Source organism: Micromonospora sp. HM134 (assembly GCF_007833915.1).
GTDB lineage: Bacteria > Actinomycetota > Actinomycetes > Mycobacteriales > Micromonosporaceae > Micromonospora > Micromonospora wenchangensis.
Window position 1 is genome coordinate 7,212,738 of record NZ_CP041061.1, and the last position, 57,671, is coordinate 7,270,408.

42 protein-coding genes and 4 pseudogenes (2 of these 46 cut by a window edge) are annotated in these 57,671 nt (G+C 70.5%); 27 read left to right on the forward strand and 19 right to left on the reverse strand.

Translation table 11 applies throughout. From position 1 onward, the window contains the following. A protein-coding gene (locus FJK98_RS34745) for a helix-turn-helix transcriptional regulator (RefSeq protein WP_168222587.1) crosses the window boundary here: on the reverse strand, window positions 1–622 show its 5' end (the start). It extends 773 nt beyond the left edge of the window; 622 of the gene's 1,395 nt are visible here — the first part of the coding sequence; it begins with the start codon at window positions 620–622; its stop codon lies beyond the left edge, outside the window. A gap of 133 nt (window positions 623–755) precedes the next feature. Here FJK98_RS34745 and FJK98_RS33460 point away from each other — a divergent pair, with 133 nt between their 5' ends. The 4 genes from FJK98_RS33460 to FJK98_RS31425 all read left to right on the forward strand — a co-directional run bounded on the left by FJK98_RS33460 (window position 756) and on the right by FJK98_RS31425 (window position 5,144). Further along, on the forward strand, window positions 756–926 hold the full coding sequence (locus FJK98_RS33460) for a putative ATP-grasp target RiPP (RefSeq protein WP_168222588.1): 171 nt from the start codon (window positions 756–758) through the stop codon (window positions 924–926). 68 nt (window positions 927–994) lie between these two features. Beyond that, window positions 995–2,005: a RimK family alpha-L-glutamate ligase gene (locus tag FJK98_RS31415; RefSeq protein WP_145922243.1), complete on the forward strand. Its 1,011-nt coding sequence runs from the start codon at window positions 995–997 to the stop codon at window positions 2,003–2,005. After that, complete coding sequence (locus FJK98_RS31420) at window positions 2,002–2,994, forward strand: TIGR04500 family putative peptide maturation system protein (RefSeq protein WP_145922244.1); 993 nt, start codon at window positions 2,002–2,004, stop codon at window positions 2,992–2,994. Before FJK98_RS31415 ends, FJK98_RS31420 begins: the two co-directional genes overlap by 4 nt. Next, complete coding sequence (locus FJK98_RS31425; protein ID WP_168222589.1) at window positions 2,991–5,144, forward strand: peptidase domain-containing ABC transporter; 2,154 nt, start codon at window positions 2,991–2,993, stop codon at window positions 5,142–5,144. The genes FJK98_RS31420 and FJK98_RS31425 overlap by 4 nt, the downstream gene beginning before the upstream one ends. Before the next feature lie 5 nt (window positions 5,145–5,149). Here FJK98_RS31425 and FJK98_RS31430 read toward each other — a convergent pair whose 3' ends face one another. Next, window positions 5,150–5,845, reverse strand: a complete 696-nt coding sequence (locus FJK98_RS31430) for a histidine phosphatase family protein (protein ID WP_145922246.1) — start codon at window positions 5,843–5,845, stop codon at window positions 5,150–5,152. A gap of 260 nt (window positions 5,846–6,105) precedes the next feature. Here FJK98_RS31430 and FJK98_RS31435 point away from each other — a divergent pair, with 260 nt between their 5' ends. From FJK98_RS31435 to FJK98_RS31445, 3 genes are all read left to right on the forward strand, one after another. Beyond that, window positions 6,106–7,164 (forward strand): polysaccharide deacetylase family protein, encoded by a 1,059-nt coding sequence (locus FJK98_RS31435; protein WP_145922247.1) that lies wholly within the window; start codon window positions 6,106–6,108, stop codon window positions 7,162–7,164. 488 nt (window positions 7,165–7,652) lie between these two features. After that, window positions 7,653–8,858, forward strand: coding sequence for a ricin-type beta-trefoil lectin domain protein (locus FJK98_RS31440; RefSeq protein WP_305070085.1), 1,206 nt, complete (start codon window positions 7,653–7,655; stop codon window positions 8,856–8,858). A 262-nt stretch (window positions 8,859–9,120) separates the two neighbouring features. Then, the gene (locus FJK98_RS31445; RefSeq protein ID WP_168222591.1) at window positions 9,121–11,478 is read left to right on the forward strand and encodes a low temperature requirement protein A; all 2,358 of its coding nucleotides are present in this window, start codon (window positions 9,121–9,123) and stop codon (window positions 11,476–11,478) included. 22 nt (window positions 11,479–11,500) lie between these two features. Here the strand turns inward: FJK98_RS31445 and FJK98_RS31450 are convergent, their stop codons facing one another. Continuing rightward, window positions 11,501–12,715 (reverse strand): cellulose binding domain-containing protein, encoded by a 1,215-nt coding sequence (locus tag FJK98_RS31450; protein ID WP_145922249.1) that lies wholly within the window; start codon window positions 12,713–12,715, stop codon window positions 11,501–11,503. A 51-nt stretch (window positions 12,716–12,766) separates the two neighbouring features. Between FJK98_RS31450 and FJK98_RS31455 the strand changes: the two are divergent. Next, window positions 12,767–12,880: pseudogene (locus FJK98_RS31455) on the forward strand (cellulose binding domain-containing protein); the annotation flags it as partial. A gap of 81 nt (window positions 12,881–12,961) precedes the next feature. On the opposite strand, the gene sigJ reads toward FJK98_RS31455, so the two are convergent. Further along, the gene (sigJ, locus tag FJK98_RS31460; protein ID WP_145922250.1) at window positions 12,962–13,885 is read right to left on the reverse strand and encodes an RNA polymerase sigma factor SigJ; all 924 of its coding nucleotides are present in this window, start codon (window positions 13,883–13,885) and stop codon (window positions 12,962–12,964) included. A gap of 309 nt (window positions 13,886–14,194) precedes the next feature. Here sigJ and wrbA point away from each other — a divergent pair, with 309 nt between their 5' ends. Beyond that, window positions 14,195–14,803 carry an NAD(P)H:quinone oxidoreductase gene (gene wrbA, locus FJK98_RS31465; protein WP_194821071.1) on the forward strand — a complete coding sequence of 203 codons (609 nt, stop codon included), beginning with the start codon at window positions 14,195–14,197 and terminating at the stop codon, window positions 14,801–14,803. A 114-nt stretch (window positions 14,804–14,917) separates the two neighbouring features. Here wrbA and FJK98_RS31470 read toward each other — a convergent pair whose 3' ends face one another. The 5 genes from FJK98_RS31470 to FJK98_RS31490 form a co-directional block, all read right to left on the reverse strand. After that, complete coding sequence (locus FJK98_RS31470) at window positions 14,918–16,108, reverse strand: cytochrome P450 (protein WP_194821072.1); 1,191 nt, start codon at window positions 16,106–16,108, stop codon at window positions 14,918–14,920. 56 nt (window positions 16,109–16,164) lie between these two features. Continuing rightward, window positions 16,165–17,079: an aromatic prenyltransferase gene (locus tag FJK98_RS31475; protein WP_145922251.1), complete on the reverse strand. Its 915-nt coding sequence runs from the start codon at window positions 17,077–17,079 to the stop codon at window positions 16,165–16,167. Window positions 17,080–17,158: 79 nt separating this feature from the next. Then, entirely contained in the window at window positions 17,159–18,157 is a 999-nt protein-coding gene (locus tag FJK98_RS31480; protein WP_145922252.1) for a methyltransferase, read from the reverse strand. Between the two features lie 82 nt (window positions 18,158–18,239). Next, window positions 18,240–19,310 carry a methyltransferase gene (locus tag FJK98_RS31485; RefSeq protein WP_205789298.1) on the reverse strand — a complete coding sequence of 357 codons (1,071 nt, stop codon included), beginning with the start codon at window positions 19,308–19,310 and terminating at the stop codon, window positions 18,240–18,242. Between the two features lie 85 nt (window positions 19,311–19,395). After that, a complete protein-coding gene (locus FJK98_RS31490) occupies window positions 19,396–22,080 on the reverse strand; it encodes an AfsR/SARP family transcriptional regulator (RefSeq protein WP_205789300.1) in 2,685 nt (894 codons plus the stop codon). A 1,160-nt stretch (window positions 22,081–23,240) separates the two neighbouring features. Between FJK98_RS31490 and ispH the strand changes: the two genes are divergently transcribed. From ispH to FJK98_RS31540, 10 genes are all read left to right on the forward strand, one after another. Next, complete coding sequence (gene ispH / locus FJK98_RS31495; protein ID WP_145922254.1) at window positions 23,241–24,287, forward strand: 4-hydroxy-3-methylbut-2-enyl diphosphate reductase; 1,047 nt, start codon at window positions 23,241–23,243, stop codon at window positions 24,285–24,287. 379 nt (window positions 24,288–24,666) lie between these two features. Then, window positions 24,667–26,250 (forward strand): AMP-binding protein, encoded by a 1,584-nt coding sequence (locus FJK98_RS31500; protein WP_145922255.1) that lies wholly within the window; start codon window positions 24,667–24,669, stop codon window positions 26,248–26,250. A gap of 96 nt (window positions 26,251–26,346) precedes the next feature. Then, window positions 26,347–27,105, forward strand: a complete 759-nt coding sequence (locus tag FJK98_RS31505; protein ID WP_145922256.1) for a DUF3050 domain-containing protein — start codon at window positions 26,347–26,349, stop codon at window positions 27,103–27,105. Between the two features lie 163 nt (window positions 27,106–27,268). Beyond that, window positions 27,269–28,333 (forward strand): type III polyketide synthase, encoded by a 1,065-nt coding sequence (locus tag FJK98_RS31510; RefSeq protein ID WP_305070086.1) that lies wholly within the window; start codon window positions 27,269–27,271, stop codon window positions 28,331–28,333. Window positions 28,334–28,350: 17 nt separating this feature from the next. Further along, window positions 28,351–28,899, forward strand: coding sequence for a cupin domain-containing protein (locus FJK98_RS31515; protein WP_145922258.1), 549 nt, complete (start codon window positions 28,351–28,353; stop codon window positions 28,897–28,899). Between the two features lie 13 nt (window positions 28,900–28,912). Continuing rightward, window positions 28,913–30,055, forward strand: coding sequence for a DegT/DnrJ/EryC1/StrS aminotransferase family protein (locus FJK98_RS31520; protein WP_145922259.1), 1,143 nt, complete (start codon window positions 28,913–28,915; stop codon window positions 30,053–30,055). Then, the gene (locus tag FJK98_RS31525; RefSeq protein ID WP_145922260.1) at window positions 30,052–31,170 is read left to right on the forward strand and encodes a polyprenyl synthetase family protein; all 1,119 of its coding nucleotides are present in this window, start codon (window positions 30,052–30,054) and stop codon (window positions 31,168–31,170) included. The genes FJK98_RS31520 and FJK98_RS31525 overlap by 4 nt, the downstream gene beginning before the upstream one ends. A 127-nt stretch (window positions 31,171–31,297) precedes the next feature. Further along, window positions 31,298–31,975, forward strand: coding sequence for a hypothetical protein (locus tag FJK98_RS31530; protein WP_145922261.1), 678 nt, complete (start codon window positions 31,298–31,300; stop codon window positions 31,973–31,975). Continuing rightward, window positions 31,972–32,826, forward strand: a complete 855-nt coding sequence (locus FJK98_RS31535) for a protein phosphatase 2C domain-containing protein (RefSeq protein ID WP_145922262.1) — start codon at window positions 31,972–31,974, stop codon at window positions 32,824–32,826. Before FJK98_RS31530 ends, FJK98_RS31535 begins: the two co-directional genes overlap by 4 nt. Further along, window positions 32,823–34,439: a hypothetical protein gene (locus tag FJK98_RS31540; protein WP_145922263.1), complete on the forward strand. Its 1,617-nt coding sequence runs from the start codon at window positions 32,823–32,825 to the stop codon at window positions 34,437–34,439. The genes FJK98_RS31535 and FJK98_RS31540 overlap by 4 nt, the downstream gene beginning before the upstream one ends. A gap of 832 nt (window positions 34,440–35,271) precedes the next feature. Here FJK98_RS31540 and FJK98_RS31545 read toward each other — a convergent pair. Next, complete coding sequence (locus FJK98_RS31545) at window positions 35,272–35,640, reverse strand: hypothetical protein (RefSeq protein WP_145922264.1); 369 nt, start codon at window positions 35,638–35,640, stop codon at window positions 35,272–35,274. Between the two features lie 53 nt (window positions 35,641–35,693). Here FJK98_RS31545 and FJK98_RS31550 point away from each other — a divergent pair, with 53 nt between their 5' ends. Beyond that, entirely contained in the window at window positions 35,694–38,564 is a 2,871-nt protein-coding gene (locus FJK98_RS31550; protein WP_145922265.1) for a CHAT domain-containing protein, read from the forward strand. Between the two features lie 53 nt (window positions 38,565–38,617). On the opposite strand, the gene FJK98_RS31555 is transcribed toward FJK98_RS31550, so the two are convergent. The 3 genes and pseudogenes from FJK98_RS31555 to FJK98_RS31565 all read right to left on the reverse strand — a co-directional run bounded on the left by FJK98_RS31555 (window position 38,618) and on the right by FJK98_RS31565 (window position 40,716). Continuing rightward, window positions 38,618–39,151 (reverse strand): VanZ family protein, encoded by a 534-nt coding sequence (locus FJK98_RS31555; RefSeq protein WP_240762457.1) that lies wholly within the window; start codon window positions 39,149–39,151, stop codon window positions 38,618–38,620. A 113-nt stretch (window positions 39,152–39,264) separates the two neighbouring features. After that, window positions 39,265–39,855: pseudogene (locus FJK98_RS34910) on the reverse strand (transposase); the annotation flags it as partial. 12 nt (window positions 39,856–39,867) lie between these two features. Further along, on the reverse strand, window positions 39,868–40,716 hold the full coding sequence (locus tag FJK98_RS31565; protein ID WP_145922266.1) for a hypothetical protein: 849 nt from the start codon (window positions 40,714–40,716) through the stop codon (window positions 39,868–39,870). A 251-nt stretch (window positions 40,717–40,967) separates the two neighbouring features. On the opposite strand from FJK98_RS31565, the gene FJK98_RS31570 reads away from it, so the two are divergent. Then, window positions 40,968–41,750, forward strand: a complete 783-nt coding sequence (locus tag FJK98_RS31570) for a hypothetical protein (protein WP_145922267.1) — start codon at window positions 40,968–40,970, stop codon at window positions 41,748–41,750. Window positions 41,751–41,949: 199 nt separating this feature from the next. On the opposite strand, the pseudogene FJK98_RS31575 reads toward FJK98_RS31570, so the two are convergent. Then, window positions 41,950–42,193: pseudogene (locus tag FJK98_RS31575) on the reverse strand (transposase); the annotation flags it as partial. Between the two features lie 700 nt (window positions 42,194–42,893). Between FJK98_RS31575 and FJK98_RS31580 the strand changes: the two are divergent. The 3 genes from FJK98_RS31580 (at window position 42,894) to FJK98_RS31590 (ending at window position 48,257) form a co-directional block, all read left to right on the forward strand. Continuing rightward, on the forward strand, window positions 42,894–43,808 hold the full coding sequence (locus FJK98_RS31580; protein WP_145922268.1) for a hypothetical protein: 915 nt from the start codon (window positions 42,894–42,896) through the stop codon (window positions 43,806–43,808). 563 nt (window positions 43,809–44,371) lie between these two features. Next, the gene (locus FJK98_RS31585) at window positions 44,372–46,081 is read left to right on the forward strand and encodes an ATP-binding protein (protein WP_145922269.1); all 1,710 of its coding nucleotides are present in this window, start codon (window positions 44,372–44,374) and stop codon (window positions 46,079–46,081) included. Beyond that, window positions 46,071–48,257 carry a hypothetical protein gene (locus tag FJK98_RS31590; RefSeq protein WP_145922270.1) on the forward strand — a complete coding sequence of 729 codons (2,187 nt, stop codon included), beginning with the start codon at window positions 46,071–46,073 and terminating at the stop codon, window positions 48,255–48,257. The genes FJK98_RS31585 and FJK98_RS31590 overlap by 11 nt, the downstream gene beginning before the upstream one ends. Window positions 48,258–48,280: 23 nt before the next feature. Here FJK98_RS31590 and FJK98_RS31595 read toward each other — a convergent pair whose 3' ends face one another. The 3 genes from FJK98_RS31595 to FJK98_RS31610 form a co-directional block, all read right to left on the reverse strand. After that, complete coding sequence (locus FJK98_RS31595; protein WP_145922271.1) at window positions 48,281–49,522, reverse strand: DNA cytosine methyltransferase; 1,242 nt, start codon at window positions 49,520–49,522, stop codon at window positions 48,281–48,283. Between the two features lie 727 nt (window positions 49,523–50,249). Then, entirely contained in the window at window positions 50,250–51,131 is an 882-nt protein-coding gene (locus FJK98_RS31600) for a hypothetical protein (protein ID WP_145922272.1), read from the reverse strand. A 1,090-nt stretch (window positions 51,132–52,221) separates the two neighbouring features. Beyond that, window positions 52,222–52,848 (reverse strand): hypothetical protein, encoded by a 627-nt coding sequence (locus FJK98_RS31610; protein WP_145922273.1) that lies wholly within the window; start codon window positions 52,846–52,848, stop codon window positions 52,222–52,224. A 123-nt stretch (window positions 52,849–52,971) separates the two neighbouring features. On the opposite strand from FJK98_RS31610, the gene FJK98_RS33735 reads away from it, so the two are divergent. The 3 genes and pseudogenes from FJK98_RS33735 (at window position 52,972) to FJK98_RS31620 (ending at window position 55,108) form a co-directional block, all read left to right on the forward strand. Beyond that, window positions 52,972–53,283, forward strand: coding sequence for a transposase family protein (locus FJK98_RS33735; RefSeq protein ID WP_205789303.1), 312 nt, complete (start codon window positions 52,972–52,974; stop codon window positions 53,281–53,283). Continuing rightward, window positions 53,241–53,792, forward strand: coding sequence for a transposase family protein (locus tag FJK98_RS33740; RefSeq protein WP_240762461.1), 552 nt, complete (start codon window positions 53,241–53,243; stop codon window positions 53,790–53,792). The genes FJK98_RS33735 and FJK98_RS33740 overlap by 43 nt, the downstream gene beginning before the upstream one ends. A 54-nt stretch (window positions 53,793–53,846) precedes the next feature. Then, window positions 53,847–55,108: pseudogene (locus FJK98_RS31620) on the forward strand (IS256 family transposase). A 91-nt stretch (window positions 55,109–55,199) separates the two neighbouring features. Here the strand turns inward: FJK98_RS31620 and FJK98_RS31625 are convergent. Then, the gene (locus tag FJK98_RS31625; protein ID WP_145922274.1) at window positions 55,200–56,861 is read right to left on the reverse strand and encodes a UvrD-helicase domain-containing protein; all 1,662 of its coding nucleotides are present in this window, start codon (window positions 56,859–56,861) and stop codon (window positions 55,200–55,202) included. Continuing rightward, window positions 56,858–57,671 carry the final stretch of a hypothetical protein gene (locus FJK98_RS31630; protein ID WP_205789305.1) on the reverse strand. It continues 1,031 nt past the right edge of the window, so the window shows 814 of its 1,845 coding nt (coding positions 1,032–1,845); its start codon lies off the right edge, out of view; the stop codon is at window positions 56,858–56,860. The genes FJK98_RS31625 and FJK98_RS31630 overlap by 4 nt, the downstream gene beginning before the upstream one ends.

Here is a 57,671-nt window from a genome sequence, read left to right on the forward strand (position 1 = left end):
CCAACTCCCGGGCCTGGTCCAGGTGGACGGCGGCATCGTCCAGGTCACCACGCAACGCGTCGCACTTGGCCAGCCAGGAGGTCGCCTCGGCCTGCACGTCGGGGGTGCCGCACTGCGCGGCCAGTCGGGCCGCCTCCCTCAGCTCGGCCTGGCCCCGGACCAGGTTGCCGGCCCAGCAGTCACCGACCCCGACCAGGGCGAGCAGCCGGGCCCGGTCGGCCGGCGGCAGGTCCAGCGCGGCGAGCAGCGGGGCGAACCGGCGCGCCTCGTGCGGACGCATCAACGTCATCACGGCGGTCAACGCGCACTCCACCAGCACCGGGTCGTCGCCGAAGGCGTGCTCGTCGAAGATCCGTACGGCGGCGTCGAGGTGCTCCGGGCCCTCGGCGAGGCCGGCCCGGGTGGCCGCCGTACCCGCCAGGGTCCGGTAGATCAGTGCGGTACGCGCCGAGCCGCTCGCCTCGTCGGCCGTCCGCACCCGGGTCAGCAGCGGGAGCAACTGGTCGCTGTCGGTGGTCCGGGACAGCGTGAGGAAGGCCCGGAACAGCAGGCGCGCGGCCTCGTCCGGGTCGGCACGGTCGGCCGCCGACAGCAGGCGCTCGGCCGTGATCTCGGTGGACACCGGCTGAGCGTAGAACCCGGGGCCAACCCTGGGGATTTCCCTGGTGCCCAGGTCACCCCGGCCCACCGAGACTGCATGCACCTGCCGGTCCACCCGGCCGGTGGGCGTTCGCGAACGGATACGAGGTAGCACCATGAAGCGCAGGACCGTACAGATCGACACCATTCCCGCCGACGGGGTGGAACTGGCGGACGAACAGCTCGCCCGGATGCTCGGTGGCCTGCCGCGCCCCAACGCCGGCTCGTCGAAGACCATCGACGACATCCCCGGCGGGGGACGACCGGACACCGACACCGACTTCTGATCCCGTCACCGTCGGCGATCCGGCCCACCGGTGGCCGGACCGTCGGCGGGCCCCCGCCCGGAGTACCCATGATCCTCATCCTGACCGCCCCCGACGACGTGCACGCCGACGCGGCCGAGGTGGAGTTGGGCCGGCGCGGTGCCGCCTGGGTCCGCTTCGACCCGGCCGACGTGCCGTCCCACGCGTCGCTGTCGGTGACCATCCGGGACGGGCGGCTGGCCCGTACCCTGATCCGGCACGCCGACCCGGACGGCCCCGGTCGGGGCGACACCGGCGGCCGGGCGGTCGACCTCGACGCGGTGACCGCCGTCTGGTTCCGCCGCCCCGGCGTCCCGGTCGCCCCGCGCCACCTCGCCGAACCCCACGCCGGTTTCGTGGTCGAGGAGAGCCGGCAGTTCGTCGGCGACGTCTGGGAGACCCTCGACGTGCCGGCGCTGCCCGCCCCCCGGCCGGTGGTGCTGCGGGCCCAGCAGAAGATCCGCCAACTCCAGCTCGCCCTGCGCCTCGGCTTCGACGTGCCGGCCACCGCCGTCGGCAACGACCCCCGCGAGGTTCTCGACCTGTTCGACCACACCGGCGGTCGGATGATCACCAAGCAGGTCGGGCTGAACAGCCTCCGCGACGATCTGCTGCGGTTCACCGAGCCGGTCACCCACCGCGACGTCGGCCACGTCGACGGGGTACGCCACTGCCCCCTCATCGCGCAGGCGCGGGTCCCCAAACGGGTCGAGCTACGGGTCACCGTCGTCGGGGACCGGGTGTTCACCGCCGCCATCGACTCCCAGCGGTCGAACCACGCCCGGCACGACTGGCGTCGCCAGGACGACCGGAACACCCCGCTGAGCCGCTACGACCTGCCCGACGACGTCGCCGCCCGGTGCGTGGCGCTGACCCGCGCGCTCGGCCTGCGCTACAGCGCCCTCGACCTGATCGTCACCCCCGACGACCGGTACGTCTACATCGAGATCAACCCCAGCGGCCAGTACCTGTGGGTCGAGGAGGAGACCGGGCTGCCCATCACCGCCGCCGTGGTCGACCTGCTCACCGCGCCCACCCCCACCCCCGGAGCCACCACATGACCACCCTGGACCCGGCCCTGCTCGACGCCGCCGTCACCCTGGTACGGGAGCTGACCACCGACCGCGCCGGCCTGCCCGAGGCCCGACGACGCCTCACCCCGCTGCGGGAACGCTGGCCCGCCGCCGATCCGGCGGTGGTACGCGACGAGGAGGCGGCCGACGGGTCGGTCGCCTTCGACGTGCTGCTGCGCGAACCCGCCGGCACGGTCTCCGTGGCGTACAGTCCGACGCCGGCACTGCCGTGGCCGCTGCGCGGGGCGGTCCGGCACTCCGACCATCACCTCGCCCGGGTCGGCACCCGGACGCTGCGGGTGGGTGAGGCGCTCACCGCCCTCGACTTCCTCTGGTACGACCACGACGTGCTCGCCCGGCTGGCCGACACCGGCCTGGTCGCCGAGGAACTGGAGCAGCACCCGGCCGAGGTCGACGACGGCGAACTCCAGGCGGCGGCCGACGCGTACCGCCGGGCCAAGGGGCTGCTCGACGCCGAGTCGACCGCACGGTGGCTCGCCGAGCGGGGGCTCACCGCCGAGGACTTCGCCGACCTGATCGCCCACACCGTGGCGGTCGCCCGGCTCCGCGCCCGGGTGGCGGGTGACCGGCTGCCGGAGTGGTTCGCCGCGCACCGGTCCAGGTTCGACCGGCTCCTGATCGCCTGGACCGCCGAAGGGACACCCCCCGCCGACCGCGCGGCGGCGCTCGCGGCGGTGGCCGACGCCGTCCGCGCCGGCCGGGCCGCCGGCACCCTGCGGACGGTCGCGGCCGTGGCCCCGCCCGAACTGCGCGACGCCGCCGGGCCGGTGTCGACCACGATCGCCGGTACGGCGGTGACGGCGGTGGTGGTCGACCGGGAACCGGCCGTCCTCGACGACGACATCCGAGCGCTGGTCGAGCGGGCCATGTTCGACGAGTGGCTGGCGCAGCGGCGGGCAACCACCGACATCGAGTGGTTCTGGCTGCCCCGGGACCGGACGACCCGGGTCCGGTGACCGGCCGGCGACGGGTGCCGGTGGTGCTCCAGGTCGCCGCCACCGACTGTGGGCCCAGCGCGCTCGCCATGCTGCTCGCCGCCTACGGCCGGGCGGTCCCCGTGTCGTACCTGCGGGCCCGGCTCGACGTCGGCCGGGACGGCCTGAGCCTGCGCGACCTGCGCGACGAGGCGCAGCAGCACGGGCTGCGCTGCCGGGCGATCGTCCTGCCCGCGCTGCGTCGGGACGCCACCCGGTTGCGGGAGCTGCCGACGCCGCTGCTGGCCCACTGGAACGGCGACCACTACCTGGTGGTGGAGCGGATCGGCCGCCGGGGCGTCGACGTGGTCGACCCGGCCGTGGGCCGCCGCCGGCTCTCCCCCGCCCAGTTCTCCACCGGCACCACCGGGGTGGTGCTGCTGGCCGCAGCCGACGGTCCCGCCCCGCCGGCGCCCCCGGCACCGTCACCGGTACGCGACCTGCTGGTGCCGGTGCTGCGCCGGCACACCGGGCTGCTCGCGCTGCTGGCGGCGACCTCGGTGCTGCTCACCGCGACCGGCCTGGCCGTACCGTGGGCGACCGCCGCGCTCATCGACGCCGCCGCGCCCCCGGCGGTGACCTGGCTCGCCGCCGTCGCCGCGCTGGCCCTGCTCACCGGGACGTTGTCCCTGGCCCGGGGGCTGACCGTGACCAGCCTGCAACGGCGCATCGGCAGCCGGCTCGGCACCGAGACGGTGCACCGGCTGTTCGAGGTGGTCTACCGGTACTTCCACCGCCGGTCGGCAGGCGACCTGGTCGACCGGGTCCGGGCGGTGGCCGGCGTCCGGGACCTGCTGGCGTCGGCGCTGGTCGCCACCGCCCTGGACGGGCTGCTGGTGGTCGGCTACCTGACCGTGGTGACCGTGCTGGCGCCGGTGCTGGGGCTGGTGGCCGCCGCCGTGATCGCGGTCCAGGCGGGCATCGCGCTGTGGGTCGGCCGCCGCTCCGGCGCGCTGCAACGGGAGGAACTGCTCGCCTCCGGTGAGGAGGCGGCCCGGCTCTCCGAGGCGGTGCAGGGCATGGCGGCGATCCGGGTCGCCGGGGCCCAGCAGCGGGTGCGGGGGCGCTGGCAGGAGTCGTTCGACCGGGGGGTGTCGGCGGCGCACCGGCTGGCCCGGCTGGCGGCGGTCTCGGACGCGCTGCTCGCCGCCGGGTCGATGGCGTGCCCGGTGCTGATGCTGCTGGTCGCGGTCCGGCAGGCCGACTCGCCGGGGCGGGCCGCCGGCCTGTCCGCGCTCGCGGTCGCCGCGATCACCCCGGCGGTCGCGCTGGCCCAGCGGCTGCCGTCGTTCACCCTGCTCGCCCCCACCATGGACCGGCTGGCCGACATCGTGGACGCCCCGGTCGAGCAGCCCATCCCGGGTGCGCCCGCGCCCCGGCTCACCGGGCTGGTCACCCTCACCGGGGTGGGTTTCCGGTACGACCGGCGGTCGCCCTGGGCGCTGCGCGACGTCACCGCCGTGATCCGGCCCGGCAGCAAGGTGGCGGTGGTGGGCGGCTCCGGCAGCGGCAAGAGCACCCTGGTCGGCCTGCTGACCGGCCTGTACGCCCCGGCCGAGGGACGCATCCACGTCGACGGCCACGACCTCGCCACGCTGGACCTGTCCTCGGTGCGCCGGCAGATCGGGGTGGTCCTCCAGGAGACCTACCTCGGCGCGGGCACCCTGCGCGAGGCGTTGACGCTGTCCTGCCCGGACGCGTCCGACGCGGCCGTCGACCGGGCGGTACGGCTGGCCGCGCTGCACGACGACGTGGCGGCCCTGCCGATGGGGCTGCACACCCACCTCGGCGACGGTGGCGTCGGCCTGTCCGGCGGGCAACGCCAGCGGGTCGCGCTCGCCCGCGCGTTGCTGGCCGACCCGGCCCTGCTCATCCTGGACGAGGCGACCAGCGCGCTGGACACGGTGACCGAGGCGGCCGTCGAGGCGGGCCTGCGGACGCTGCCGGTGACCCGGCTGGTCATCGCGCACCGGCTGTCGACGGTCGCGGACGCCGACCTGGTGCTGGTGCTCGACCGGGGCAGGTTGGTGGAGTGCGGACCGCCCGGGGTGCTGCTGGCCGCCGGTGGGCCGTTCGCCCGGCTGGCCGGGGTGCCCGGTGCCGTCCGGTCGTGGCCCGACCCGGTCCGCTGAGCCGGTCACGGCGCGTGCGGGACGGCGGCGAACGCGACGAGGTCGAGGCGGCCGTGGGTGGGCACGTAGCGGGTGAGCGAGGTGTTGGCGACGGGGGTGGTGGCGAGGATCGCGTCGAGGTCGGCGAACGGCAGCCCTTCCAGGACGTGCCGGGCGGCGACGACCACGGCGTCGTGGGCCACCACCCACACCCGGCGGCCGGCGTGCCGGCGGTGCAGATCGGCCAGGGCGGCGCGGACACGGGCGGCGACGTCGTCGAACGTCTCGCCGCCGGGTGGCCGGTAGGCGTAGAGGCCGTCGGCGGCGAGCCGGGCCGCCTCGGCGGGGAACCGTTCGGCGATCATGAGCGGGGTCAGGAGTTCCAGCTCGCCCATGAGCCGGTCGACCAGCCGCCGGTCGAGGTCGACCGGGGCCGGGGTGACGCCGAGGGCGGCGGCGGTGTCCGCCACCCGGGTCCAGGTCTGCCGGGCCCGCCGGTACGGGGAGCAGACCACCTGGTCGGGACGCCGGTCGGCGGGCTGTGCCGCGAGCCAGCGGCCGAGCCGGGTGGCCTGTCGCCAGCCTGACGGGGACAGCGGGACGTCGGCGTCGCGCCCGGTGAGGCCGTGCGTGGCGACGCCCCGCGCGTGGGCCTCGGCGAACGCGACGTTGGCGACGCTCTGCCCGTGCCGGACGATGGTCAGCTCCGCGACGGTGTCCATGGCTCCACTGTCGTCCAGGGTGCCCACTGTCCGGCAGCGGCCGGCGCGGAGCGACGCGCGGCGGCGGGGCGGGTCCGTAGCGACGGCGGCACACGGCGGGCCGCCAGCTCCGATGCCCCGGACGCACGTGTTTCCGAAAGTTTCCGAAAGTCGTTGACGCGTTCGAAATGCCGCTGCAATACTCCGATTCACAGCGACATCAACGCATCTCGATAGAACCCCGCGCCCCCAGGTATCACCGCCCCCAGGAGGACCTGCGCATGATCTCCAGCACCGGCAGCCCCGGCCGCCCGTCCCGCTCCCGAGCCTCCCGCCTGACCGTCCGGTTGGCGGTGCTCGCCACCACCGTGGCGCTGGGCGCCGTCGGCGTCGCGGTCTCCGCCACCCCGTCCAGCGCCGCCGCCTGCAACGGCTACGTCGGTCTCACCTTCGACGACGGCCCGACCGGCAGCACCGGCGCGCTGCTGTCCGTGCTGCGTGCCAACAACGTCCGGGCGACCATGTTCAACGTCGGGCAGAACGTGCAGGGCAACCAGTCCGCCGCGCGGGCCCAGGTCGACGCCGGCATGTGGATCGGCAACCACAGCTGGAACCACGCGCACATGACCTCGATGAGCCAGAGCCAGATGCAGTCGGACCTCTCCCAGACCAACTCGGCGATCCAGTCGGCGACCGGCGTACGGCCGCAGTTGTTCCGCCCGCCCTATGGGGAGACCAACTCGACCCTCCAGTCGGTCGCCTCGTCGCTCGGCCTGCGCCAGGTGATCTGGGACGTCGACTCCCAGGACTGGAACGGCGCGAGCGTCAGCCAGATCGTCTCCAACGCCGGCCGTCTCCAGGACGGCCAGGTGATCCTGATGCACGACGGCATCCAGAACACCCGCGACGCGATCCCGCAGATCGTGGCCAACCTGAACAGCCGTGGCCTCTGCCCGGGCATGATCTCGCCGAGCACCGGCCGGGCGGTGGCCCCGGACGGCACCCCGCCGACCGGCACCCCGACCACCCCACCCACCGGCACACCGACCACTCCGCCGGCCGGTGGCGGGTGCACCGCGACGGCGACGTACCCCAACGTGTGGGGCGACCGGTACAACACCTCCGTGACGGTCCAGGGCGGCGGCAACTGGACGGTGGTGGTGGCGCTGACCGCGCCGCAGCGGGTCAACACCACCTGGAACGGCACCCCCAGCTGGGACAGTTCCGGCTACGTGATGACGATGCGGTCCAACGGCAGCGGCAACACCTTCGGCTTCACCACGATGATGAACGGCAACAGCAGCGCCCGCCCCCAGATCCGCTCCTGCACCACGGGCTGACCGACGGGCGGCTGTCGAGCCATCGACCCCGGGGCCGCACAGCCCCTCGACCCGTCCCGACCACCGGCCCTCCCCGGACGCCTCCGTGGCGTGCGGGGAGGGCCGCCGCGTCGCCGCGCCCGTCAAGGCGGGCTCCGAAACTATCGGGTCACCTGCTCGAAACTACCGGTTGAAAACCCCGGGATTACCTGCCAACCTGAAATCCATCGATGAACGTGAACGTTAACAGCATGCTACGGGTCACCCACCACCCACCACCAGGAGGTACCGACAGTGCGAGGACACGCACCGCACTCCCCGCCCCCGGAGCAGCCCCGCCCCGCCCGGGTCTCCCCCGCCGGCGGGGAAGGCTGGTCACGCTCGCCGCGGCCGGGATCGCCGCCGCCCTCGTCGGGCTGTTCACCATGACGGTGGCGACCGGGACGGCGTCGGCCGCCGACAACCCGTACCAGCGGGGTCCTGACCCGACCCGGAGCAGCGTCGCGTCCGTGAACGGCCCGTTCGCCAACACCTCGGTCGCCGTCCCGACCGGGTACGGCTTCAACGGCGGCCGGATCTACTACCCGACCGACACCAGCCAGGGCACCTTCGGCGCGGTCGCGATCTCGCCGGGCTACAACGCGCTGTTCTCCGCCGAGCTGGCCTGGATGGGCCCGTGGCTGGCCTCCCACGGCTTCGTCGTGATCGGCATCGAGACCAACAGCCGCAACGACTTCGACACGGCCCGGGGCACCCAACTGCTCGCCGCGCTCGACTACCTGGTGCAGCAGAGCCCGGTACGGGACCGGATCGACCCCAACCGGCTGGCGGTCTCCGGTCACTCCATGGGCGGCGGTGGGGCGCTGAGCGCGGCCCTGCGACGTTCGTCGTTGAAGGCGGCGGTCGGCATCGCGCCGTACTCGCCGTCGTCGAACCTGGCCAACGACCGGGTGCCCACGATGGTCTTCGCCGGGCAGGCCGACACGGTGGTCACCCCGTCCTACGCCACCGGCCTCTACAACAGCCTCCCGGTCACGACGGAGAGCGCCTACCTGGAGGTCGCGGGGGCCGACCACGGGTTCATGGTCGGCCGGTCGAACCCGGTGCTGATCCGGACCATGCTGCCGTTCCTCAAGATGTTCGTCGACAACGACGCCCGGTACAGCCAGTTCCTCTGCCCGCTGGCGGACAACAACGGCGTGGTCAGCTACCGCAGCACCTGCCCGCTGCTGCCGTCGACGCCGACCACCCCGCCGCCGACCCCGTCGGACACCCCACCCCCGACCCCGTCCCAGACGCCGACCAGCTCGCCCACCGGCAACCCGCCCGGCACCGCCAGCCTGATCGTCGGCGCGCAGTCCAACCGGTGCCTCGACGTGCCCAACGCCTCCCGCGCCAACGGCACCCGGGTGCAGCTCTGGGACTGCAACCGGCAGGCCAACCAGTCGTGGACGTACACCTCCGGCAAGCAACTCCGGGTGTACGGCGACATGTGCCTGGACGCGGCCGGCTCCGGTAACGGTGCGGCGGTCCAGATCTACGGCTGCCACAGCCAGACCAACCAGCAGTGGAACGTCAACGCCAACGGCACCATCAGCAGCGTGCAGTCCGGGCGGTGCCTGGACGTCTGGAGCACGGCCAACGGGGCGCAGGTCCAGCTCTACGACTGTCACGGTCAGACCAACCAGCGGTTCACGCTGACGCCGCTGACCTGACGGTCCGGCCGGCCCCGACCGGGGTGACCGTTTACCGTGCCGGTGTCTCCCGTACGGGGGGAGGCACCGGCACGCCCCGGTTGGCGTCCGCCCCGTTGGTGATTTCTGCTCGGATTCGGTCGTTCACTCTGCTAATCGGGGTTGGCGGGACAATCCGTGTCCGGTTTGCGAGGCTTATCGGGTGCGGAGGGATGATCCCGCGCCACACCCGACAGCCGGGGGTCGGCGTCTGGTGGCCCGTGACCCCGGGGCCATCGGCGATGTGAGCTGGGTCGAGCTCTTCGTCGATCTGCTCTTCGTGTTCGCGTTCCTGGCCGTCACCACGCTGATGGGCGAGCACTTCAGCCCCCTCGGGCTGGTCCAGGGCGCGCTCGTGATCCTGCTCATCTGGCACTGCTGGACGCCGTGCGTCTGGCTCGGCAACGTGGTGCACCTCGACCGGGGGGTCATGCCCCCGATCATGCTCGGCATCTCCGCCGCCCTGCTGGTGATCGGGGTCGCGATACCCGAGGCGTTCACCGACCGGCGGGGCGGTCTACCCGGCCCGCTGGTGCTGATCTGTGGATATCTGCTGATCCGGGCGACCACCATGGTCGTCCTCACGTTCGTCCGCCACCGGGGGGAGGGCGGACGGCGGTCGGCGGTCGCCGCCTGGTTGATCTTCGTCGCCGGCGGGCTGGTGCTGCTCGCCTCCGCCCTGGTGCCGCCCCTGCTGCCGACGACCGTCGACGCCGCACTGGTGCAGGTGGTGCTGTTCGCGAGCGCCCTCCTGATCGACTCTCTCATCCTCGTGGTGGCCAGCAGGGGCGGCTGGCGGGTCGTCTCGCCGTGGCACCTGGCCGAACGGCACGCCCTGATCGTGCTCATCGCGCTCGGCGAGACGATCATCTCGATCGGCGCCAGCGAAGGGCTCGGGGTGGACCGCCCGGTGACCTCCCAGTTGGCCGTCGGGGCCGTGCTGGGCATCACCGTGGTCTTCGCGCTGTGGTGGAGCTACTTCGACCTGGCCAAGGTGATCATCGAACGGGCCCTGAAGGCCAGCGCCGGCAGGAACCGCGCCCGGGTCGGGCGCGACGTCTACAGCGGGCTGCACCTGCCCATGATCGGCGGGTTGATCTTCTTCGCGCTGGGGCTCAAGCACCTCAACACGCACGCCACCCCGAGGAGCACCCATCCGTGGCCGTCGGGCGGCATCGCCGTCCTGTACGGCGGCGTGCTGCTCTACCTGGGGGCGCTCGTCGCCGTGGAGTGGCGGGCGGTCCGGCTGCTGGGCCGGGGTCCGCTGACGGGGGTGGCGCTGCTGACGGTGCTGCTGACGGTGGCCGGTCAGATCTCCGAGGTGCAGGCGCTGGTGGTGCTGGTCGTCGCCACCTGCGCGATGGTGGTGCTGGACAACACCGCCTTCCGGCAGCGGCACCGGCAACTCCACGAGTCGGTCGAGTCGGAGAATATCCAGGTCGGGACGGTCGACCCCCGGGAACTCTTCGTCGACCTCGTGTTCGTGTACGCCTTCATCGAGGTCACCGCCGTGATGAACCGCTTCCCGACCCTGCTCGGCCTGGCCCAGGGCATGATCCTGCTGGCGCTGCTCTGGTGGGCCTGGACGTCGTACACCTGGCTGGCCAACGCGGTCCGGCACGACAGCACGGTGGTACGGCTGAGCACGGCGGGCATCATGACGGCGGTGTTGCTGATCGGGCTGGCGATCCCGCAGGCCTTCGTCCCCCTGCCGGACAGCCTGCCCGGCCCGCTGCTGGTCATCGGGTGTTACATCGCCATCCAGCTCATGCAGGCGTTGATCTTCCGGCAGCTCGTCCGGGAGAACGCCGACCTGCGGGGCACCAGAACCCGGTTCGTCGCCACGGCGGCCACCATCGTCATCCTGCTGACGATCGCCGCAGTCGAGCTGGTCGCCCCCGAGTCGGTGACCCGGCACCCCGCCATGACGCTGCTCTGGGTGGCCGCCCTGCTCGTGCAGTACGTCGCCGGTTACTGGGCCGGCGGGCGGCTGTGGCGGATCAGGCTGGTCCGGCACTGGGCCGACCGGCACGCCCTGGTCATCCTGATCGCCTTCGGCGAGGCGGTCCTCTCCGTCGGCGTCTCCATCGACGACGAACCGATCTCCGCTCCCACGCTGATCGTCGTCGTCGCGTCCGTGGTGGCCCTCGGCACGATCTGGTGGAGCTACTTCACCGGCATCGACGCGGCCCGGATCGCACTCGGGGCCTACGAGGGGGACCGTCGGGTCCGCGCCGCGCGGGACGCGTACACCTATCTGCACCTGCCGATGGTGGCCGGGATCGTCCTGGTCGCCTACGGCCTGCACCAGACCCTGGCCGCGTCCCAGGACCGGCACGGCGCCCTGCTGGGCCACTACACGCTGTTCCTCGGGGTGGCGTTGTACCTGCTCGGCAACCAGATGTTCTGGCTGCGGATCTTCCGGACCGTCAGCCGCCACCGGCTCATCGGCGCGGGCATGGTCACCGTCCTGGCTCCGTTGACCGTCGCGCTGCCGTCCGTCGTCTCACTGGTGCTGCTGACCGTCGTCGGCGTCGTCTTCGCGGTCGTCGAGACGGTGCAGGAGGGCGACCCACGGACCCGGCGGCCCGCCCGGACCTGACCCGGGTCCGCCGGTACGCGGCTCAGCCGACGGTGCAGGGGCCGCCGTTGAGCGCGAAGCTGGTCGGCGGCGCGTTGCTGGCGTTCCAGCTGCCCTGGATGCCGAAGCTCACCGAGCCGTTCGCCGCGACGACGCGGTTCCAGTCGACGTTGCGGGCCGTCACCGTGGCCCCGCTCTGGCTGGTCGTCGCGTTCCACCCGGAGGTGATCCGCTGGTCTCCCCGGAAGCTGAAGGTGAGCGTCCAGCCGTCCATCGGCGCGGTGGCGGTGTTCTGGACCGTCACGACGGTGACGAACCCGCCCTGCCACTCGGACTGGTTCTGGTAGGTCACCCGACAGGTGGGCGGCGGCGGCATGGGTGTCGTCGGCGGGGTGGTCGTCGTCGGCGCGGTGACCGTGTTGGAGGCGATCGAGACGTTGCCGGCCGCGTCCCGGGCACGCACGTAGAACTGGTAGCGCAGCGGCGGCGACGGCGGCGGCGGGAGCGCGACCGTGTACGTCGTCGTCGGCACGGTGGCGACCAGGACCGAGGTGTACCAGCCGTCGAAGCGGTAGACGTTGTAGCCGCGTACCCCGACGTCGTCGGTCGACGGCGACCAGGAGAGCGTGGCGGTCGAGTCGGTCACGTCGCCGAGGGTCAGGTTCTGCGGCGCGCTCGGCGGGGTGGTGTCCGGCCCGGTGTCGGTGACCGGGGTGACCACGGTCACCGGCTCCGACGACAGGGAGCGGTGCCCGACGACGTCCCGGGCGGAGATCCGGAACAGGTACTGCCGGCCCGCGCTGATGTAGCTGGTGATCGTGGTGGTGGTGACGTTGCCGACGCTGGCCGACATGACGACGTCGTCGAAGGGGCTGTAGTACGTGATGTCGTAGCCGGCGATGGCGCAGCAGCCGGGGGTCGCGGCCGTCCAGGTGAGGGTGACCGAACCCGTCCGGACCTGGCTGGCGACGACGTTCGTGGGCACGCCCGGCGGGAAGGGCGAGGTGTTCGGGGTGCCCGGCGGGGTGGTGGGCGGCGCGGTCGCCGCCGCTCCCGTCAGGGGCACCGCGGCACCGACCGGCGCGGGCGCGACCGCGGGGTGTCCACCGGCGGCCGGTCCGGGGGGCGTCGTGGTGCCGGCGAGGGCGGCCGGCACGGCGATCGATCCCGTGCCGAGCACGGCGATCGACGAGACGACGGCGGCGAGCAGGCCGGGCCGCACCCGGCGGCGCAGCGCGGACGAACGGACCCCTGACATGCCTCCACCGTGCGGCAATACATCGATGCTTGTCAACGACTTGCATCATCCGGTGCGACCATCGCCCCCGGCGCCTCGGTCAGCATCGGCTTCCAGGCCAACCACACCGGCAACGCCGCCGCACCGACGGCGTTCACCCTCAACGGCGTCACCTGCACCAGGTAGCCGCCGTACCGGTCGCGGGCGGGCCCGGGGTGGCCCGCCCGCGACGCTCCCGGACGCCTGCGCCCGGACACGCCCCACGGCTCAGCCGGCCGTCCAGGCGCGGAGCTTGTCGGGGTTGAGGACCGTCCAGATGCGCCTGATCCGGTCACCCTCGATGTCGAACGCCAGCACCGCGCCGACGCCGCCCGCCACCTGCGCCACCAGACCGGGCTGACCGTTGACAGTGCGCTCCAGGAGCCGGATGCCGGATGCCGCGCCGCCCCGGTCGGCGAAGAACCGTGCGATCCGCTCGGCACCCTCGATCGGGTGGAGTTCGGCGCTGACGAGCCCGCCACCGTCGCCGGTCGCGGTGGCGTCCGGCGTCAGCAGACCGACGAGCGCGTCGATGTCGGTGGTCTCCCACGCCTGTTTGAAGGCCCGCACGATGCCGGCCTGCCGGGCTGCCGGCACCCTGGGCGCGGACGACCCGCGAACCCGACGGCGGGCGGACGAGGCCAACTGGCGGCACGCGGCCGGCGTACGGCCGACGACCTCGGCCACCTCGGCGAAGGAGTACCGGAATACGTCGTGCAGGATGAACGCGACGCGCTCGGCCGGTGTCGTCGATTCGAGCACCACCAGGAAGGCCATGCTGATCGACTCGTCCAGGGTGACCCGGTCGACCGGGTCACCCGTACCGTCGCCGGTCCACCCGGCGCTGTCGGGCAGGGGCTCCGGAATCCACTCCCCCACGTAGCGTTCCCGCCGGACGCGGGCCGAGCCGAGCACGTCGAGGCAGATCCGGCCGGCGACCCGGGCCAGCCACGCACCCGGGGTCTCGATGGCCCCCCGCTGGTCAGGGGAGAGGGCGTACCAGCGGGCGTACGCCTCCTGTACGACGTCCTCGGCGTCGGCCAGGGACCCGAGCAGCCGGTACGCGAGACCGATGAGCTGGGGCCGCTCGCTCACGAGCCCGCTCGGGGCCGGATCGGGCCAGTCCAGCCCGGGCCCGGTGGGGTTGGTCATGCTGACGCCGACTCCCTTGATCGTCCGCTTCCCCACCGGTTCGACGACGGCGCCCGGAGCTGCGGAATCGAAGCGCCGCCTGACATTCGGCAGGGCTGTTTCGTCGTATCAGTAGGCCGAACACTATCCCAGCGACCCGCGGGGAGAACCTGACATGAACCTCGCCCTGTGCGACACCGGGACCGCCGTGGTGGACCTCGTGCCACCGGTGCCGGCCGGTTTCGTGGTCGGGGGTCGCTTCGGCCCGTACTCCGTCAGCAGTTGATCCAGGGCCATCGTCACGGCACCGCCGACCGGGAGAAAACGATCATGGAACCAGTGAACCTCGCGATCATCTACTACAGCGCCACCGGCACCGTGCACACGCTGGCCAAGGCCGCGGCCGAGGGGGCGGAGAAGGCCGGCGCGAACGTACGCCTGCGCAAGGTGGCCGAGACGGCTCCGGCCGAGGCGATCAACGCGCGGGAGGAGTGGGCCCAGCACGTCCGGGACACCGCCGACGTCGAGGTGGCCACCGGCGACGACCTGGACTGGGCCGACGCGGCCCTGTTCGGCACCCCCACCCGCTTCGGCAACGTGTCGAGCCAACTCAAGGCGTTCATCGACACCCTCGGTCCGCTGTGGTTCCACGGCAAGCTCTCGAACAAGGTCTACTCGGCCTTCACCGCCTCGAACACCCCGCACGGCGGGCAGGAGTCGACCCTCCTGTCGCTGTCCAACGTCTTCTACCACTGGGGCGGGATCATCGTTCCGCCCGGCTACACCGACCCGATCCAGTTCCAGTCGGGCAACCCCTACGGCACCTCCCACGTGGCCGGCAGTGGCGCGCCGGGTGACGTCACCCTCCAGGCGGCCCGCTACCAGGCCCGCCGGGTGGTCGACACCACGGCCGCGCTGAAGGCGGGCCGCCCGGCCTGATCCGACCCCCGGCGACAGCCGGAGGAAGGGTGCCGCGCGCCGGTCGGGCCGGGCCCGTCGAGGTCCCGAACCGACCGGCGGCGGGTCGCCGTACGACGTCGGTGGCGTACGGCGTCAACCGGCGAGCCGGACCGGCAGGGCGGCCAACCCCCGGGTGAGCAGGCCCGGCTGCCACTCGATGGCGTCGGCGTCCACCGCCAGGCGGGCCTGCGGGAACCGGGCCAGGAAATCCCCGATGGCGACCTGTGCCTCCATCCGGGCCAGCGGTGCCCCCATGCAGTAGTGGATGCCGTAGCCGAACGACAGGTGCGGGTTGCGCTCGCGGTTCATCAGGAACCGGTCGGCGTCGGCGAACGCGGTGCCGTCCCGGTTGGCCGCGTGCAGGGACACCATGACCAGGTCACCGGCCGCCACCTCCGCGCCGAAGAGGTCCATCGCCGAGGTGGCGGTACGCAACGCGGCACCCGTCACCGGGCTCTCGTACCGCAGGAACTCCTCGATGGCCCGGGGCAGGTCCTCGGGGTGGGCCCGGATGTGGTCGGCCAGTTCCGGGGTCCGCAACAGCAGGTAGAGGCCGTTGCCGATCAGGTTCGTCGTGGTCTCGTGGCCGGCGACGACGAACAGGAAGGCCGTCGAGATCAACTCGTCCTCGGTGAGCCGGTCGGCCTGGTCCCGGGCGGCGATCAACGCCGACAGCAGCGCGTCGTCCGGTTCGGCCCGACGCCGGGCGACCAGATCCTGAAGGTGCGCCACGAAGTCGGTGACCTCGCGGACCGGAAAGACCGGCGCTCCCAGCCCGGCGCTGAACGCGTCGGCCCACCTGCGGTAGTTGGCCCGGTCCTCGACCGGCACCCCGAGCAGTTCGGAGATCACCTGGACGGGCAGCGGGGACGCGTACCCGGCGACGAGGTCCGCCTCGGCGGGCCCGGCCGCCAGCCGATCCAGCAACTCCCCGGAGAGCTGCTCGACCCGGGGACGCAGCGCCTCGATCCGCCGGGGCACGAACGCCTTGGCGACCAGCTTGCGCAGCCGGGTGTGGTCGGGCGGGTCGATCCGCAGCATCGACGTGTTCATCGCGGACCGCACCTGCGGACTCAACGCGCCCTGGTCGAACCAGTCGTTGCGGTCCCGGTTGGACAGCCGTGGATCGTTCAGCGCCTCCCGCACCTCGGTGTGCCGGGTGACCATCCAGACCGGTACGCCGTTGGGCAGCCGCACCTGCCGGACCGGTCCGGCGGTGTGCATCGAGGTGAGGAAGTCCTGCACCGTCCCGGTAAGGTCGAGAACATCCGGGGAGTCGCTCATCAGCACCACTCCTCTCTCACATGGCGACGGTCACGGACCCGGCAGCGGGCGCGACGTCACCCGCTTGTCGTACCCGAGTCGGACAGCAGCATCTGGTCCAGCATCCGGGGCTGCCAGTTGTAGTACGACTGGACCTTGTAGTTGTCCTCACCGGTCGACGACACCCCCGCGTAGTAGACGAACCTGCTGTCGGCGGCGTTGTTGGGCAGCCCCCGGAGAAACTGCTCGATCTTCGGTTCGAGCGGGACCGGGAGGGATGCCGAATCCGACGTCATCACGGCGAAGCAGAAGCGCTCGACCGCCGAGGACTCCCAGCCCAGGCTGGCGTAGATACCGAAGGAGTGCCGGGCGAGCCGGAGCATCCGCTCACCCGGATCGGGCAGACCGAGTTCGCGGGTCATCGACAGGACGCCCTCGGGGGTGAGGCACGCGGCGGGCAGCGCGCCGAAGTACACGTTCACCGTCCGGTGCCGGTAGTCGATGCCGAAGGTGTTCACCTTGTCGTCGAGGCCGCGACGGGCGAAGAACCCGATGTTGTCGGCCAGGCTGCGGGGCATCGAGGGACATGCGGCGAGCGTGGCCAGCGACTGCATGCCGTCCGGCGGGAAGAAGACGTATATCTTCTTGAATCCGCCGGCCACGCCGAAGTCGATTCCGTAACCGGCGATCGGGCAGCCCTCGCGGATCTCGTCGAGCAGGGCACCGACCGGGTGGTCCGTCCTCCCGGTGAGCCCGTTCGACACCGCCACGGCGTACGGGTCGGTGTCCTTTCCGACGGTGAAGCGCCAGTCGAGATCACCCTGGTACCGCGCCCCGGTCGCCACCCGGAACGCGATGACGGCACTCGGCAGCGAATCCGCGTACGCGTCCAGGATGGGCTGGACCCGCTCCCGCGAGCAGGGCACCTCCAGCAACCGGGCCGATTCCTCGATGGCCGGATAGAGGTCTGCTGACTCGGCATGCTCGGACATTCATCCTCCAGGTGTCCGGATCGGCGCGCGGAACACGGGCCGACCCGTCGGCAGCGGCAGAAGCACGGGGTGGGCCCGGCTAGCGGGCGAGGATCACCGTGGTCGGCGACGGGGTGGGGTGGAAGGTGACGTCCTCGAAGCCGGCCTTGGCGAGCCATGCCAGGTAGTCGGCCCGCCGCCAGGTCCCGCCCCGCCTGCTCTTGAGCAGCATCTCCGCAGCGAAGATCAACGAGAAGGAGGGGCCGCTCCGGTCGTCGTCGACGACGTAGTCACAGATGACCAGGGTCCCACCGGGCCGGAGGGCGCCGCGCACCTTCGCGAAGAGGGCCGTGTTGTCCTCCGGCCCCTCCTGGTGGGCCACGTGGGAGTAGACCACGACGTCGTAGGCGGCGGCCGCCAACCCGGTGCTGTGGAAGTCCCCGTCGATGCAGGTGAACCGGTCGTCGACCCCCCGCTCGGCGACGAGCCGGCGGGCGATCGCGTTGATCGGTGCCCAGTCGAGCTGGGTGGCCCGGGCCGCCGGGTTCAACCCGAGCCAGGTGGCCGAGAAGATCCCCGAGCCGCCGCCGAGATCCAGGATCGAGATCTCGCCGGCGTCCGCCAGTCCCAGCAGCCCGGCGACGATCGCCGTGACCGGAACGGACTGCGGGGCGATGGCCGTCACCACCTTCTTCCAGTGGGGGTTGTCGGCGACCTCCACGGTCGCGGCCCTGACCGGTCCGCCGGCACGGACCACCTCCGGCAGGTCCGCCAGAGCAGCCATGTGGGTCATCTTGAGCTTGGCGAACTCGCTCAGGCTGGTGGGTTTCCCCTCGACCAGGAAGGTGGTCGCCTCGGCGGTGTTGCGGTAGCGACCGTCGTGCAGCTCGACCAGGCCGAGGCCGACGAGCCCGTCCAGGAGGGTCTGCGCCCCGCGCTCGGAGATGCCGGACCGGTCGGCCAACTCGCGGACGGTGTCCGTGCCGGCCTCCAGGTGGGTGAAGAGCGAGTGGCTCGCCGCGGCACCGAGGATGCCGGTGGCCCAGTAGCCGTTGACGAGGTGCATGATGCGGTCCGGGGTGGGCTGGTCGCTGGTCATGCTGCTCCTGCTCGGGTGTGGGGGCGCAGTTCGCACCCGATGCCGGCGACGAGGATCGGTGGGACGCTCCGGTGCCGGCTGGTCATGCGGTCTTCGTCGCGAAGAGGATGAACCGCCTGGGGATGGCGTCCGGTGGGATCTCGGCGGGGTCCTTGCCCACCACCCGGGTCAGCTCGAAGCCGCACTCGGCGAGCCAGTCGCGGTACGTCGACACCTTCTGCAACCCGCCCTGGGCGGTGGCGCAGCCGAGTAGGAACGTCGGGAAGAAGTCGACCTGGGAGTCGTCGGGATCGGTGATGTCCTCGGGATAGACCGGCGCCAGGATCACGAGCTGACCACCGACCTCCAGCGCCCCGTTGGCGCTCTTGAGGATCTTGAGGACGTCGCCCCTGTCGTACATGTCGAGGTAGTGCTTGATCAGCACCACGTCGAACCCGGCGGGGACGTCCGTGAAGATGTCACCGCCGACGAACGAGCAGTGTTCCTCGACGCCGTGCTCCCGGAAGTTGCGCAGCGACTCTTCCTCCCTGCCGGGCGCGTCGAAGTTCGTCACGTGCAGGCCCGGTGACGCCTTCGTCCGGTAGGTCATGATCGATCCGAGACCGTTCCCGCCGAGCAGGTCGAGCACCCGTGCGCCGGCCGGAATGTCGAGGTTTTCGAAGAACCAGCCGTAGACGTGGCCGGTCTCCAACTGCGCCAACCGGCCCCACGATTCGAGGATGTCCCGGTGTTCGGCCGCGGCGTCGAAGAGCGTGCCGTGGAAGCCGTAGAACTCCTTGAGCCCCACGAGCGTTCCGGTCTGCACACTCTCGGTGAGGTAGAACATCTGCCGGAGCATGGCGACTTTGATCATCTTCATGAAGGCAAGCGCCCGGTCGAGGTCGGCCTCCGCCACGCCGCCGAGCGCGTCCAGCGAGTAGGCACCCGAACCCTCGTCGTACGCGACGAAGCCCTCCTTGACCATCAACTGCAGGAGCTGCTCCACCGCATCCGGTTTCACCCCCACCGCATCGCCGAGCTTCACTGCGGTCAGCCCGGGATTCTCCCGCAACCGATCGATCAGACCGAGCTCGAAACAGGACAGCAGGTTCATGAACCGCGTCGGCCCCACCATGTACTCACGGAACCGGACGAGCGTGGCTTCTGGCGTCATGTACTGATCCCTCCGAATTGTTTGCTGCCGCACCACGACAGGTGACACCGGCACCCACCACGGAACGTCCCGGACCGGCTGATGGTCAGTTACGGTTCGCCCCCTGCTCGGATCTGCCGTCGAGCATCGACCACCGGGCTTGGCCGGGACTGTTCGACCGGTTGGCGTCGACTTGGGGACGGCCGGCCAGGGCCAGGGTGTCGTTCGCGAGCCGGGCCAGCGGCAGCACCTCGTCCGACAGGGCGACCCGGCGGCCCCGGTCGTCGTCGCGCAGGCGGGCCACGCCCAGGCAGGACAGCAGCAGGGCATGGGACACCGGGTCGGTCACCTGGGCCAGCGCGCGCTCCAACGCGTCGACGAGCCGACGGCCGGCCTCGCCGTCGCCGGCCTGACGCCAGAGCGGCTCGCCGACCGCCGCCGCCGCTACCGCCACCAGGCGGGAGGTGGCCGGTTTGCCGCTGGCCTCCCCCACGACCAGGGACTCCTCGATGGCCTGGATGAACACGGGGAGTCCGTCGCGCGGGTTCCCGGCGCGGTAGAGGCTGGTGCCCAGACCGAGCAGCAGCGGATACCGGTCGACGTCCTCCCGCTGGGCCAGTTCCGCAGCCGTCAGGGCCTGCCGCCAGAGTGTCGCGGCCTCCCCGAACGCCAGTCGGGTGTCGGCCGCCCGCGCCGCGACGGCCGCGTACGTGCAGGCCCGGGCGGCGGCTGCGGGATCGAGTTCGGCGGCCAGCAGCCAGTGCCGGGCGATCTCGGCGGCCCGTTCCGGGACATCCGCCCAGGCCCGGACCGCGGCCACCCCGATCCGTCGGTGCAGCCTGACCCGACGCAGCCGCCCGATCGACTCGTAGAGCGCCTCGGCGGCCAGGGCGTGGGTGAACCGGAACCATCCCAGTCGCTGCTCGTCCTCGACGATCAGGCCCACCGCGCCGGCGGCGTCCATGGTCTCCAACGCCGACTCGATCCCGACGCCGGCCGCCTCGGCGACGATCTCGATGGCGAAGTGCCGGCCGGCGACGGCGGCCACCGACACCACGTCGACCGCGGACTGCGCGAGACAGCCCAACCGCCGGAGCACCACCTCGCGTACCGGCACGGGCACCGGCACCGTGTGCGGCTGCGCGAGATGCTCTTCGGTGGTCAACAGCTTGATGAGTTCCCGCAGGAAGAACGGGTTGCCCTCGGTGCGTTCCCAGAGCCCCTCGGCGGTCGGCCTACCGACCTCACGGTGCAGCAGGTCGCCGGCCAGGCACCGGGTCTCCCGGACACCCAGGCCGGCGAGTTCTATCCGGGTCAGCTCCGAGCGGGCAAGCGCGGCCAGCGTCTCGGTCAGGGACGCCGCCTCCCCCGACCGGTAGGAGACCGCCAGCAGGAGACGGTTCTCCGGCACCGACTCGGCCAGGTGGGACAGCAACCTCAGCGAACTCGCGTCGGCCCGGTGCAGGTGGTCGAACACGATCACCAACGGCGCGGCCCGGGAGGCGTCGGTCAGGTAGTGCAGGATCGCCTCGAACCGGCGCAGCGTGGCCGTGGCCACCCCCGCGCCGTCCACCATCTGCTGGTGGTCGCCGTTGAGGAGTTCGGCCACCGGTCCGGGTACGGGTTGGTGCGGGAAGCAGGTGCCGGCGGCCCGCAGGATCTGCTCCCACAGCCAGAGGGGTGGTGCGACGACGTGCTCCGGGCAGCTGCCCCAGAGCACCGGCGCGCCCGCCAGCATGGCGAACCGACGCAGCAGGCTGGTCTTGCCGATGCCGGGCTCACCGGAGACGGTCACCACCCGGCCCCGACCGGCCGTCCCGGTCAGCGCGTCGAGCAGTTGTCGCAGTTCGTCCTCCCGGCCGACGAAGACCTCACCGTCCACCAACGGGGACGGTGCCGCCGGTGGGGGCGGGCCGGTCGTCCGGCCCCGCCCCGTGCCGGCGGGCCGATCGGGCCCGGTCGGCACCGCGACCGGCGGGGCGGGCCGCCACTCCAACGCCGGCACCTGGTTGAGAATCTCGCGCTCAAGGTGCTGGAGCGACGGTCGGGGGTCGATGCCCAGTTCCTCGGACAGCCGCCGCTGGATCGCCCGCAGCACACCCAGCGCGTCGGCCTGCCGGCCAGCCCGGTACAACGCCAGGCTCAACAGCTCGCAGCCGTACTCGCGCAGCGGATGGGCATGGACGAACGCGTCGAGTTCGGCGACGGCCACCTCGTGGGCACCGACCGCCAGGAGCGCCGCACAGCGTGCCTCGACGACCGACAGCCGCAGCTCCTCCAGCCGCGCCACCTCCGGCACGATGCAGGTCGCGTTGGCCACCTCCGTGTAGGCCTGCCCGCGCCAGAGCGACAGGGCGATCTCGAACTCGCGCAACGCCCGCTGCGCGTCGCCCCCGTCCCACGCCTGCCAGCCGGCCGTGGCATGTCCGCTGAACCGGTCGACGTCGACGTCGATGACCCGCCCGTCCAGCAGGTAGCCGGGCGGGCAGGTGCGCAGCACCGTGGCCGGGGTCCGTGGTGCCCGGTCCGGCTCCAGCACCCGGCGCAGGTTGGCCACGTACGCCTGCAACGAGGCCATCGCCGACGGTGGCGGGTGCTCCGCCCACAGCGCTTCCAGAATCACCTCGACCGCCACCGGCTGACCGGCCCGGCTCACCAGCAACGCCAACAGCGCGCGCTGCTTCGGTGCGCCCAGGTCGACCAGTCGGCCCGCGACCACCGCCTCCAGCGGCCCCAGCGCGCGGAACTCCGCCAGTACCCGGCGGGCGGCCCGCGCCTCGTCCCTTCGCAAGGGGTCGGACGCGGTACGGAATGAGGACCCCGTGACAGCAAGATTGATCATCTGTGGGCACTTCCGGCGTGAACAGCCCAAGAAGCGCAACGACACAGGTCCGGTGTGACGGTATCAAATGGTTTGTGGTCCCGCTTGCCCGTTACGTGGGCATGGACCGCAGGCCGCATGACGGTGCCCCTTCCCCCGCGGCTACCTAGGCTGCGCTCATGTTGCCGGGCGAAACGCTACCGCCGACCGGAGGTGGTGGCAATAAGGGCCATAACCTTTGCGAATCGATGCAGGTCATTGACGGTATCGCGGCGGACACCCTTGCGTCGGGCACCCGTTCACATCACCGAAAAGACCTCACGATGTTTGGCCGGGGTGGCTGGTGTCGGGTTCCCGCCGCACGGGTGATCACGTTGCCAGTTCGGCGTACCCTTATGCGCGATCACGGCTTTCGGCCGGGGTGTGTCCATGCTGCCCGCAGCATTTCCGCCGGAGAAGTTCCGGGCCTGCCCCGGGCCGGGCGGGCGGCACCACGGCCGGTCCACCCCGGCCACGCGGCCCGGCACCCGCGCCGTGGCGGACCCACCGGTCAGGGGCCACCGGCCCGGCCGTACGCACTCCGAAGACCGGTCCGGTGTCCCCCCGTCGACGCGTGACGTCGCCAGCAGCGATGGCGGGGCAGGCGGCGCGGCACCATTTTCGGGCATCGCTCTTGCCGCCGGCTTGGTGCCGACTTGGAGCCGACTTGACGGCGACCGGTCAGCTGGACCGAATGCGCGCAGCGGCCGGATAATAGGGCGGCACCACCGGCGGCGATCCATTTTTTTCCGAACTGATTGTCGACAGGAGGCCCGGGGGACGACCCGTGAACGGGCTCCACCGCCCGGCCGGCGTCAGCAATGCGCGGCCCTTGACACGTTTGGTGGAACTCACGGAGACTGCTGTCAGCCGGCGACGGTGTGCAGTTTCGCCTACCGCGTACGACGAGAGAGCGCGCGACGACGACGCAGCCTCAATTCCGGTTTCTGACGAACCGCAGTCCCGGTCGACATCGAAGGCGATACCGCAGGCACGAATGTGTCGGCGTCAGGCACCCGGCACCGGACAGAAAAGCGGGGCGCATCAGGCCACTGGTCGCCCGTCCCACCGACACCGGTTGGAGACCGCTCATGAGCAAGGCGGAAGAGACACCCGGGTCCGGCCACCGCCACGGCGGCGGTCGCGTCGTGCTTGCCGAACCACGCAGCTTCTGCGCCGGGGTGCGCCGGGCGATCGGCATAGTCGACGAGGCCCTGCGCCGGTACCCGCCGCCGGTCTACGTCCGCAAACAGATCGTGCACAACCACTACGTGGTCCGCGACTTCGAACGGCGCGGCGTGGTGTTCGTGGACTCCGAGGCGGAGGTGCCCGAGGGCGCGGTCTGTGTCTTCTCCGCCCACGGGGTCTCGCCGATGGTCCGCGAGCGGGCCGCCGACCGACAGTTGGACGTCATCGACGCCACCTGCCCACTGGTCGCCAAGGTGCACCAACAGATCCGCCGCTACGCCCGCGACGAGCGCACCGTCCTGCTCATCGGGCATGCCGACCACGAGGAGGTGGAGGGCACCTACGGCGAGGCTCCCGACCGTACCGTCGTGGTGGCCGACGTCGCGGACGTGGCCCGGCTCGAACTGCCCCGCGACGAACCCGTGGCCTACCTGACCCAGACCACCCTCTCCCTCGACGAGACCGCCGAGGTGATCGCCGCGCTCGAGGAACGCTTCGACGACCTGCACGGGCCGGGCAGCGACGACATCTGCTACGCCAGCCAGAACCGGCAGAACGCGGTCAGGCAGATCGCCGCCGTCACCGACGTCGTGCTCGTCGTCGGCTCACCCAACTCCAGCAACTCGGTCCGGATGGTGGAGGTCGCCGCCCGGTCCGGCACCCCGGCCCGCCTGCTGCCCGACGTCACCCACCTGGACCGCACCTGGCTGGCCGGTGCCCGGTCGGTCGGGCTCAGCTCCGGTGCCAGTGTGCCCGAACTCCTCGTCGAGCAGGTGGTCGAACGACTGGCCGAGTACGGCTTCGACCAGATCGAAGTGGTCCGCACCGCGACCGAGAACATCACCTTCTCGCTACCCGGCAGCCTGGCGACACCGCACCCGGACACCGGGGCCGCCCGGGTCGGCCCGGAGCGTCCCGGACCGGCCGGCGGCGAGGACGACGCGCCGTGACGGCCGGGAGGCGGGACGCCGGGGGAACGCCTGACCGGCGAACTGGTCCAAGACCGCGCCAAGCCGGCACCAAGCCGCCGGACAGTCCGGGGCAAGCCCCGTACTCGATGCTGGGCGAGGTAGCGCACCCGACAGCGGGAGCGGGACACCGCCGGGACTGATGTTGACCGGCGCAAACGAGGCACAGCCGGAGCGGGCAGGGCCGGCGCATCACCGGACCGGCACCGGCGACTCTTCCAGGTCGAGGCTGCGGCGTCCCGGGCTGATCGACCCGGCCGGGCCGGCGCACCCCACGCCGCAGGGGCGCGGACCCCTCACGCGCACCGCTACGAAACAACGGCCCGAAGCGGCCGTCAGAGATCCCGAGGAGGCGGTTCAGATGAAGGGCTCCGCGATCCACCACTCGATCCGGAAGGACGGCCTGCACCTCGGTCTCGTGCCGCAGCTGGCCGCGGCCCGCAACGGGTCCACCCTGCTCACCCTCGACCACGACCTGGACGTCCTGCCGGAGGTGGGCCGGCGGCTGACGGTGGCCGAGATCGCCGGCCACGTGGACGACCTGGCCGCCCGGCTGTGGGCGGCCGGGGTACGACCGGGCGAACGGATCGCGATCTACAAGAGCGCCAACGTCGACGTGTGGGTGCTGGCGAGCGCCGCGTCCCGCGTCGGCGCGGTGCCCGTGCTGCTCTCCCCCGCCCTGGACGCCGCCACCGTCGGCGCGCTCCTCGGCCGGCTGGAGCAGCCGACCCTGCTCAGTGACGACCGTAAGCTCGACGACCTGGCCGACGTGCCGCTCGCCGACCTCACCAGGCGGGTGGTCACCGTGGGGGGACCCCGCCCGGGTGCCCGGTCGCTCACCGACCTCGCCGGAGCCCCGAGGGTGGCGCCGGTGTCCCGGGGGTTCGACGAACCCGCGATGATCACCCACACCTCCGGCACCACCGGCCTGCCCAAGCTCGTCGTGCACACGCCGCAGACCATGGCCGCCCGGCTCACGCCGCAGTGGCGGTTGCTGTCGTTGATGCGCAGGCGGGAGACCGTGGCGATCCACATCTCCTTCGTGCACTCACGGATGTTCGCGGCGATGGCGCTGGCGTTGTTCTTCGAGATGCCGGTGCTGCTCATGCGGGAGTCCGATCCGGACCGGGTCGCCGAGTTGTTCCTCGCGAACCGGCCGGGATTCATCGAGGTGCTCCCCAACTCGCTGATGGAGTGGGAGCGGCTCACCGAGGATCGACGTCGGCCGTTCGCGTCGATCAAGTATTTCAGCACGACGTTCGACGCGATCCACCCCCGGACGATGAGCCGGCTGCTCAGGGCCTCCGAGCGGCGGGGGGCGCTGTTCTTCCAGATCTACGGTCAGAGCGAGGTCGGCCCGGCCGTCGGCCGGCCGTACTTCCGCCATTCCGCCCACCGGGCGAACGGCCGCTGCGTCGGCTGGGCGATGCCGGGATGCGCGCGGATCCGGGTGGTCAGCCGCAACGGCAGGCGGCCCTCGGAGACGAATCCCGGTTTCATCGAGGTCGCCTGGCCCGGCCTGGCGAAGACCTACTTCGCCGAGCAGGAGCGGTACGACACCAACCGGCACGACGAGTGGTGGCGCACGGGGGACGTCGGCTACCGGACCAGGTTCGGCTGCCTGCACATGTTCGACCGGGAGGTCGACATGATCCCCGGGCTGCGCAGCGCCCTGGAGGTCGAGGACGTCATGCTCGGCGAACTGGAGGAACTGACCGAGCTGGTCGTGGTGCCCGGCCCGAACTCCGAGCCGGTCCCGGTCATCTGCACCCGGGACGACCAGCCGCTCGACCTGGACCGATGGCGTACCGCCGCCGTCAGGTTCCCCCAGCTGGCCGCCCCGATCCAGATCCCGCAGGCCGAACTGCCCCGTACCGGCACCCTGAAGGTCCAGCGGATCGCGCTGTCGCACCGGCTCCAGGGTGAGCTGGAGAAGCGGAGCTGACCGGCGACGGCCACGGACCCGACCGCCGACGGTGCCGGCCGTCCCCGTCAGGTCGACAGAAACCACCACGTCCCCTCGATTGACCGGGAGAAGAAGTTGACCGCGCTCGCTGAGTTCCACACGGCACGGGCCAGGCTGATCGACCACCCCCTCTACGCGCAGATCTCCACCGAGGAGCGGCTGCGGATCTTCATGAAGCACCACGTCTTCGCCGTGTGGGACTTCTTCACCCTGCTCAAGCGCCTACAGACCGAGGTGACCTCGGTGACCCTGCCCTGGCGGCCCCGGGGGCACGCCGAGCACGGCCGGTTCATCCTGGAGATCGTCCTGGCCGAGGAGACCGACGAGGACATCGGCGGGGGCTACATCAGCCACTTCGAGCTGTACCGACGGGCGATGGACGAGATCGGTGCCGACACCGCGCCGATCGACGGGTTTCTCGCCGCGCTGGACAGCGGTGTCAGCCCGGTGGCGGCGCTCAAGGACGAGCGGATCCCCCCGAGTGTCCGCGACTTCGTCGGGCACACCCTCGGCGTGGCGCTGAACGGCGCACCGCACGAGGTGGCGTCGTCGTTCTGCCACGGCCGGGAGAACCTGCTGCCCGACGTCTTCTCGGCGGTCCGCGCCAACGTCGACGACGTACTCGCCAACGCCCCGGTGTTCCGCCACTACCTCGACCGCCACATCGCCCTCGACCACGACGAACACGGGCCGCTCGCGCTGCGGCTGCTCGCCGCGCTCTGCGACGGCGACCCGCAGCGTGAGGCCGAGGCCACGGCCGTCAGCATCGCGGCGGTCAAGGCCCGCACCGGCCTCTGGGACGGGGTGCTCGCGGAGTTCGACGCAGTTCGTTGATCGATCACGCCCCGCCGGGCCGCCGGTGGGGGACCGGGACCTGGGTGCCCGGACGCCTCGACCGGGCCAGCGGCCGGTGACCCCGAATGCCGAGAGAGAGTGGATTCCCGAGATGCCTACGTTGTGCAAGCCGTCGGTGGGTGTACCGGAACATGTCGTCACGATGGAAGAGACTCTGGAGTTCGCCAGGACGGTCCACGCCGGCAAGCAGCAGCTTCCGCTCGCGCTCCGGCTGATCGAGAACACCGGCGTACGCAAGCGGCACATCGTCCAGCCGATCGAGCAGGCGCTGCGCCATCCGGGTTTCGAGGAGCGCAACCGGATCTACGAGATCGAGTCGAAGAAGCGCTGTCCGGGCGTCATCGAGGAGGCCCTGGCACACGCCGGGGTGACCGCGCGGGACATCGACGCGATCATCTACGTGTCGTGCACCGGGTTCCTGATGCCGTCGCTGACCGCCTGGCTGATCAACACGATGGGCTTCCGGCCGGACACCCGGCAGCTCCCGATCGCACAGTTGGGCTGCGCGGCCGGCGGGACGGCGATCAACCGGGCGCACGACTTCTGCACGGCGTACCCCGGGGGCAACGTGCTGATCGTCTCCTGCGAGCTCTGTTCGCTCTGCTACCAACCCACCGACGACGGGGTCGGCTCGCTGCTGTCCGACGGGCTGTTCGGCGACGCGGTGGCGGCCGCCGTGGTGCGTGGCGACGGTGGCACCGGCATCACGCTGGAACGCAACGCGTCGTACCTGATCCCGGACACCGAGGACTGGATCTCCTACGCCGTCCGGTCCACCGGATTCCACTTCCAGCTGGATCGCCGGGTGCCCGGCACGATGGAACCACTCGCCCCGGTGCTGCGCCGGTTCACCGACGGCCACGGTTGGGACGTCGGCAACCTCGACTTCTACCTCATCCACGCCGGCGGTCCGCGCATCCTGGACGACCTCGCCAAGTTCCTCGACGTCGACCGGGACATGTTCCGGCACAGCTGGGCGACCCTGACCGAGTACGGCAACATCGCCAGCGCGGTCGTCCTCGACGCCGCCCGCAGGCTCTTCGACGAGGCCCCGCCGACGCCCGGCGACCGCGGGATCATCGCGGCCTTCGGCCCGGGTATCACCGCCGAGATGACGGTGGGCAGTTGGCGGGTCGACACCCTCGGCGCCCTGGACCTGGCGCCACCCGACGCGGCGCTGCCACGTCGTGACCCGGAACTGGTCTAGGGAGAGGAAACCGTCGCATGAGCGGCCTCATCGTCCCACCCGGCGAGGGACGCAAGCTGATCACCAAGGCGCAGGAGGTCACCTTCAAGGTCACCGAGGCGCACGGCTCGGTCACCTCGATCTTCGAGGTGGTGGTGCCACCCGGCTTCGACGTCGGCGCGCACACCCACCATCACGCGCAGGAGTTCTTCTACGTCCTCGACGGTGAACTCGACCTGCTGGCGTTCGAGCCCACCACCCGCACCACCGACGGGTGGCAGGACTGGGCGTCCGCCGCCGGGGACCGGGTGGTGACGGCGGGTCCGGGCAGTTGCATGTTCGTCCCGGCCGGCTGCCCGCACGCGTTCCGCAACTCCACCGGCGAGCCGGCGCGGATGCTGTTCCAGAGCCATCCGTCGCCCGACCACGAGAACTACTTCGAGGAGATCGTGGAGATCTTCTCCGCAGGCAGGTCGGTGGACCCGGACGCCGTGCAGCGGCTGCGCGACCGGTACGACGTCGACCAGATCACCCCCCTGCGGTACGGCCTCCCGGCCCTGACCGGCACCAACGGCAATCCGGCGTAGTGGGGAGATGAGAGTGGACGCGATTCCTCTGGTCCGACCGAGTCTGGGCGAGCGGGAGCTGGCCGCGGTCGCGCAGGTGTTCTCCTCGGGCTGGCCGGCCGGCCAGGGGCCGAGCGGCAAGGCACTGGAAGCCGACCTCACCCGCCGCTACGGCGTGGCCGACGCGGTCGCGGTCAGCAACTGCGGTGCCGCCCTGCACCTGGCGCTGCTCGCCCTCGGTGCCGGCACCGGCGACGAGGTGATCGTCGCCGACTACACCTTCCCCGCACCCGCCCACGCCGCCCGCTACGTCGGGGCCACCCCGGTCTTCGCCGACGTACGCCCCGACACCGGCACCGTCGACCCGGAGGCCGTCGCCGCTCTCATCGGCCCCCGTACCGTCGGCGTCATCGCCGTGGACACCCTCGGCCTGCCGGCGGACTACGACGAGCTGAACGACCTCACCCGACGCCACGGGCTGTTCCTCGTCGAGGATGCCGCCTGCGCCATCGGCGCCACCTACCGCGGTCGACCCGCCGGTGCCCTGGCCCCCGTGGCCTGCCTGTCCTTCCACGGCCGCAAGGGCATCACCAGCGGCGAGGGTGGCGCCCTGCTCACCACCGATCCGGCCCTCGCCGTCGACGCCCGCCTGCGCTCCTCGTTCGGCATCGGCAGCATCTTCGACCAGGCCCAGGTCGTCGGCCTGCCCATTCCCGAGTTCACCGAGATCGGCTACAACTACAAACTTTCCGACATCGCGGCGGCGATCCTCCAGGTGCAGCTCACCCGCGTCGAGGAACTCCTCGACCGCCGCCGCGCCGTCGCCGCGCACTACGCCCACCTGCTCGCCGACGAGGAACTCGTGACCCTGCCGCACGTGCCCGACGACCGCACCCATGCCTGGCAGTCCTACCTGGTCACCCTGCATCCGGACGTCGACCGCGCCAGCGTCGCCACCGCGTTGCGCGCGCACGGCATCGGCTGCGGCCACGGCACCTGGGCCAGCCACCGGCAGCCCGTCTACGGCAGCAGCCGGCACTGCCCCGTCTCCGCCGACCTCGCCCGGCGCAACCTGGCCATCCCCATGCACGCCGAACTCACCTCCGGCCAGGTCGAGCGGGTCGTGGAGACCCTGCGCGCCGCGCTGCGCACCCGCACCCGGGCGGGGGCGGCGTGAACACCCGTCCACCCGTCGTGGACCACGGCGTCGGCCCGGCCGTCGGGGTCGCCGGGAGCACGGAGGCGATCGACGCCGTGCTGCGGCGGTTCTTCGTCGACCGCCGGGCGGAGGCCGACGCGATCGGGCCGGGCTTCGCCGCGGCGGTCGGCGAACTGGAGGCGTACGTGTTGCGCGGCGGCAAACGCGTCCGGCCGGCCTTCGCCTGGCTGGGCTGGATCGGTGCCGGCGGCGACGCGGCCGGCCCCACCGCCGAGGCCGTCCGGCACACCTGCGCCGCGCTCGAACTGCTCCACGCGTCGGCCCTGATCCATGACGACATCATCGACGCCTCACCGACCCGCCGGGGTCACCCCGCCGCGCACGTGGCCTTCGCCGAGCACCACCGCCGGCACCGCTGGCCGGGTGACGCGGAGTCGTTCGGCACCGGCAGCGCCATCCTGACCGGGGACCTGGCCCAGGGCTGGGCCGACGACATGATCCGCGGCGCCGGCCTCCCCGTCGACGCGTACGAACGGGTCGGCCCGGTCTGGTCGGCCATGCGCACCGAGGTCCTGGCCGGCCAACTGCTCGACCTGTGGGCCGAGGCCGGCAACGACGAGGAGGTCGACTCGGCGTTACGGATCGACCGGTACAAGACGGCGGCCTACACGGTGGAGCGTCCGCTGCACATCGGTGCGGCGGTCGCGGGCGCGGACGCCGCTCTCGTCGCCGCCTACCGCGCGTTCGGCGTCGACATCGGCATCGCCTTCCAGTTGCGTGACGACCTGCTGGGCGTCTTCGGTGACCCGGCGTTGACCGGCAAGCCGTCCGGCGACGATCTGCGCGAGGGCAAGCGCACCGTGCTCCTCGCGACGGCCCTGCGGCACGCCGACGACCGCGACCCGGCCGCGGCGGCGTACCTCCGGGCCAGGATCGGCACGGACATCTCCGCCGACGAACTGCGCAGCATCCGGGGGATCTTCACCGACGTCGGCGCCGTCGACCACGTCGAGCGGGACATCGTCCGGCGCACCGAACGGGCCCTCGACGCGCTGGAGGCCAGCGACGCCACGCCCCACGGCCGGCGTGGGCTCGCCGCGATGGCGGTCAGCGCGACGCAACGGCGCTGGTGAGCGGGTTCGACGCCGACCGACGTGCCCTCCCGGCGACCCGGCGGGACGGGGCGTCGCGGACCGCCACCGCCGCATAGACGGACGGTGTTACCTTGAGGCCGTCCACTGGCGACGGTTGGGGGTAGGCATGGCGGAGACTGCCGGGCGGGTGCTGCCGGTCTACCTGGTGGCGGACGAGTCCGTCTCCATGACTCCGGTGGTGGGTGAGCTGAACGCCGGGCTCCAGTCGCTGCACGACGCCCTGCTGCGCGAGCCCCTCGCGGCGGCCAAGGTCAGGTTCTCGATCATCGGTTTCTCCGAGGACGTGATCGTCCACTCGGCCCTGTCCGACCTGCGCAACGAGACGTCGCTCCCGCAGCTGTCGGTGCGGGCCGGGACCGCCTACGGCGTCGCGTTCAGTCTGCTGATCGACCGGATCCCGGCCGACGTGCGGGCCCTCAAGCGGGAGGGCTTCGCGGTGCACCGGCCGGCGGTGTTCTTCCTCAGCGACGGGCAGCCCACCGACCCGGGCCAGTGGGAGCCGGTCTACGCCGAACTGACCGACCGGGAGCGCACCCCGACCGCGCCGAACATCATCGCGTGTGGCATCGGTGAGGCGCGGGCCGAGACGATCCTGCACGTGGCGACCCGGCCGGAGTTCGCGTTCGTGGCCACACCGGGGGTGGAGGTGGGGTTCGCGATCGCCGAGTTCTGCACCGCCCTGACCCGCAGCGTCATCAGGTCGGGGCAGGCCGTCGGGGGTGACACCGCAGAGCTGGTCGTGGAGCGGCCGGACAGCTTCCGGATGGCCGTGGACGTGGTGTGAGCTTCGACTGGGCGCCGCCGCTGATCGGGGTGCCGGGCCCGGAGTCGCCGGCCCGCGCCCCGCAGACACAGCCGTACCGGCCGGACACCGTGGCCGACGGCTGGGCGGCGGCCGGTTTCGAGGTACGGGCGGCCTCCGTACGCGGGCCCGGCCACCGGGCGTCCGGCGTACCCCGGCAGGATGACTTCGCGCTGGCCACGGTGGCCGGTTCGGTGATCGCGGTGGTGGCCGACGGGGTCTCCAACGCCCCGCTGTCCCACCTGGGCGCGACCATGGTGTGCCGGACGGTCGTCGACTACCTGCTGCGCGCCGACGACACCGTCGACTGGCACGACCTGCTGCGCTGCGCGGGCTGGGCGCTGGTCGACTACGCCGGGCGGCAACTGGGCGAGACCGACCCGCAGCGGGCCGAGACGCTGCTGGCCAGCACCGTGGTGGTCGCCCTGGTCCGGCCGGACGGCCCCGGGCGGGCGCTCGCCCACCTGGTCCGGGTCGGCGACTCGACCGCCTGGCGGCTGCGCGACGGCACCTGGGAGCCGCTGTTCACCGACCTGGCCGACCCACGGGACGAGCTGCTCCCGGACGGCGTCGCCGCCCTGCCCCGGGTGCCCGCCGAGGTCGACCCGGTGGCGGTGACCCTCGCCGGGGACGACGTGCTGGTGCTGGCCACCGACGGCTTCGCCGAGCCGCTCGGGCACGGCACCGGGGACCTCGGGCGGCTGTTCGGCGACGCGCTGACCACGCCTCCCGCGATGACCCGGCTCGCCTGGATGCTCGACTTCACCGGCGGATCGTGGGACGACGACCGCACCGTGCTGGCCGTCTGGCCGGTGCCGCCCGAGCCGTCGTGACCGGCCCGCTGCCGCCCGAGGTGAGCCTGTCCGCCCTCGGCCCGCGTACCCGGATCGGCACCGGCGGTCAGGGCACCGTCTACGCCCTCACCGAGGACCCCCGGTGGGTCTACAAGGAGTACGCGACCCGGTTCGTCGACGACGTCGACGTCGCCACGTTGAACCGCTTCGTCCGGCTCGCCGCCGGGGCCGGACCGGATGCGGAGACGCTGCTCGGTCTCGCCGCCTGGCCCACCGCGATCGTCCGCAAGGAGGGCGTGGTCCGGGGGTTCCTGATGCCACGGGTGCCCGACCGGTTCCGGGTCCGCATCCAACTGCCACGCGGGCCGGACACCGTCCTGGCACAGGTGCAGTACCTGTTGAACAGCGACGACTACCTGCTCGACCGTGGGCTGCACATCGACGACCGGATGCGCCTCGAACTGCTGCGGGACACGGGCGAGGCGTTGACCCTGCTGCACCGGCTCGGCGTCTGCGTCGGCGACCTGTCACCGAACAACCTGCTGTTCAGCCTCGACTCCCGCCCCCGGTGCTACTTCATCGACTGCGACGCGATGCGGCTGGACGGCGACTCGGTGCTGGCGCAGGCCGAAACCCCCGAATGGCACGTACCGGACGCGGACGCCGAGGAACTGGCCACGCCCGCCACCGACGCGTACAAGTTCGGGCTGCTCGCGGTACGCCTGTTCGCCGGTGACCAGCAGACCCGCGACCCGGACGCGGCCCGGCGGCGGCTCGACCGGCACCTGGTCACCCTCGCCGGCCGGAGCCTGGACCCCGCCCCGCACCTGCGGCCCGCACCGCAGGAGTGGTCGGACGCCCTGGAGCGGAGCCTCCGCCGCACCCCGCCGACGGCACCGCCGCGCCGGGCGGTTCCCCCGACCGGCCCGGAGCCGACCCGTCCGGACGCCGTCCGCCCGGACCCGGTACGCCTCGTCGTCCCCGCCCCTGCGGCGGCCGGTCCCCGACGGGCCGGCCGGGGTTGGGGCCTGCTCGCCGCAGCGCTGGCCGCGATCGCGGTGATGGCCGGCCTGATCAGCGCCAACGACGACTCCCCGGGCACGCCCTACCGGGCCGGGTCGGGCCTGCCGACGGGGCTGGTCCAGCAGCCGTCCTATCCCCCGTTGCCGACGGGGATCCCGGGCCTGACCCGGCCCACCGGCAGTTCAGCAGGGGTGACCGGACTTCCCGGCCTGCCCCTGCCGACCCGGCTCGACCTGGAGAAGCTCCTTCCCCTGGCCCGGCCCTGTCTTTTCAGCGACGTCCGGGTGGGCAGTGGCCTGAACCGGACGTCCGCCCGGACGAAGTCCTCGGTCGTCGCCGTCCGCGGCTTCCTGTGCGGGATCAACATCGACGCGCCACGCCTGGACGACCGGAGCAGGACCCAACTCGCCCGGGCCGCCACCCTGACGAAGAACGGCCCGTTCCCCGTCGCGACGATCATCGGCGTCCGCACCGCGACCGACGGCAGCCCTCAGGTCAACGTGGTGTTCGACCCGGACGGTGCCGGCTCGTCGGCCGGCTGCTGGCGCTCCCGGCTGTCGCTCGTCACCGACGACGACGGATACCACGTCGGCTCGATCTCCGCGCCGGCCCGGTCGTACTGCCCGTGACCGCTGGCGCCCTTGTGCAGCAGGTCGTTGACGGCGGCAGCGGTGGACGGCGGCAGCGGACGCCCCGGCTCGACCGGGAAACCCAGCTCGGCGACCAGGCTGCGGTGCCGTAGGTCGACGGTCGCCTCCACGATGTCGGCGAACAGGCCCGCCGCCGACCGGGCCCGCCACCAGGAGACGACACCGAGGGTCACGCCGAGCGCCGCCGCCGGCCACCACCACGGAGCCAGCGTGAGGTAGAGCACCGCCCAGCCGGCCGAGGCGACGGCCCGGTCGAGCCGGTCGCGCGCCTGCGTCACGTCGGTGCGCCCCTCGGGGGTGAGCAGCAGCCACAGGCGCGGCCAGATCAGGCCCAGGCGGAGCCCGTACTGTGCGGCCACCCGGTCGTCGGCGAGCCGGATCCGGTCGCCGATCCAGGTCGGTCGGGCCGGCAGGTACACCGCCGGAACCACCCGTCCCCGCGCGGTGAACCGGCGCACGGCGGTGGCACGGCGGCGGGCGGTCAGCGCCGTCGACAGCCGGCCGGCCGGGCCGGCCCAGGCACCCAGCCAGACGTGGCGGACGCCCCGGCCGGCCGCCTGGGCGCAGCCGGCGGCCACTGCGGCGGCACCGACGACGAGCGCCCCGACCACCAGGGCCAGGCCGATCCGGTCCCGCAGGTGATCGACCGCGTCGGCTGCGGCGAGCGCCGCCCCGGGTACGTCGAAGACGGCACCGCGCCCCGGCAGCACCGCGAAGGCGGCCACCGCGAGCCACAGCAGGGCCGGGCCGAGCGCCCGGGTCAGCCAGCGGTCGTTGATCCGCCGTCCGACCTCGCCCAGCAGCACCTCGATCATGGCTCGGACCGGTACGTCATCGCCGTGTCGGCGAGCGCGCAGTTCGGCACCCGGCCCCGGTCGTCGCGGTGCGCCCGGCGCGAGCAGCGGTGCAGCGGGCAGCGGTAGTCGCCGTCGAGCACCACCGGCGCGAGACCTTCCAGCCGGGCGCCCCCGGCGTGGTCCGCCGGGCCGACGCCGATGCTGCGCTCGGTCTCGGTCTCGGTCATCCAGCCGAGCTGCCGGCAGACCTCCACCACCGGCCTGCCGGCGGCCAGTTCGTCGAGGAGTTCGTCGAGCAGGTCGCTCCACGCCCCCGCCTCCGCCCGTTGCCGCAGGGTCGGCACGGCGGCGCACAACGAGGCCAGCAGGCGGCGTTGCTCCATGTACGACACTCCTGTCGGTTGACGCCCGAGCTGCCGTCGAATCTACTGAGTCGGTGCCATCGCCGGAGCGGTCCATCGATGCGGTGGACCCGCTCATCGTCGCCTACAACGACAGCGGCGACGAGTCGCTGCTGGTCCGGGCCGAGGGCGTGGCGCGGGACCTGCTCGCGGCGGACCCGTCCCGGGTGGACGTGCTCGCCGCGCTCTCCACCGTCCTGATGCTGCGGGGCCGCACCTCGGACCCGAAGCAGCTCGACGCGGCCGTGGCCGCCGCCGGGAAGGCGACGGCGCTGACCCCGCCCGACGATCCGTGGTGGCCGTACGTCAACGCCCAGCTCGCCCTGGTCGTCGGCTTCCGTTTCGAACAGCGGCGCGAGGTGTCGGACCTGTCCACGGCGAAGCGGCACGCGGACGTCGCGGTGGCCGCCGTCGACGCGAACGACCCCGTCCGGATCGACGTGCTGATCCGCTGCGTGAACGTGTACCGGCTCAGTTTCGAGCGGTTCGGCCAGCTCGCGGACATCGACACGGCTGTCCGCCTCAGCCGGGAGGTGCACCGCTCGACCGACCCGGACCACGTGCTCACCGCCCACCAACTGCTGGCGCTCTGCCTGGTCATGCGGTTCGCCCGGACCGGCACCCCGGGCGACATCGACGAGGCGGTCGCGCACTGCCGCAGCGGTCTGGCCACCATGCCCGCGCGGCACGTCGACCGGGCCGCCCTCAACGGCGTGCTGGTGATCGCGCTGGTCCAACGCTGGGTGAGCCTGGACGGCGACGACGACGCCGACCTGCACGAGGCGGTCCGGGTCAGCCGGCAGGTCGTCGCCGACCTGCCGAGCATCGGCACGGTCCGCGCGCAACTGCTGGCCACCCACGGCGCCCTGCTGGTCATGCACGGCCTCAGCAGCAACTCGTCGGCGCACCTGGACGAGGCGATCCGCAGCTCCCGGGAGGCCGTCGACGCGCCGACGGCCGGCACCCAACGGGCCGGCCACCTGGTCAGCCTGGCCCACTCGCTGCTCATCAGGGCCCGGATGAGCAGCGACCCGGCCGGGGTCAGCGACGCCGTCGACACCGGCATGGCCGCCCTGGCCGGCTTCTCGCCCGGCCACCCGGACCGGGCGCGGGCCCTCAACGTGCTCGGCACGGCCCTGCGGATCCGCTACCTGATCGATCACGACCCGGCCGACCTCGACGCCGCGGTCGGCATGTGGCGGTCGTCGTCGGCCTCCCGGGCGGGTGCCGTCGAGATCCGGATGACCGCGGCCCGCACCTGGGCGCAGACCGCCGCCGAGGCCGGTGACGCGAAGCTGGCCCTGGAGGCGTACGGCACCGCCGTGGGTCTGCTGCCGCTGCTCGCGTGGCGGGGGCTGGACCGTACCGTGCAGGAGAAACGGCTGGCCACGGTGTCCGGCCTGGCCGGTGACGCGGCTGCCTGGGCCCTCGCCGCCGGGCAGCCGCACCGCGCGGTGGAGCTGCTGGAGCAGGGCCGGCAGGTGCTGTGGTCGCAGGCCCTGCAGACCCGCAGCGACCTGTCCGCGCTGGCTGCGGTCGCGCCCGCGCTCGCCGACGAACTCGACCGGACGCGCCGGGAGCTGGACGGCACCGGGGCGTCCCCGGTCGTCGAACTGCCGACCCGTCCCGGCTGGGAGCTGGGCCGCGACCTGCTGACCAGCGCGCTGGGCGGGCCGCACCGTGCCGAGACCGAGGACGCCGGTCACCGCCGCCGGTTGGCGGAACGTTGGGAGCAGCTCGCGGCCGAGGCCCGCCGCCGGCCGGGTTTCGAGAACTTCCTGCACCCGCCGTCGTTCGCCGCCCTCCAGCCGGCCACCACGGGCGGGGCGGCGGTGCTGGTCAACACCTCGCGTTGGCGCAGCGACGCGATCATCGTCACCACCGACGGGGTACGCGCCGTGCCGCTGCCGTGGCTGTCCCACGACACCGCCCAGCGTCGGGCCGTGGCGTTCCTTGAGGTGCAGCGGGCGGTGGAGGCGGGTGGCGGGCCGGTCGAGCGGGCCGCGCTGCACCAGACGCTGGTGTCCCTGCAACGCTGGCTCTGGGACACCGTCGGGGAGTCCGTCTGCGCGGCCCTCGACGACATCCTCGGTGGCGGGCAGGACCGGCGGCACCGGGTGTGGTGGTGCCCGACCGGGCCGTTGACGATGCTGCCGTTGCACGCCGCCGGCCGGTTCGGCGCGAGCGCCCCGCTCGCCGCGCGACGCCGCATCTCGGTCGCCGCCCGCTGCGTGTCGTCCTACACCCCGGGCCTGTCCGCGCTGCTGCGCGCCCGTGCCACCCCCACGCCGGACGCAGCGCCGCAGGCGTTCGCAGTGGGGCTGGGCACCCTGCCCGGCCAGGCGCCGTTGCCCGCGGTCAGCGACGAGCTGCGCGCGGTCAGCTCGCACGTGCCCGGCCTGCGGGTGCTCTCCGGCCGCAGCGCCACCGTCGAGGGTGTGCTGACCGCGCTCGAACAGCACAGTTGGGCGCACTTCGCCTGCCACGGCGACCAGGACTTCAAGCAGCCCAGCGCCGCCGCCCTCCGGCTGGTCGACGGCAGGCTCAGCGTCCTGGACCTGGCCGGCCGGCTCGCCAGCCGCAACCAGTCGGCCGGCGGGTGCGACCTCGCCTACCTGTCCGCGTGCCGCACCGCGGCCGGTGGTCGGGACCTGCCCGACGAGGGCATCCATCTCACCGCGGCGTTGCAGATGGCCGGCTTCCGGCACGTCATCGGCAGCCAGTGGGCGGTCGCCGACCGGGTGGCGGCCCAGGTCGCCGACGACGTCTACGCCGGCCTGCGGACGGGGGGACGCCTGGCCGCCGACGGTGCGGCCGTCGCGCTGGACCGGGCCATCGACCGGGTACGACGTGCGCACCCGGACCGTCCGGAGGTGTGGGCGGCGCTGATCCACACCGGCCCGTAGCACTCCCGGGCCGGCCGGTCACCCCCGTCCGGCGAGGGTGGCCCGGGCTCGTCCTACACGGTCAGTACGCGCACGGCGGCAGCCCATGGTCGGCAGGCAGCGGCACCGACGCGCTCATGCCGAGCGTGTGCCGGTCGGCCGCACCCTTCCCGGGGTACGCCGGAAGCGGCGTGCGGCGAGCCCGGCCAGCCCGGCGCCGATGGCGTTGACCAGCACGTCACCCGGTCCAGCCACAGGACGTACTGTGCGGTTTCGATCAGGACCGAGCAGCCGGCACCGAACGCCAGGACCTGCGGCACCGACGCCAGCGCCGCGAACCGGATCGGGGCGAAGAACCCCAGCGCCGCGCAGACCAGCAGGTTGCCGCCGATCCCGATCGGCCCCATCGGGACCAGGTCCCGCAGCGGCACCAGGCTCACCCGGCCGGGGGCGACGCCCGGCATCAGGGTCAGCCACACGAACGGCACCGTCCCGTAGACCATGCCCACCTCGGCCAGCGACCCGCGCCACGCCGAGGTGACGCCGGCGGCACGCCGCAGCCGCGCCAGCGCCCACACCACCAGGGCCGCCACCGGCAGGCCCACCATCGTCAGGATAACCGCAGTTCCATGCCTCCTGCCGGACCACGAGCCGCGCAGCACTACTTCCCGCGACCAGGGCAGGAGCCCGTCTTCCGCACCGGTCCGAGGGGGTCCATGCCAGTGCGTGACGTCGAGGACTCAGATCGGCACTCGTACTCGCGCACGAGGCGGCGGTGCAGCATCAGCGTGCCGTAGGTCTGCTCCACGATCTAACGCCCGCGGACCGGCACGAATCCCGACCGGGTGTCGGTCGGAGCGTTTGACGACCTCGACGTCGATGCCCACCACGGCGCCGTGCAGGGCGAGGTCCTGTTTGAACCCGGCGTCGACGAAGGCGCGGGTCACCGCCGGGGTACGTGCGACGACCTGTCGAGCAGCCGGACGCCGATGGCGTTATCGCTGACCGGCGCCGCGGTCACCACGACCGCGATGAGCAGCCCCAACGCGTCCACGGCCAGGCCCCGCTTACGCCCCGACACCTCCTTCCCGGCGTCCTTGCCGGTCGTGGCCGCCGGGACGTGGTTCGCCGCCCGAACCGACTGGGTGTCCAACACCACCGCGCTCGGATCCTCAGCACGGCCGACCTTCTCCGGGGCCTGGCAGCGCAACATTTCGTGGACCACCTGATCGGTGCCGTCGTCACGCCACAACGCGAAGTAGTAGTAGGTGGCCGACTTCGGCGGCAGGTCGTGCGGCAGGTAAGACCACTGACGTAGGCGGGATTACGGGCAACCGGTGGCCGGCTCGATATAGCGGCTGTCGCTGGTCACCCAAGCGTGACGGCCACTGCGCAGCACCGTGCGGTATCGGTACTGGGAACTCGCGTCGCGGTCGACCCAGAACTTCATCCCGCGCCGCCAGGTCGTCCATACCTCGTCGGCCCGTGCGGAGGTGAACACCCGCACGTCGCGGGCACGCACAGCCATGCAGGTGCCGCCGACGACGCCGGCGGCCGGCGCAGTGGAATCGCCGGGCTGACCCGTACCGCCGGGCCCGGCGTTGATCGGCGACGGGTCGGAGCCGGCTCGCTGATCCGCGCGATCGGACCCGGTACCACTTCCCACGGCGTACCCGAAGGCGGCGACCACGATGAGTGTGACGAGTAGGCCACCGCCGACGACCAGCAGGCGGCCCCAACGGGTACGCGCCGACCCGCTCGTCGGACTGGCCTCCGGACCATCGGTGGCGCCGATCCGCTCGGCGGCGTCCCCGTCCGCGGTGTGTGAACCGTCGGTGGAATTCGGGCCGCGAGCGGCGTGCGTGCCGGTGGAATACCGTGCGGCGGCGTGCCTGGCCTCCTGGTGTCCCGCCCAGGCCGCCCTCCACATCATTTCGAGGTCATGCTGCCATGCCTCGTCCTCGAAATACGTCAGGAAATTCGAAAACATCTCCCATTTTGGGAACGACCGGTATCCGAACCAGTCGGAGACGGTCGATCGCTTGAGCCCGGTCTTTGCGGCGATGTCCCGGATCGGCCGGCGCTTGCCCGTCCGGTGCTCGCAGTATGCCTCGATTGTGCTCCACAGGTCCTCCACCGCTTCAGGTGCATCGACCCTGGGCGCCTTCGTCATGCCGCCGAGTATCCCGAACGCATAGGTGTGCATGCCTCACGACACGGCCGTTGACCACACTGTGCTCACCGTCTGCCGCCAATCCGCTCGCACCGGCGCTGTCCGGCGTTCATCTGGTGTCGTCCGGCGTTTCGGCCGTCGGTGTCCGGTGTCCGGCGGTCGGCGTCGTCTCCTCTGGGGGGCGGCAGGCTTGCCAAGTACCGGATGGGCCCGATTCGGTCAGCGAGCAACTGCCATCTGAGGAGACGATCATGAAGACCTGGAAGAGGGTCGTTGCCACGGCCGCCGTGCTGTTCACGGCCGGCAGCCTGGCGGCGACGGTCAACCCCCTTGCCGCCGCGGCCGTCAGCGGGACGGTCGGGGCCAGCGCAATGGCCGCCAAAGCAGTTCCTTCCTCCTGCCCGAAGTCGCCGCAGGTCGGAAAGGTCTGCGGGCACACGCGCATCCTGCTGGTGAAATACTCGGTGCGGGCCGTGTGCCGGGTCCAGGACAACTATCCGCACAACCCTGGCGCCGGGCGGAAGACCTGGACCATCAAGCCCGGGGCCACCATCATCTGGCGATACAACGTCAACGCCCATGTCGCCCTGATCTCGGATCCGGCGCGCGATTCGAAGCACCTCTTTCCGCACTGGGGATTCGTCATCAACAGCGAGTGCATCGGCAAGACCCTCGAGCAGTCGGGTCACTATTGGAGATTCGAGAAGCCGAAGCACGGTGCGGCCCGCTGGGTTCGGCACGACACCCCGCCGGTCCACGCCGGACAATCCATGCCGCACCGGACGCTGTACGGGCGCAGCCAGAGCGTCCGGTCGGGCTACTGGAAGCGGGTCGACTGGACGCCGGCCGGATCCACCGTGCCGGCCACCCAGCGGAAGATGGCTCACAACCGCACGCTGCGCGACCTGCCGAACGGGTTCGTCATCGGCAACGCGAAGGCGGGCTGGCAGGTTCGGCCGACGTCGCAGCACCAAGCGGGCTACACGAGGGTCTATGTGCCCTCCCTGCACCGGTGGGGCTGGGTCCTGCTGTGACCCCCGACGGGCCGGGACGGCGATGACCGTCGCCCCGGCCCGTCCGGAGCACCAACGGTTGCGTCACCGTCCCACCATTCGCAGGATCACGGCTCTACCTGGAAGCGAATGAGCCCTCTTCCAGCTGATCTTGCTGCTCATGGCGGTGTGGTAGGCCCGGTGACTGATGAATGCGAGGCTCCGGGCAGGACAACTGTCGGATCGTGCGGACCAGGGTGGCGATCCACGGCTGCGCCGATCTAGAGACCTTCGCGAGCAGGTTGCGCAGATAGTGGGTGCGGCACCCCTGCCAGGAGGCGCCGGGCAGAGCGGCGACGAGGCCGGCGGGGGCGTCGGAGGTGACCAGGCCGACACCGGACGGGCCGCAGGCGGGTCAGTGACCGTAGGAACGTCAGCCGGCGCGCCCCATCTTCGCCGGAGGCCACGTCAAGGCCCGACACGTCGCCAACCGCCGAAACCACTCGATGCCAGGAACAAGAGTGTGGGATCGGCAGCGACTGAACCTTCCAGGATCAGAATCCACCCGGACGGGCCCAGCCACGGACCGGACGCGGCCGAATGTGGGGATGCTCGTCGCACGAGCACCAACCGAGCACCCAATCGACCACAAGGGGCGGAAAAGCAAAGGGGCCTGACCGCTATTTCGGCAGGTCAGACCCCTCATGATCTTGTGCGCCCGAAGGGACTCGAACCCCTAACCTTCTGATCCGTAGTCCGAATACGTTGTATCAGGTACGGGGCTAGGGCGATTAGAGTCAATATGTTTGGCACTCGAAGCCGGAGCCGAAAATCCGACTCAGTCCAGTCCATCCGGACCGGTCCCCCGACGTCCGAGCACCCACGGAGCACCCCCGATCACCCCGGCCAGGCCGGATCAGGGCGGGTGCGACGGCCACATTCGCCGCGGAAAGTCGGATCCGCCGAGGAGCACGCGGCGCTCCGGCGAGGAGGAGACTTGCCCGGTAGGTCTGACTCTGATATTCAGGTATCTGGTTACGCGGCCAGGGTCGGACTCTGGCAGGCAGCCGCGAATCTTCCTGGGCACCGGCGTTGTGGACGTACTGCGACGTGCAGCCCCGCCCTGCTCTCTCCCTCGCGGAGCGCCCGCGAATTGAATGCGCCCGCTCATCGAAGGACTCCCAGATGAAGACGATCTATCACGGCTTCCTGCCGCAGCACACCGCCAGCACCCATCGGGTGTTCGCCATCGTCGACCACGGCGGCGGGGAAACGGTGGAGGCCCTGGCCACGTTCCCCACGGCGGAGCGAGCCGACACCATCGCGGACCTGTTGAACCTGATGACCGTCGGGCACCCACCCGAGCTGACCCGGGACCGGTTGCTGGCCGCGCTCGATGCCGAGCCGGGCCCGGTCCGCGCCTCCGTGACCTCGATTCTCGATGACCTCGACACCAACACTCACGCCCTGGCGGTGCACCTGCGACGCCGAGCGACCGCCGGATTCACCAGTTTCCCGGTCACCGGCTGCCCGACGAATGGATGCGACACCTGCACGACGTGCGGCGAGGGATGCCTCGACTGTGCTGCCTGCGACAGCGGCGATTGCGACACCTGTCTGCCGCCGGTGATCACACCACGGACCGCGCTACTGCTGCACGTCGCCGCAGAGATCCTCAGCGACGAGATCACGGAGGCCCTGGAGGACCCCGACGGATGGGAGGAGTTCCTCCCACCGTTCTTCCGGCATCTCTCCCCGATCGCGGTCGGCCGGTTCCGCACCGCGTTCCTCGACCTGGCTGCCGACCTCGCCCACGGCGCAGAGCCCCACCCGCGTACCAACGCCGAGGAGATGGCCCTGCACCTCATGACCGATCGTGCCAGCGTCGAACTCGAAATCGGCGCCTTCGACGACGACCTGAAGCAGCTACCCGACTCCACGGCCGACTACGACTGGGACATCATCCTCCAGGCGCTCTTCCAGGACAGCGACTACGCCATGCTGATGACCAACCCGGGCAAGCTGCACGCCAAGACGATCGCCAGCCTGTTCGAGCCGTTCGACGACATGCCCGAGCGCCCGTACGCGGCATCCTTCTGACGATCCGGCGAAAGGTTCCGCCTGGCGCGGCGCACCGCGTTTTGTGGTGCGCCGCCTCGTCGGACTGGCTGGTTTCGCTAGTGACCACCTTGGCCCATCAGGCGGTGGGGCCCGTTTGAGGGTGTCGACGTCGTCCCGCAGCCGACGGTTCTCCCGCCGCAGCGCGTCAACTCCTCCCGCTCGTCGCTGGTCAACCCGTCACTGCAGGTTCCGGCGTCGAGGTCGGCCTGCTTGACCCGTCCCGCACCGCAGTCTCGGTCAGGTCGAATCTCTCGCGATCTGTGCACCGACCGATCACGCCGTCAGCACACCTCGACGATCTCCCCTGCCTTCCGATGAGCATCCTCCGGAGGAGCACACCACCCCTCTGAGCTGGGATTCCCGTCAAACCGGGTCAGCCTCAGGCTTCCTCGTCACCTCGTTACGCGGACAACCCCGTTGGGTCAGATCGTCTGCCATGACTGGGGGCCGGACGCGACTCGCCGAGCCGATTAGTTGCGCACGGACTCCGACTCTGTCACCGTTAACCACTCACTGGTTAGTGGTTAACGGTTGGAGATGGCATGGAGGACCCGACGCTCCCGGCCTGGCTAAACCCGGACGGGAAAGGCAAGCCCGAAGGAGACGTGTCAACTGCGGAGGCTGACAGACGACGCGAGACCCTCGTCCTTGATGGCGAGCTTTTGGCTGTGCAGGATGGGCCGGACGAACTGCTCGGCACGGTCATCAGCGACGACAAGTCGCCGACGTTCGAGGAGGTACGGTTCCGGCTCGCCGCCCACGTCACGGTTAGCCCGGGGGAATTCGTGGCGATCGAGGGCCGGAACCGCGAGGGCCATCTACTCTCGTGGGTGCTGGGCCGGGTGCTGGACGTGCACGAGGTCAACCCGCACGAGGACCCGCAGAGCGCCACGGTGCGCGATGTTCTCCCGTTCGATAGCACCTACGCCACGGAGGGCGAATCCACAGTAATTTTCAGGGTGGTGCGGTGCGAGCCGGTGGAGGAACTGCCCATCGTCACGCGCGGCATCGGCGACCCGACCGAGATCCGGACTCTTCCCCGCGCTGGCGATGCGGTCCGCAGGCCGCAGGCCGACATGGTCACCACAGCGATGGGTTTTCCGCCCAACCCTGACGATGGCCTACACATGGGCAGCCTGCACAGCGACGGTTCTATCCCCGTCACCATCGACCCTGGTGCCGTTCAGCGGCATGTACTGATCGTTGGCGGCATCGGTAGCGGCAAGAGCTACACCCGCGGCGTTCTCGGCGAGGAACTGCACCGGCTCGGGGTGCCGCAGGTGAACATCGACGTCAACGGGGAGATGATTGACGCTGCCGAGCAACTCGGTGGCGTGAATGTGCGGCCTGGCGAGGGGTTCACCCTTCCCGTCAGCGCGCTGACCCGAGAAGATCTCATCGAGGCGATCGCCGGCGTTCAGAAAGGGACACAGTACGAGATCCTGATTGGCTACTCCTTCGATGTCCTGCAGCGCAAGTTACGCGCGGACGGTATCGGGTTCACAGTGGCGGATCTAGTGGAGGAGATCGGCGTCCAAGCCCCCGAGCTCGACATGGCCAAACCGCAGACGTTGCGACCAGCGCAGCTGCGAGCCAAGGCGCTGGAGCGGCGGCCCTACCTGGGGCCGCAGTTCTCCTGGGTCAACGTACTCAAGCCGGGCGCATTCGTAAATCTTGACTGCCGAGGCGTCCTGCTGAACGACCTCCGGATCATCGCCGCCGCCGTCGCCCGCGACCTGCAGAACCTCGCCCGTCAACGGGCCATTCCCTTCACCGTGCTGTCGATCGACGAGTTTCACCTGGTATCGCCCAACGACGACAAGCTTGTCTCGACCCAGGTACTGCGCGAGATCGCCCGTATCGGACGCCACTACCGACTTGGGTTGATCCTGACGACTCAGAGTCCATCCGACGTGGACCGTGCGGTGCTCAAGCGGCTCTTGACTCGGTTCGTGCACACCATCGAGCCCGATCAACTCGACTCGCTGCGAGGTATCTTCGCCGATGCTCCGGCTGAGATGGTCCGTTCATTGCCGAAGCTGCCCCGTGGTACGTGCGTGCTGACCGGCGTCGCGGAGACCGTCCGGCACGCGACTGTGGTCGATATCCGCAGCCGGGTCACCCACCACGGCGGGGCCACCCCCAACGTGTTCGCCGACCTACGGGAGCGCGGCTGGCCGGGCAAGAAGCGGTTGTCCGATATCGTCCCCGACGACAGCTTGAAGGACGGAGGCGCCGCGGATGCCCGGTGAGGAGCGCAAGTTCGACGTCCATGAGCGTGAGCAGGCCATCTTCAATCGGCTCCGGGAGATCGACTCCGCCGTCGGCGCAAGCGTACGAGAGCTGCATGACCACCTGACTAATACGGGAGTCGAGTTGGTCACGTCCGGCGGTGTCGTGCGGGACACCGTCACTGTCCAGGCGTACCACAAGCTGGTGGCCCGGCTTGTGCTCGACGGCCGGTTGGTCGAAGTCCAAGCTGGTGGCGCCGATGCGCAACGGTACGCATTGGCCCCTGCGCTGCACGCAGACACCGCGTTCAGTTTGGATGACATCGATCAGCTCTTGGAGGAGTTGAAGCCCACCGAGGCGATCGCCGCCTTGATCGATGCCAGGGAGTATGTGCACGGCAGTCGCAAGGGTGCACTCCGCGAGGCGGCGTTGGCTTTGCAGAAGGTGCCGCCGCGGGACCTTGTACGCGATGTGATTCTCGCCAAGGTTGAGCTGTACAACGCCGATGTCGCCGCTTGGCAAGCGCATGGCGGAGACGACGAGCCCCACCGCCGCCGACTCAAGGCCGCCCGGACGGAGCTGGAAAATCTGTGCTACCGATGGTTTGGGCTTAGCTGGGACGCGGTGTACGTGCCCCCGGCTAGCAGTGTGTCCAACAGCGGCGCGGGTGCTGTCATGGCCACTGTCGACACGGCGCACCTGGACGCCGAGCTCATGTTGCGGGTGTTCGGCGATTCCGTGATCTACTTCGTTCAGGCCGCCAATCCCTCCGCGCCAGGCGACTGGACCAATGTGGTGGTGGCCGGCAGCGACGGCAGTACCTACTCCAGCGTGATGAGCATCGACACCGCCAAAGCGTTCGTTGACGACGGTGGCAGTGAGGTCGTTACCTTCAACAATTCGCTCGCCTACCTTCATATGGAAGGTCTCAACCGCCAGCGGCACCCCAGCCGTGTGTACAGCGTGCCGATCACCCGCAGTGCCATCGACAGCCCCACCAACGCCGGCATGGTTATGGCACCGTTCATGTTTCGGGATCTGACTGAGGGCGAGTACGAGCACATGGCAAAGTGCGCCACTGACGTGGTGCAGTGGCGCGCCGACGAACGCGTCTTCGTCGGGGACGCCCCGGCGATGGGCGGCGATGGCCGTCTGTTGCCGGCCCCGCGCGTACACCTACGCGATGGCACGGTGACCCTCCAGGAACGTGAGGCGAACCACTACCAGCGCAACGACGCTTACGGGAACATGGTGCGCACCGGGGTGCAGATCTCGCATCGGATCCTCACGCATATCCGATCCCGCCGTCAGCCCCCGATCTTCGCTGGCGCGGTGAAGGGAAGCCAACTACACCTGTTCGGCACAATCATCAACTGGTTCATCAAGAACGGCCACCCCGGCTCGGGCACCGCTCCCATCGACCCTGGTTGGGACGTGTCCCGGGGAGCCATGCTCAACGACAACGAGGCTGTCACCGCGCTCCTCGCGACCCTCCTGCCCGAGAATCCAGGCGACGGGTTCTTCTGCACGTTCGCGGTGGCCAGGCCCTTTCACGCTCTGACCGACGTCGTGCGCCTCTACGAGCACGAGTCGCCCGAGTTCTGGGTCGACAAGATGCGTGAGCGCCAAAGGGATCATCTTGCCCGGCCGGGTATGGACAGCTACTGGAAGACCGTCGACGTCATCGAGGATGATCCCTGGGTTCGCATGTGCGAAGAGGCGGACTACGTGATGTTCTACATCGGCCACAGCGGTGGTCAGCCGTTACCGCTCGCGCCACGCTACGAGTTTTTGGAATCACTCCGGTTCTGCGGTCCTGACACCGCAGCGTCCGCCGCGCAGGCCACACGACAGGTTCGGCGCAATATCGAGCTGCTGGTAGCCGCACTCATGCATGTCAAGTTCAGCACCGACCGCGACCACAACTTCCTGACCGGCAAGCGCCTCGTCAAGACGGTGCCGTCCGTAGTTTATCGTGCACACGAACTGTGCAAGGCGCTCGGCAAGAGGCTGGAAACCGAACTCAAGTCGGCAATCGTTGCCAACCTGCACCGGCTGGGCAGAGCCCGCCGGGCCACTGACGACGCTGTCAGTCTGCGACCCCTGAGCGCGCGGCGCTACTTCGAGGTTCAAGCGCGGTTGCGTGATCAACGGGCCAAGGAGATCGAGTCCGGCAATGCCGACCAGCCCGAGTGATCCGCGTACAATGGGGGGTGGAGTCAGCCAGCAAGGACTGCGTGCAGTTGGTCACTGACGTGGCGTGCAATGACCTCGGCCCACAGCGGTGGGAACGCATTGCCAACGATCCTTTCCTGCCAGCCATGATGATCAATGAAGAAGAAGTCGTCGCGGAAACCCTGGAGACGGGCGGCCTCACGGACAGTGAGACTGCGGTGCAGTTGGTAGTGCAAGAATCGGCCGCAGCCGGGATTGTGGAAATTGGTGGTGATCGTGCGCGCCAACCCCCGACGATGAAGTCGCGCGTACGCTTGGGAGTAGTACCGACGGTTGTTGGTCGCCTCGATCGGCGGTCGGCGCCCTTCCTTAACCATGGCCATCCGGTCAACGAGACTCGGTCCATGCCCCCAAGCATGGTGATTCCTCGGCATGCTGCGGGGCGTGGACAGCCGTTTGGCGTAGGCGGAGAGCCTTCCGGCGAAGTCGGGGGCGAGGTCCCGAATTGCCTCGCCCACCGTGACGAAGGGCGGCAGGCCTCCGAGTCCGTCGCCATAGTGCTCGCGCATGCTGTACTGCTTGTGTTTTGGCGCTCCAAATCGCGGCGCGGCTCCAAGCAACGCGTCGAGTCGTTCGACTGTCGGTTCCACGAGCCGTTCGGTGCGGTAGTCCCAGATGAGGCGGCTACCACCGTGGGTGGGAGGCGGCGGTGTCGGCTGCACCTCAGTGTCTTTGTGGTAGCCGATCACGATCGTCCGCTGGCGAGATTGGGGCAGCCCATACGACGCTGCGTTGAGGACCCCGTGCCACGTGCGGTAATCCGGCGCGAGCGCTGCCATGGCCACCGCCAGTTCGGCGCGGTCCGCGACACTGGGGACGTTCTCCATGACGAAGAACAACGGCTTTATCTCTGCAACCAGGCGAAAGAAGTCGTCCAGCAGCAGGTTGCGTGGGTCGTTGGCCGCTCGCTGTCCGGCTGCCGACCAGCCCTGGCATGGTGGGCAACCAAGCAGGCCGGCTACTGGTCGCCCATCCGCCGCGTCCTTAATCACCTGCCCGGTTACCGACCGCACGTCGACGAGGTCGTACCGCACTGTCGTGCCGTAGTTCGCCTGGTAGGTGCGCCGGGCGTATTCGTCAATGTCGTTGAGGTAGGCGACCTCGAAGCCAGCCGCTCGCGCAAAGCCGTGAGCGACCGAGCCGGCCCCAGCGAAGACTTCTGCGACTGCCCACGGCTTCGTCCAGCTATCGTGCCCAGCACGTTGACGCGCGGCATCGTCCGACATCGGCTGCCCTTCACATAGTGATCAACGCAGCCAGCATCGTACGCTAATTATATAAAGCGATCCAGCACCGGACAGCAATGCTCGGGCGAGAGGGAGTGCCGTGGAGCGAAGCAGGCGCAAGACGAGCATGGAGTGGCCCGTCGCCGTAGACGAACGGCTGCGCCTGCTGGTCGCACTGGTCGAAGGTGCATCAGGCGGGGTCGCCGCGAGCGCCTCTGAGCTGGTCGCCACGCTCATCTGCGAGCAGCCTCTTGACGGTGCCGTGCTCGCCGCACGGCTGGCCCAGTACCGGAAAACCTCCACGGCGGAGATTGCCATAGCCACTCACGCCCACTCTTCGACAGCTGACAGACCGCGCCGCGGACGGCCGCGGCGCACGCCGAGGACCTGAACACGGCCACACGGCTCATCGGCCGGCTCGTGTACGCAAGGGTCAAGATTCGCGTGGCCGTACACCTGTCGCTTGATGGTTCTGATGAGGTTGACATGGCCTTCGACCGGGCTTGAGCTCCAGGGCTGGTTGAGGCCGGCCACGACGGCGTCGCAGTCGCTTATCAAGCCAGCGGCGAACCCCGGAGATCGGAGTGGCCGGCCGGGCGCGGTCGACCCAGGCGTCGAGCCGCTGTCCGGTGCCCTGGTGGCGGGCCACTTCAGCGCCGGGGTCGCTACGTATTCAGCCAGCGCCAGGGGCACCCAAGCGGGAGACGGGCATAGGCAGGAGCAGTCGTCAGTGCTCGTGGCCGACAAGCCGCAGCAGCCGGTCACGGTATGCCTCCCACGCCGGTAGGGTCCCGGCAACAAGCAGTCCGAGGGCAAGGATGACGAGCTGTCGTACCCGCAGCCGCGGCCGCATGCTAAGCATGATGGTACTGGCTTGTAGCCACATCGGGTCAGCTTGCAGTGTCCGAATCATCTTGCTGTCGATGCGGTTGAGGGGCCCGAGATAAGGACGGGATCCGGCGAGGTCCAGCGCGCCGACCAGAAGGACAATGGTCTGGTAGGCGCCGATGGTCGCGATGGCCTGGACGGCGCGGCTCAGCGCATCGATGCTGGCCGTAGCGGCGACCCGGCGCAGGGTCCTGAGTGACAGTGCTTCTGCGATGCTCCCCAAGGGGTCCTCGCCGCATAGCTCCGCCTCACGCTGAGCCCGCCGCAGTTCCTCACGCTGTCCGTCAGTCATTCCGAGCAGGCCAAAGATCTCGATTACATCGTCGGCTAATGCCTCTTCACCGTGGTTGAACGCGTGTACAAAGCCCGCAGCGGCTGCCCGCCGCCTGTCGGGTGGCGGATCCGGAGCAGGGTCCTGTCCGTCGAACGCGGCGATGAGTTCCTGCCAGCTGGCCACCTGGAATTCTCGGGCCGCGCGGTCTGCGATGGTGTGGCGTGCCTGCCACCCTTCGTCAGTGTCGCCGAGGTCGGCACCGGTAAGGCAGGCTAGGTCATCCAGCACAGCCGCGATCGCGCAACGCACGTCCTGTTCGTCTACCGATTGGCCCATACCGAGTCGTTCGACAACGTGGGCGCCCATCCGACGGGATCCACGCCGGGAGCCTTTCGCCAGCGCGATCGCCATGTTGAGCATCTGCTCATCCGGTTCTTCGGAGACCACCCCTCGACCTCGGCCGAGGCCACGCCGAACCGGTCGAGGCAGGTCGCCACTGGCTCGCCACCGCTCTACCTGATACGGGGACACGTGCACCCCGCGACGGGCTAGGGCAGCGATGAGAGCGGCGGTAGCGCCGCCCACTGGTCCACGGGGCACCGCCTCACGTTACAACCCCGCAAACTTCTCTCCGGACCGGAATTTTGGGCGTGGCGTAATCGATACGGCAAGCCCGTCCGTAGGCAGACACCTGGGATGGGAACCTGTTCACAAAGGAGACAAAGTGTCGCCTAGCGAATTGGCAGCAGCCTCGGTCACTGTCACCATGATCGGGCTGTGCTGCCTGATAGCGATCTGCCTCCACGGCACGTCACCTCGCGAGCGGCCTGGGATCTTGAGGGCGCTCGCGGAGGTGCTAGCCAGCGTCTGGTCGTGGGGCGGTTTCGGTCAGGACCGAGGGGTCGATCAGGGCACGCCCCGAAACCTCGCCAGCAGCCGAGCGCAAATAGCGCGGGCGCGACGACAGCGCCCGAGCCACGATCGCGAGGGCCGGGAACGCGACGCGGGCAACCAAACCTAACTGTTCTCACACCGCCGTCGTCAGTCATGTCGTCGAGGCAACTCGGGTCCTGTTTGCCAAGGCGTACGCGTCGAAGGCCAGCCGGGCGTACCTGCGCCGACGCAAGATCGCCGCAGCAAGGCCGGCCAGGACGCCAACCGGCGTACGAAGGGGTCGAAGGGCGGACGGCCTCCGGCCTTCGACCCGCGACGGTACAGCAGCGCCACGCGGTCGAGTGCGGCATCAAATCCACGCACTGCCTTGACCACCTTCATCCTCGACCTCCTGCGGCTGCGCCCGCGTTCATCCTCGGCCCCGGCAGATCGCAACTGACCGGACAACCACGCTACGCAGCGGGTACGACAGAACGGGTGCGGAGGTCCGTGAGGATACTGCTCCGGCTGTTGACCTTCACCTGGCCGATGAAGATCCGCGATTCGCCCGGTTGAGACTCGCAGGGCCCAGGGCTAAGTCGATATGCAGTGCATCTCGGAATCGGGTGAGTCTGGAGGCCGGGATGCGGTGCGACGACCGGGATCAGATGCGTCGCGGCGTCGTGATCAAATCTTTGTTCGGCCATACCCCGCCGACGGTCCACCGCTCTGCGAGGGGGGCGAGCTGCGCAACGAACGGATCGTCGTTGGCACCCGTCGCCCGCGCTTGCCCGACTTGCCGAACGGCACCGGCCACCCAGTCGGCGATGATCAGCTGCGGCGTTCTGCTGCTGTCGGCGAAGGTGATGTCGACAACCGGCAGCGCCTCCGCAGGGAGGCCAGGCGTGACCGCCGGGAGCTGGTCGAGCGACAGCAACAATGGGAGGTGCCGGTTGATCGTCTTCGACGAATCGTGGACCAGGTGGAACTCGCCGATGGCCGCCCCGACGTGACGGCATAGCTCGATCAGGCATGGCACGGCGGGATCGAGGACGTCGCGGATCTTGCGGGCGTCGATGGGGTTGACCAAATCCTGCGCGTGACAGCGCGCAGCGAGCAGGAGGCCGGCAGGTGTGTCGAAGCCGTCCCGGACCGTCCGATGGCACGCCTCGATCGCATTGAACAGCTCATCAACGGTGGTCGGCTGGTTGGGCCGGATCGCGTCGACGAAGGTCGCCAGCATCGCCTCGTAGGCACTTCGGTCGCCGAGCACAGGGCCGGTCAGGTGCATGAGGGCCTGGTCAGCGAGGTGGGGTCGCTGTGGCGGGCACGGCACGGTGACCGGCTCGCCTCGCGGACACGTTGTCGCCGTGTCGGAGCGGGAGCCAAGCACCGGTTCGGGTTCGTTGATCGGGTGCTGGCCACCCTGGTGCATCTGCGGCACGGGCTGACTCACGACGTCGTCGCGGCCTGGTTCGGGGTCCGCCGCTCGACGATCAGCCGCAGCATCGCCGAGATCCGGCCGCTGCTGGCCGAGCGCGGCTGCCGGGTGCGCGACGATGTCCGGCTGCGGACCCTCTCCGACGTGGTGGCCTACCTCGGGTACCACCCGCGGGCGTTGATGGACGCCACCGAGGTCCGGGTGCGCCGGCCGGTCGCGGGCCGTGCGGGCGGGACCGGTTCGTGTCCGGCAAGGCCCGACTCAACACCATCAAAGCCCTGGTGATCTGCGATCCGCTCGGCCGGCTGCTGTTCTGCGGCGAGACCCGTCCGGGCTCGATGCACGACATCACCCATGCCCGCACCGCCGGGCTCGTCGACCTTCTCCTGCAAGCGCCACTCGGCGTGCAGATCCTCGCCGACGTCGGCTACCAGAGCCTGGGTGCTGACACCGGCGGCGCGGTCATCACCCCCAGGCCCAAGCCACGCAAACGCCAGGCCTCACTGCCACCGAGCGTCATCGCCGCACACCAGGCGATCCGCAAACGGCACTCCTCCGAGCGCATCCGCGTCGAGCACGCCATCGGACACCTGACGAACTGGCGAATCCTGGGCCGCTACCACGGCCGACGCGAGTCCTTCGACACCACCATCCGCGCGATCGCCGGCCTCCTGTCCGAACACCAACACACCGACCGCATCGAGCACAACGCCGGCGAATCAGGGCCCGACCAGCCCACACCCAACCGGCGCTACGAGGGGCCGTTCGGGGACTGCGTAGATTTCCGTGTTTGACCTGGGTGTGGTCCGTTGGACAGGACGTCGATCCTGTCCAGGAAGGACCACGTCATGGCAGACAAGAAGAACGCTGTTCAGCTTCCGCAGCCGACGGCGGCGGAGGTGGAGTTCGCGCAGCAACTGGTCGAGCGGGCCAAGGCCGACGGAGTCTCGTTGGTCGGGCCGGGTGGGCTCTTGGCCGGGATCACTCGCACCGTCCTGGAATCAGCGCTTGATGCGGAGCTGGATGCGCACCTCGACGAGGTCGGCGTAGACGAGGAGACCGGCCGGCGGACCAACATTCGCAACGGGCACGGGGCCAAGACGGTGCAGACCGAGGTTGGGCCGGTGCGGATCCAGGTCCCGCGGGACCGGGCCGGGTCGTTCACCCCGCGGATCGTGCCCAAGCATGTCCGCAGGTTGGACGGGTTCAACGAGGCGATCCTGTCGCTGTATGCCAAAGGGTTGACCACGGGGGAGATCTCCGCGCACCTGGCGGACGTGTACGACGCCGACGTGTCCCGGGAGTTGATCAGCCGGGTCACCGACAGCGTCGTGGACGAGATGGAGGCCTGGCGGCAACGGCCGCTGGACAGGTGTATCCGGTGGTGTTCATCGACGCCCTGGTGATGAAGATCCGGCAGGGGCAGGTCGCGAACCGGCCCGTCTACGTGGCGGTCGGGATCAGCCTCGACGGGGAACGCGATGTGCTGGGCATGTGGGCCGGGACCGGTGGTGAGGGCGCGAAGCAGTGGGCCGGCTACCTCACCGAACTACGCAACCGGGGTGTGGAGGACGTGTTCATGGTCTGCTCCGACGGCCTCAAGGGCATGACCGACGCGATCGAGCAAGTCTGGCCGCAGGCGGTGCACCAACAGTGCGTCGTCCATTTGGTACGAGCGTCGCTGCGCTATACGAACCGGAAGGACTGGCAGAAAATCACCCCTGCGTTGCGGGAGATCTACACCGCCCCCACCGTGACGGCTGCGGAGGCCCGGTTCGAGGCGTTCGCCACCGAGTTCGGTGACCAGTACCCGGCGGTGATCCGCCTATGGCGGACCTCGTGGCCGCACTTCGTGCCGTTCCTCGACTACGACCACGAAGTCCGCAAGGTCCTCTACACCACCAACATCATCGAAAGCCTCAACGCCCGGTTCCGGCAAGCCGCCCGCCGACGCGGGCACTTCCCCACCGAGCAGGCCGCGATGAAAGTCCTCTACCTCGTCGTCCAACAGAAACGCCGGGGCGGCAGCAGCATCACCGGCCGGGTCTACGGTTGGGCCAAAGCCCTCAACGCCCTGATCCTCGCCTACGGCGACCGGATCACCATCTAACAACCTCGATCACACCCAGCGGTCAAACACGGAAAACGCCACACTCCCGCCGTTGTTGTTTTACAGTCCCGATCTCGTCAACGTAGAAAGGTTAGGCGCCTCCGCACTGCTCGACAAGCGGCCGCCACAGCGGATGGGGAGTGGCGGGAACGATGATATGGGCCTGTTGGCGAGCTCTGGTCATGACCACGTAGAGGAGTTTGGAGCCAGAAGGGAAGGGCTCTCCTTCGCCGCCGTGGTATTCCTCCTCCTGTAGCAGCAGGATGGTGGTGTCGGCTTCGCGGCCTTTGGTTTGGTGCAGGTTCATGACCTGGATGGGTCGGGGGCGTTGGTTGCCTGCTCCTACGAGTACGCCAGCGCGCGCTGCGGTCAGTGTTTCTGCGACATCCTCGTACGGTATTCCTTCATGGATCTGGTGAATTGCGGATCGGGTTTGCGGCATGGCACAGGCCCATGTTTCCTCGCCTCGGAACATGCCGACCCGGGAGTACGCGCTGGCGATGAGGCTGATGAGCTGGTCGTACTCGGGTCCTCCTTCGGCGATGCCGGCCTGGCGTAGCTCGAGGGCTAGGGAGCGGAGGGCTGCTTCGAGAGCGGGGTTGGTCTTGTCGAGCATTTGTTGGGCGAGCGGGGCCAGTCCGCCGCCCTTGGCTCTGGTGTTGGCGGCGATGTAGACGGCGAGCGCGCGGCGCACACTGGTGCCGGGGATGTTGAGCGCGAACCGTAGAAGCGCGTGCTGGGCCGCGATTGCCTCGCCGTATGCCTCGGTGAAGCCGACCTGTTCGTGCGGGATGCCGTGCTTGATCAGTGTGTCGGACAGCTGGCTTGTGGCGATGATGGTGTGGGTGAAAACGTTGACGGTGTGTTGCCGGGTGCGGGCGGCGCGGATCAGCGCGGTGATCCGTTCGTTGTAGTCGCTGGGGGTGCAGCGGGTGACGGTGAGACGGCCGGTGCGGACCGCCTCAGCGATGGCGGGGTGGCCGAAGTTTCGCTCCCGGGCTGCGTCGGCGGCTGCGGGCAGGATGCCGGTGGGATCGCGGTGGCTGGCTCCCGGCAACGGAAGCTCGATCGCGCCGGGAAGTGCCGCCGCCAATGCCTTACGGCGGGCGGGGTCGGTGTTCTTCATGCTGGTGAAGATCGCCTGGTTGAGGTCGCCGAGGAAGATCCGGCGCGCTTGGGGCGCGATGAGCTGGAGGAACGCCCACTCGGTGTCGTCGGTGTCTTGGAACTCGTCGCAGATGACTAGGCCGTACCGGGCCGTGTAGTGAGCCGCGATCTCCGGAATACGCAGCAGGGTGCACGCGGCTGGCATGAGCTGGTCGTAGGTGAGGCCGGCAGGTCCTCCGGGAACCTTCGCTTCGGCGGCACTGAGGATCTGCTGCGGTGCCGGGTAGCCGTGGTACTGGCCGAAGTCGTTGATGATCCGCCAGGCGAAGCCGTGGAACGTCGACACATCGATGCGGTTGAGGTATGGGCCGATGACCCCGGCGGCGCGGTCAATCACCTGGGCTACAGCGGTGCGGGAGAACGACAGGAACAGCACCCGGGCTTGCGCCGGGAGGCGGGTACGTTGCCCGGCGAGGACGGCTTCGCGGCGCAAGGTCGCCCGCTGAGCATCGGCGATCCGCAAGAAGCTCCCGGCGGCGGCTGCGGCGGTGCTGGTCTTGCCGGTGCCTGCTCCGGCGAGCACGAGGATGACGGGCGCGGCCGCGTCGATCACGGCCTGCTGCTCGTCACTTGGTTTGTACATCATGACGAGCCTGTCGCGCCTGGTAGTGAAATCGGCGGGATATCGATGACCGTGGGGCCACTGTATAAGGGGGAGGCTGCGGCGGCGACATGTTTTAGCACGTCCACGATCATCGGCGGGGGTGTCTTTGTCTCCTCGACGAGCGCATCGAGGAACGGCCCATGCAGCGACTTCTTATGCAGTGAGCGCCTCACGGCGTCAACGACCTGCGCATCCGGCACGCCGTGAGCGGGGTCTTGACTGAGGAAGGCCGTGAGGGTGGCACTCGCCGTCCGGACCTTGGCGATGTCGGCACCGGCCAGCAGCGCGCCCTCGATGGCGGTCTTTGGCGGAAGGCGCACTACCACGTCGCAGCTCGTTTCGATCTGCTTGATGGTCTGCTCTTCGGCCTTGTCGCGGTCGATCAGGGCGATGACGCGGAAACCGAGGCTGCTGGCGAGGTCGGCAACGACGGGGATCTCGCCGATGCCGCCGTCTTGGCCGGTGCCCGCCGCGATGAGACGCACACCCGCTGCCGAGAGTGGCGCGGCACCGGGCAGTCGCTGCCGATCAACCTCTCCGTAGACGACCAGGTCGTGCGGGCCTTCGGTGATCGCGACCGTCGGGCAGGTCAACGCTGGCAGCAACTGGGTGTGAAGCTGCCGCATCGCCCGGATGCCTCTTCGATCTGCTGGACGTTTCAAACGGTGCCAGGCCCGGTCGCCGCCGTGCCGGGTCAGCCGGATGAGTTCCTCCGGGTCAAATGCTCGGGCGACCTCGGGCCGGCGCGTCGACAACCACAACTGTCCCGCGCTGGCCCGCAGACGGGCGGCC

Bases quoted from the DNA above. Each gene is read 5' to 3' on its own strand.
- FJK98_RS31625 (WP_145922274.1), bottom strand. From the start codon at position 56,861: ATGATGTACAAACCAAGTGACGAGCAGCAGGCCGTGATCGACGCGGCC.
- FJK98_RS31590 (WP_145922270.1), top strand. From the start codon at position 46,071: ATGCCCGGTGAGGAGCGCAAGTTCGACGTCCATGAGCGTGAGCAGGCC.
- FJK98_RS31500 (WP_145922255.1), top strand. From the start codon at position 24,667: ATGAAGGGCTCCGCGATCCACCACTCGATCCGGAAGGACGGCCTGCAC.
- sigJ (WP_145922250.1), bottom strand. From the start codon at position 13,885: ATGACCAACCCCACCGGGCCCGGGCTGGACTGGCCCGATCCGGCCCCG.
- FJK98_RS31430 (WP_145922246.1), bottom strand. From the start codon at position 5,845: ATGGACACCGTCGCGGAGCTGACCATCGTCCGGCACGGGCAGAGCGTC.
- FJK98_RS33460 (WP_168222588.1), top strand. From the start codon at position 756: ATGAAGCGCAGGACCGTACAGATCGACACCATTCCCGCCGACGGGGTG.
- FJK98_RS31510 (WP_305070086.1), top strand. From the start codon at position 27,269: ATGGAAGAGACTCTGGAGTTCGCCAGGACGGTCCACGCCGGCAAGCAG.
- FJK98_RS31545 (WP_145922264.1), bottom strand. From the start codon at position 35,640: ATGGAGCAACGCCGCCTGCTGGCCTCGTTGTGCGCCGCCGTGCCGACC.
- FJK98_RS31470 (WP_194821072.1), bottom strand. From the start codon at position 16,108: ATGAGCGACTCCCCGGATGTTCTCGACCTTACCGGGACGGTGCAGGAC.
- FJK98_RS31450 (WP_145922249.1), bottom strand. From the start codon at position 12,715: ATGTCAGGGGTCCGTTCGTCCGCGCTGCGCCGCCGGGTGCGGCCCGGC.
- FJK98_RS31475 (WP_145922251.1), bottom strand. From the start codon at position 17,079: ATGTCCGAGCATGCCGAGTCAGCAGACCTCTATCCGGCCATCGAGGAA.
- FJK98_RS31480 (WP_145922252.1), bottom strand. From the start codon at position 18,157: ATGACCAGCGACCAGCCCACCCCGGACCGCATCATGCACCTCGTCAAC.
- FJK98_RS31435 (WP_145922247.1), top strand. From the start codon at position 6,106: ATGATCTCCAGCACCGGCAGCCCCGGCCGCCCGTCCCGCTCCCGAGCC.
- ispH (WP_145922254.1), top strand. From the start codon at position 23,241: ATGAGCAAGGCGGAAGAGACACCCGGGTCCGGCCACCGCCACGGCGGC.
- FJK98_RS31565 (WP_145922266.1), bottom strand. From the start codon at position 40,716: ATGACGAAGGCGCCCAGGGTCGATGCACCTGAAGCGGTGGAGGACCTG.
- FJK98_RS31585 (WP_145922269.1), top strand. From the start codon at position 44,372: ATGGAGGACCCGACGCTCCCGGCCTGGCTAAACCCGGACGGGAAAGGC.
- FJK98_RS31515 (WP_145922258.1), top strand. From the start codon at position 28,351: ATGAGCGGCCTCATCGTCCCACCCGGCGAGGGACGCAAGCTGATCACC.
- FJK98_RS31415 (WP_145922243.1), top strand. From the start codon at position 995: ATGATCCTCATCCTGACCGCCCCCGACGACGTGCACGCCGACGCGGCC.
- FJK98_RS31530 (WP_145922261.1), top strand. From the start codon at position 31,298: ATGGCGGAGACTGCCGGGCGGGTGCTGCCGGTCTACCTGGTGGCGGAC.
- FJK98_RS31555 (WP_240762457.1), bottom strand. From the start codon at position 39,151: ATGGTGGGCCTGCCGGTGGCGGCCCTGGTGGTGTGGGCGCTGGCGCGG.
- FJK98_RS31610 (WP_145922273.1), bottom strand. From the start codon at position 52,848: ATGCACCTGACCGGCCCTGTGCTCGGCGACCGAAGTGCCTACGAGGCG.
- FJK98_RS31570 (WP_145922267.1), top strand. From the start codon at position 40,968: ATGAAGACCTGGAAGAGGGTCGTTGCCACGGCCGCCGTGCTGTTCACG.
- FJK98_RS31420 (WP_145922244.1), top strand. From the start codon at position 2,002: ATGACCACCCTGGACCCGGCCCTGCTCGACGCCGCCGTCACCCTGGTA.
- FJK98_RS31485 (WP_205789298.1), bottom strand. From the start codon at position 19,310: ATGACGCCAGAAGCCACGCTCGTCCGGTTCCGTGAGTACATGGTGGGG.
- FJK98_RS31595 (WP_145922271.1), bottom strand. From the start codon at position 49,522: ATGTCGGACGATGCCGCGCGTCAACGTGCTGGGCACGATAGCTGGACG.
- wrbA (WP_194821071.1), top strand. From the start codon at position 14,195: ATGGAACCAGTGAACCTCGCGATCATCTACTACAGCGCCACCGGCACC.
- FJK98_RS31580 (WP_145922268.1), top strand. From the start codon at position 42,894: ATGAAGACGATCTATCACGGCTTCCTGCCGCAGCACACCGCCAGCACC.